71 protein-coding genes and 2 pseudogenes (1 of these 73 cut by a window edge) are annotated in these 56,324 nt (G+C 31.8%); 57 read left to right on the forward strand and 16 right to left on the reverse strand.

What is annotated here, in order from left to right; all coding sequences use genetic code 11:
* The 4 genes from CLMAG_RS33180 to CLMAG_RS34215 form a co-directional block, all read left to right on the forward strand.
* A protein-coding gene (locus tag CLMAG_RS33180; RefSeq protein WP_201787644.1) for a hypothetical protein crosses the window boundary here: on the forward strand, positions 1-121 show its 3' portion. Its footprint begins 29 nt before the window's first position; 121 of the gene's 150 nt are visible here — the last part of the coding sequence; its start codon lies off the left edge, out of view; its stop codon occupies positions 119-121.
* Between the two features lie 24 nt (positions 122-145).
* On the forward strand, positions 146-412 hold the full coding sequence (locus tag CLMAG_RS08140) for a zinc-binding metallopeptidase family protein (protein WP_066620799.1): 267 nt from the start codon (positions 146-148) through the stop codon (positions 410-412).
* A gap of 25 nt (positions 413-437) precedes the next feature.
* Positions 438-743, forward strand: a complete 306-nt coding sequence (locus tag CLMAG_RS08145) for a hypothetical protein (RefSeq protein WP_066620802.1) — start codon at positions 438-440, stop codon at positions 741-743.
* 97 nt (positions 744-840) lie between these two features.
* Positions 841-963 carry a hypothetical protein gene (locus tag CLMAG_RS34215; RefSeq protein WP_278330016.1) on the forward strand — a complete coding sequence of 41 codons (123 nt, stop codon included), beginning with the start codon at positions 841-843 and terminating at the stop codon, positions 961-963.
* Between the two features lie 198 nt (positions 964-1,161).
* On the opposite strand, the gene CLMAG_RS35170 is transcribed toward CLMAG_RS34215, so the two are convergent.
* Positions 1,162-1,320, reverse strand: coding sequence for a DUF5050 domain-containing protein (locus CLMAG_RS35170; protein WP_479723205.1), 159 nt, complete (start codon positions 1,318-1,320; stop codon positions 1,162-1,164).
* Positions 1,321-1,344: 24 nt separating this feature from the next.
* Positions 1,345-1,761: a cell wall-binding repeat-containing protein gene (locus tag CLMAG_RS08150; RefSeq protein ID WP_082831848.1), complete on the reverse strand. Its 417-nt coding sequence runs from the start codon at positions 1,759-1,761 to the stop codon at positions 1,345-1,347.
* Here CLMAG_RS08150 and CLMAG_RS08155 point away from each other — a divergent pair.
* The 4 genes and pseudogenes from CLMAG_RS08155 (at position 1,760) to CLMAG_RS32330 (ending at position 3,940) form a co-directional block, all read left to right on the forward strand.
* On the forward strand, positions 1,760-2,491 hold the full coding sequence (locus CLMAG_RS08155; RefSeq protein WP_066620808.1) for an FG-GAP repeat domain-containing protein: 732 nt from the start codon (positions 1,760-1,762) through the stop codon (positions 2,489-2,491). The genes CLMAG_RS08150 and CLMAG_RS08155 overlap by 2 nt on opposite strands.
* Before the next feature lie 215 nt (positions 2,492-2,706).
* On the forward strand, positions 2,707-3,288 hold the full coding sequence (locus CLMAG_RS08160; RefSeq protein WP_066620815.1) for a methyl-accepting chemotaxis protein: 582 nt from the start codon (positions 2,707-2,709) through the stop codon (positions 3,286-3,288).
* A 297-nt stretch (positions 3,289-3,585) separates the two neighbouring features.
* Positions 3,586-3,732, forward strand: a pseudogene (locus tag CLMAG_RS08165) (cell wall-binding repeat-containing protein); the annotation flags it as partial.
* Positions 3,733-3,790: 58 nt separating this feature from the next.
* A complete protein-coding gene (locus CLMAG_RS32330; RefSeq protein ID WP_161486944.1) occupies positions 3,791-3,940 on the forward strand; it encodes a hypothetical protein in 150 nt (49 codons plus the stop codon).
* Between the two features lie 51 nt (positions 3,941-3,991).
* Here the strand turns inward: CLMAG_RS32330 and CLMAG_RS32335 are convergent, their stop codons facing one another.
* Positions 3,992-4,345 carry a DUF5050 domain-containing protein gene (locus tag CLMAG_RS32335; RefSeq protein WP_082831849.1) on the reverse strand — a complete coding sequence of 118 codons (354 nt, stop codon included), beginning with the start codon at positions 4,343-4,345 and terminating at the stop codon, positions 3,992-3,994.
* Between the two features lie 491 nt (positions 4,346-4,836).
* Positions 4,837-5,457, reverse strand: coding sequence for a flavodoxin family protein (locus tag CLMAG_RS08175; RefSeq protein WP_066620822.1), 621 nt, complete (start codon positions 5,455-5,457; stop codon positions 4,837-4,839).
* 248 nt (positions 5,458-5,705) lie between these two features.
* Between CLMAG_RS08175 and CLMAG_RS08180 the strand changes: the two genes are divergently transcribed.
* The 3 genes from CLMAG_RS08180 to CLMAG_RS08190 all read left to right on the forward strand — a co-directional run bounded on the left by CLMAG_RS08180 (position 5,706) and on the right by CLMAG_RS08190 (position 8,755).
* The gene (locus CLMAG_RS08180) at positions 5,706-6,392 is read left to right on the forward strand and encodes a Crp/Fnr family transcriptional regulator (protein ID WP_082831850.1); all 687 of its coding nucleotides are present in this window, start codon (positions 5,706-5,708) and stop codon (positions 6,390-6,392) included.
* A 166-nt stretch (positions 6,393-6,558) separates the two neighbouring features.
* Positions 6,559-7,887 carry an IS701 family transposase gene (locus CLMAG_RS08185; RefSeq protein WP_082831782.1) on the forward strand — a complete coding sequence of 443 codons (1,329 nt, stop codon included), beginning with the start codon at positions 6,559-6,561 and terminating at the stop codon, positions 7,885-7,887.
* 526 nt (positions 7,888-8,413) lie between these two features.
* Positions 8,414-8,755, forward strand: coding sequence for a MerR family transcriptional regulator (locus CLMAG_RS08190; protein ID WP_066620825.1), 342 nt, complete (start codon positions 8,414-8,416; stop codon positions 8,753-8,755).
* Here the strand turns inward: CLMAG_RS08190 and CLMAG_RS30660 are convergent.
* A pseudogene (locus CLMAG_RS30660) lies at positions 8,751-8,864 on the reverse strand (MerR family transcriptional regulator); the annotation flags it as partial. The gene CLMAG_RS08190 and the pseudogene CLMAG_RS30660 overlap by 5 nt on opposite strands.
* A gap of 30 nt (positions 8,865-8,894) precedes the next feature.
* On the opposite strand from CLMAG_RS30660, the gene CLMAG_RS08195 reads away from it, so the two are divergent.
* The 3 genes from CLMAG_RS08195 to CLMAG_RS34220 are packed head-to-tail and all read left to right on the forward strand — an operon-like array spanning position 8,895 to position 9,822.
* The gene (locus CLMAG_RS08195) at positions 8,895-9,305 is read left to right on the forward strand and encodes a cupin domain-containing protein (protein WP_066620828.1); all 411 of its coding nucleotides are present in this window, start codon (positions 8,895-8,897) and stop codon (positions 9,303-9,305) included.
* A 53-nt stretch (positions 9,306-9,358) separates the two neighbouring features.
* Positions 9,359-9,679 carry a carboxymuconolactone decarboxylase family protein gene (locus CLMAG_RS08200; RefSeq protein ID WP_066620831.1) on the forward strand — a complete coding sequence of 107 codons (321 nt, stop codon included), beginning with the start codon at positions 9,359-9,361 and terminating at the stop codon, positions 9,677-9,679.
* A 20-nt stretch (positions 9,680-9,699) separates the two neighbouring features.
* A complete protein-coding gene (locus CLMAG_RS34220) occupies positions 9,700-9,822 on the forward strand; it encodes a hypothetical protein (RefSeq protein ID WP_278330022.1) in 123 nt (40 codons plus the stop codon).
* A 44-nt stretch (positions 9,823-9,866) separates the two neighbouring features.
* On the opposite strand, the gene CLMAG_RS08205 is transcribed toward CLMAG_RS34220, so the two are convergent.
* Positions 9,867-10,661, reverse strand: coding sequence for an SDR family NAD(P)-dependent oxidoreductase (locus CLMAG_RS08205; protein ID WP_066620833.1), 795 nt, complete (start codon positions 10,659-10,661; stop codon positions 9,867-9,869).
* A gap of 98 nt (positions 10,662-10,759) precedes the next feature.
* Here CLMAG_RS08205 and CLMAG_RS08210 point away from each other — a divergent pair, with 98 nt between their 5' ends.
* Positions 10,760-11,146, forward strand: a complete 387-nt coding sequence (locus CLMAG_RS08210; protein ID WP_066620837.1) for a MerR family transcriptional regulator — start codon at positions 10,760-10,762, stop codon at positions 11,144-11,146.
* A 202-nt stretch (positions 11,147-11,348) separates the two neighbouring features.
* On the opposite strand, the gene CLMAG_RS08215 is transcribed toward CLMAG_RS08210, so the two are convergent.
* Positions 11,349-12,515, reverse strand: coding sequence for a MerR family transcriptional regulator (locus CLMAG_RS08215; RefSeq protein ID WP_066620839.1), 1,167 nt, complete (start codon positions 12,513-12,515; stop codon positions 11,349-11,351).
* 255 nt (positions 12,516-12,770) lie between these two features.
* Here CLMAG_RS08215 and CLMAG_RS08220 point away from each other — a divergent pair, with 255 nt between their 5' ends.
* From CLMAG_RS08220 to CLMAG_RS08230, 3 genes are all read left to right on the forward strand, one after another.
* The gene (locus CLMAG_RS08220) at positions 12,771-13,028 is read left to right on the forward strand and encodes a hypothetical protein (protein ID WP_066620842.1); all 258 of its coding nucleotides are present in this window, start codon (positions 12,771-12,773) and stop codon (positions 13,026-13,028) included.
* Between the two features lie 212 nt (positions 13,029-13,240).
* On the forward strand, positions 13,241-13,540 hold the full coding sequence (locus CLMAG_RS08225) for a hypothetical protein (RefSeq protein WP_139264091.1): 300 nt from the start codon (positions 13,241-13,243) through the stop codon (positions 13,538-13,540).
* 94 nt (positions 13,541-13,634) lie between these two features.
* Positions 13,635-14,192, forward strand: coding sequence for a prolyl-tRNA synthetase associated domain-containing protein (locus CLMAG_RS08230; RefSeq protein ID WP_066620848.1), 558 nt, complete (start codon positions 13,635-13,637; stop codon positions 14,190-14,192).
* Positions 14,193-14,500: 308 nt separating this feature from the next.
* Here the strand turns inward: CLMAG_RS08230 and CLMAG_RS08235 are convergent, their stop codons facing one another.
* Positions 14,501-14,980 (reverse strand): hypothetical protein, encoded by a 480-nt coding sequence (locus CLMAG_RS08235; RefSeq protein WP_066620851.1) that lies wholly within the window; start codon positions 14,978-14,980, stop codon positions 14,501-14,503.
* Positions 14,981-15,254: 274 nt separating this feature from the next.
* On the opposite strand from CLMAG_RS08235, the gene CLMAG_RS08240 reads away from it, so the two are divergent.
* The 14 genes from CLMAG_RS08240 (at position 15,255) to CLMAG_RS08300 (ending at position 28,766) form a co-directional block, all read left to right on the forward strand.
* The gene (locus tag CLMAG_RS08240) at positions 15,255-15,668 is read left to right on the forward strand and encodes a SoxR reducing system RseC family protein (RefSeq protein WP_066620862.1); all 414 of its coding nucleotides are present in this window, start codon (positions 15,255-15,257) and stop codon (positions 15,666-15,668) included.
* Between the two features lie 39 nt (positions 15,669-15,707).
* Positions 15,708-17,024: an electron transport complex subunit RsxC gene (gene rsxC, locus CLMAG_RS08245; protein WP_066620864.1), complete on the forward strand. Its 1,317-nt coding sequence runs from the start codon at positions 15,708-15,710 to the stop codon at positions 17,022-17,024.
* A 21-nt stretch (positions 17,025-17,045) separates the two neighbouring features.
* A complete protein-coding gene (locus tag CLMAG_RS08250) occupies positions 17,046-18,038 on the forward strand; it encodes an RnfABCDGE type electron transport complex subunit D (RefSeq protein WP_066620866.1) in 993 nt (330 codons plus the stop codon).
* A 52-nt stretch (positions 18,039-18,090) separates the two neighbouring features.
* Entirely contained in the window at positions 18,091-18,654 is a 564-nt protein-coding gene (locus tag CLMAG_RS08255; protein WP_139264103.1) for an RnfABCDGE type electron transport complex subunit G, read from the forward strand.
* Position 18,655: 1 nt separating this feature from the next.
* On the forward strand, positions 18,656-19,276 hold the full coding sequence (rsxE, locus tag CLMAG_RS08260) for an electron transport complex subunit RsxE (RefSeq protein WP_066620868.1): 621 nt from the start codon (positions 18,656-18,658) through the stop codon (positions 19,274-19,276).
* Positions 19,276-19,857: an electron transport complex protein RnfA gene (locus CLMAG_RS08265; protein ID WP_066620870.1), complete on the forward strand. Its 582-nt coding sequence runs from the start codon at positions 19,276-19,278 to the stop codon at positions 19,855-19,857. The genes rsxE and CLMAG_RS08265 overlap by 1 nt, the downstream gene beginning before the upstream one ends.
* 10 nt (positions 19,858-19,867) lie before the next feature.
* Positions 19,868-20,674 (forward strand): RnfABCDGE type electron transport complex subunit B, encoded by an 807-nt coding sequence (rnfB, locus tag CLMAG_RS08270; protein WP_066620872.1) that lies wholly within the window; start codon positions 19,868-19,870, stop codon positions 20,672-20,674.
* 286 nt (positions 20,675-20,960) lie between these two features.
* Entirely contained in the window at positions 20,961-21,356 is a 396-nt protein-coding gene (locus CLMAG_RS08275) for a hypothetical protein (RefSeq protein ID WP_066620875.1), read from the forward strand.
* A 241-nt stretch (positions 21,357-21,597) separates the two neighbouring features.
* On the forward strand, positions 21,598-23,163 hold the full coding sequence (locus CLMAG_RS08280; protein ID WP_066620877.1) for a PucR family transcriptional regulator: 1,566 nt from the start codon (positions 21,598-21,600) through the stop codon (positions 23,161-23,163).
* A 15-nt stretch (positions 23,164-23,178) separates the two neighbouring features.
* Positions 23,179-24,453, forward strand: a complete 1,275-nt coding sequence (locus CLMAG_RS08285) for a hypothetical protein (protein ID WP_082831851.1) — start codon at positions 23,179-23,181, stop codon at positions 24,451-24,453.
* Positions 24,429-24,773 carry a helix-turn-helix domain-containing protein gene (locus CLMAG_RS30665; RefSeq protein ID WP_153040985.1) on the forward strand — a complete coding sequence of 115 codons (345 nt, stop codon included), beginning with the start codon at positions 24,429-24,431 and terminating at the stop codon, positions 24,771-24,773. Before CLMAG_RS08285 ends, CLMAG_RS30665 begins: the two co-directional genes overlap by 25 nt.
* A gap of 309 nt (positions 24,774-25,082) precedes the next feature.
* Entirely contained in the window at positions 25,083-26,222 is a 1,140-nt protein-coding gene (locus tag CLMAG_RS08290; protein ID WP_066620879.1) for a universal stress protein, read from the forward strand.
* Between the two features lie 25 nt (positions 26,223-26,247).
* Entirely contained in the window at positions 26,248-28,077 is a 1,830-nt protein-coding gene (locus CLMAG_RS08295) for a HAMP domain-containing sensor histidine kinase (RefSeq protein WP_066620882.1), read from the forward strand.
* Positions 28,078-28,175: 98 nt separating this feature from the next.
* The gene (locus CLMAG_RS08300; protein WP_066620885.1) at positions 28,176-28,766 is read left to right on the forward strand and encodes a response regulator; all 591 of its coding nucleotides are present in this window, start codon (positions 28,176-28,178) and stop codon (positions 28,764-28,766) included.
* Positions 28,767-28,818: 52 nt separating this feature from the next.
* Here the strand turns inward: CLMAG_RS08300 and CLMAG_RS08305 are convergent, their stop codons facing one another.
* The 3 genes from CLMAG_RS08305 to CLMAG_RS08315 all read right to left on the reverse strand — a co-directional run bounded on the left by CLMAG_RS08305 (position 28,819) and on the right by CLMAG_RS08315 (position 30,856).
* Positions 28,819-29,595, reverse strand: a complete 777-nt coding sequence (locus CLMAG_RS08305) for a class I SAM-dependent methyltransferase (protein WP_066620892.1) — start codon at positions 29,593-29,595, stop codon at positions 28,819-28,821.
* A gap of 165 nt (positions 29,596-29,760) precedes the next feature.
* Positions 29,761-30,384 carry a class I SAM-dependent methyltransferase gene (locus CLMAG_RS08310; protein WP_066620894.1) on the reverse strand — a complete coding sequence of 208 codons (624 nt, stop codon included), beginning with the start codon at positions 30,382-30,384 and terminating at the stop codon, positions 29,761-29,763.
* Between the two features lie 40 nt (positions 30,385-30,424).
* Positions 30,425-30,856 carry a MarR family winged helix-turn-helix transcriptional regulator gene (locus CLMAG_RS08315; protein WP_066620896.1) on the reverse strand — a complete coding sequence of 144 codons (432 nt, stop codon included), beginning with the start codon at positions 30,854-30,856 and terminating at the stop codon, positions 30,425-30,427.
* Between the two features lie 255 nt (positions 30,857-31,111).
* Between CLMAG_RS08315 and CLMAG_RS08320 the strand changes: the two genes are divergently transcribed.
* The 9 genes from CLMAG_RS08320 to arsM all read left to right on the forward strand — a co-directional run bounded on the left by CLMAG_RS08320 (position 31,112) and on the right by arsM (position 39,213).
* On the forward strand, positions 31,112-31,543 hold the full coding sequence (locus CLMAG_RS08320; protein ID WP_066620897.1) for a C-GCAxxG-C-C family protein: 432 nt from the start codon (positions 31,112-31,114) through the stop codon (positions 31,541-31,543).
* Between the two features lie 181 nt (positions 31,544-31,724).
* Positions 31,725-32,054 carry an ArsR/SmtB family transcription factor gene (locus CLMAG_RS08325; RefSeq protein ID WP_066620900.1) on the forward strand — a complete coding sequence of 110 codons (330 nt, stop codon included), beginning with the start codon at positions 31,725-31,727 and terminating at the stop codon, positions 32,052-32,054.
* 33 nt (positions 32,055-32,087) lie between these two features.
* Positions 32,088-32,486 (forward strand): arsenite efflux transporter metallochaperone ArsD, encoded by a 399-nt coding sequence (gene arsD, locus CLMAG_RS08330; protein ID WP_066620902.1) that lies wholly within the window; start codon positions 32,088-32,090, stop codon positions 32,484-32,486.
* A gap of 20 nt (positions 32,487-32,506) precedes the next feature.
* Complete coding sequence (gene arsA / locus CLMAG_RS08335) at positions 32,507-34,252, forward strand: arsenical pump-driving ATPase (protein ID WP_066620904.1); 1,746 nt, start codon at positions 32,507-32,509, stop codon at positions 34,250-34,252.
* 237 nt (positions 34,253-34,489) lie between these two features.
* Positions 34,490-34,864: an ArsR/SmtB family transcription factor gene (locus CLMAG_RS08340; RefSeq protein ID WP_066620906.1), complete on the forward strand. Its 375-nt coding sequence runs from the start codon at positions 34,490-34,492 to the stop codon at positions 34,862-34,864.
* Positions 34,865-34,923: 59 nt separating this feature from the next.
* Positions 34,924-35,979, forward strand: a complete 1,056-nt coding sequence (gene arsB / locus CLMAG_RS08345) for an ACR3 family arsenite efflux transporter (RefSeq protein ID WP_066620909.1) — start codon at positions 34,924-34,926, stop codon at positions 35,977-35,979.
* A 35-nt stretch (positions 35,980-36,014) separates the two neighbouring features.
* Entirely contained in the window at positions 36,015-37,664 is a 1,650-nt protein-coding gene (locus CLMAG_RS08350; RefSeq protein WP_066620912.1) for an FAD-dependent oxidoreductase, read from the forward strand.
* 61 nt (positions 37,665-37,725) lie between these two features.
* On the forward strand, positions 37,726-38,268 hold the full coding sequence (gene sigZ, locus CLMAG_RS08355) for an RNA polymerase sigma factor SigZ (protein ID WP_066620918.1): 543 nt from the start codon (positions 37,726-37,728) through the stop codon (positions 38,266-38,268).
* 132 nt (positions 38,269-38,400) lie between these two features.
* Positions 38,401-39,213, forward strand: a complete 813-nt coding sequence (arsM, locus tag CLMAG_RS08360; RefSeq protein ID WP_066620920.1) for an arsenite methyltransferase — start codon at positions 38,401-38,403, stop codon at positions 39,211-39,213.
* Positions 39,214-39,433: 220 nt separating this feature from the next.
* Here the strand turns inward: arsM and CLMAG_RS08365 are convergent, their stop codons facing one another.
* The gene (locus CLMAG_RS08365) at positions 39,434-39,622 is read right to left on the reverse strand and encodes a hypothetical protein (RefSeq protein WP_066620923.1); all 189 of its coding nucleotides are present in this window, start codon (positions 39,620-39,622) and stop codon (positions 39,434-39,436) included.
* A gap of 404 nt (positions 39,623-40,026) precedes the next feature.
* Here CLMAG_RS08365 and CLMAG_RS08370 point away from each other — a divergent pair, with 404 nt between their 5' ends.
* From CLMAG_RS08370 to CLMAG_RS08400, 8 genes are all read left to right on the forward strand, one after another.
* Positions 40,027-41,184: an aminotransferase class V-fold PLP-dependent enzyme gene (locus CLMAG_RS08370; RefSeq protein ID WP_066620926.1), complete on the forward strand. Its 1,158-nt coding sequence runs from the start codon at positions 40,027-40,029 to the stop codon at positions 41,182-41,184.
* A gap of 127 nt (positions 41,185-41,311) precedes the next feature.
* A complete protein-coding gene (locus CLMAG_RS08375; RefSeq protein ID WP_066620930.1) occupies positions 41,312-41,836 on the forward strand; it encodes a (Fe-S)-binding protein in 525 nt (174 codons plus the stop codon).
* A gap of 132 nt (positions 41,837-41,968) precedes the next feature.
* Positions 41,969-42,211, forward strand: coding sequence for an ATP-binding protein (locus tag CLMAG_RS08380; RefSeq protein ID WP_066620933.1), 243 nt, complete (start codon positions 41,969-41,971; stop codon positions 42,209-42,211).
* Positions 42,212-42,565: 354 nt separating this feature from the next.
* Complete coding sequence (locus tag CLMAG_RS08385; RefSeq protein WP_066620940.1) at positions 42,566-43,042, forward strand: permease; 477 nt, start codon at positions 42,566-42,568, stop codon at positions 43,040-43,042.
* A gap of 5 nt (positions 43,043-43,047) precedes the next feature.
* Entirely contained in the window at positions 43,048-43,581 is a 534-nt protein-coding gene (locus tag CLMAG_RS08390; protein WP_066620942.1) for a permease, read from the forward strand.
* A gap of 389 nt (positions 43,582-43,970) precedes the next feature.
* Entirely contained in the window at positions 43,971-44,279 is a 309-nt protein-coding gene (locus CLMAG_RS08395; RefSeq protein ID WP_066620945.1) for an ArsR/SmtB family transcription factor, read from the forward strand.
* 157 nt (positions 44,280-44,436) lie between these two features.
* Entirely contained in the window at positions 44,437-44,571 is a 135-nt protein-coding gene (locus tag CLMAG_RS34905) for an aquaporin (protein WP_423231071.1), read from the forward strand.
* A 250-nt stretch (positions 44,572-44,821) separates the two neighbouring features.
* Positions 44,822-45,940: an XdhC family aldehyde oxidoreductase maturation factor gene (locus tag CLMAG_RS08400; RefSeq protein WP_066620948.1), complete on the forward strand. Its 1,119-nt coding sequence runs from the start codon at positions 44,822-44,824 to the stop codon at positions 45,938-45,940.
* 136 nt (positions 45,941-46,076) lie between these two features.
* Here the strand turns inward: CLMAG_RS08400 and CLMAG_RS08405 are convergent, their stop codons facing one another.
* Positions 46,077-47,117 (reverse strand): tungsten cofactor oxidoreductase radical SAM maturase, encoded by a 1,041-nt coding sequence (locus tag CLMAG_RS08405; RefSeq protein WP_066620950.1) that lies wholly within the window; start codon positions 47,115-47,117, stop codon positions 46,077-46,079.
* A 178-nt stretch (positions 47,118-47,295) separates the two neighbouring features.
* On the opposite strand from CLMAG_RS08405, the gene CLMAG_RS34910 reads away from it, so the two are divergent.
* Positions 47,296-47,373 (forward strand): hypothetical protein, encoded by a 78-nt coding sequence (locus CLMAG_RS34910; protein ID WP_161486971.1) that lies wholly within the window; start codon positions 47,296-47,298, stop codon positions 47,371-47,373.
* 159 nt (positions 47,374-47,532) lie between these two features.
* Here CLMAG_RS34910 and CLMAG_RS08410 read toward each other — a convergent pair whose 3' ends face one another.
* Both CLMAG_RS08410 and CLMAG_RS08415 read right to left on the reverse strand, forming a co-directional pair.
* A complete protein-coding gene (locus tag CLMAG_RS08410; RefSeq protein ID WP_066620952.1) occupies positions 47,533-47,952 on the reverse strand; it encodes a universal stress protein in 420 nt (139 codons plus the stop codon).
* Positions 47,953-47,974: 22 nt separating this feature from the next.
* A complete protein-coding gene (locus CLMAG_RS08415) occupies positions 47,975-49,438 on the reverse strand; it encodes a SulP family inorganic anion transporter (RefSeq protein ID WP_066620955.1) in 1,464 nt (487 codons plus the stop codon).
* A gap of 177 nt (positions 49,439-49,615) precedes the next feature.
* Between CLMAG_RS08415 and CLMAG_RS08420 the strand changes: the two genes are divergently transcribed.
* The 5 genes from CLMAG_RS08420 (at position 49,616) to CLMAG_RS08440 (ending at position 54,665) form a co-directional block, all read left to right on the forward strand.
* Positions 49,616-50,158, forward strand: coding sequence for a recombinase family protein (locus CLMAG_RS08420; protein ID WP_066620957.1), 543 nt, complete (start codon positions 49,616-49,618; stop codon positions 50,156-50,158).
* A 125-nt stretch (positions 50,159-50,283) separates the two neighbouring features.
* On the forward strand, positions 50,284-52,026 hold the full coding sequence (locus CLMAG_RS08425) for a hypothetical protein (RefSeq protein WP_242872974.1): 1,743 nt from the start codon (positions 50,284-50,286) through the stop codon (positions 52,024-52,026).
* A gap of 108 nt (positions 52,027-52,134) precedes the next feature.
* Positions 52,135-52,800 carry a hypothetical protein gene (locus CLMAG_RS08430; protein WP_066620959.1) on the forward strand — a complete coding sequence of 222 codons (666 nt, stop codon included), beginning with the start codon at positions 52,135-52,137 and terminating at the stop codon, positions 52,798-52,800.
* Between the two features lie 406 nt (positions 52,801-53,206).
* Positions 53,207-53,446 (forward strand): thioredoxin family protein, encoded by a 240-nt coding sequence (locus CLMAG_RS08435; protein WP_066620966.1) that lies wholly within the window; start codon positions 53,207-53,209, stop codon positions 53,444-53,446.
* Positions 53,447-53,696: 250 nt separating this feature from the next.
* Positions 53,697-54,665 (forward strand): permease, encoded by a 969-nt coding sequence (locus CLMAG_RS08440; protein ID WP_066620968.1) that lies wholly within the window; start codon positions 53,697-53,699, stop codon positions 54,663-54,665.
* A 55-nt stretch (positions 54,666-54,720) separates the two neighbouring features.
* Here CLMAG_RS08440 and CLMAG_RS32345 read toward each other — a convergent pair whose 3' ends face one another.
* The gene (locus CLMAG_RS32345) at positions 54,721-54,894 is read right to left on the reverse strand and encodes a hypothetical protein (protein ID WP_161486945.1); all 174 of its coding nucleotides are present in this window, start codon (positions 54,892-54,894) and stop codon (positions 54,721-54,723) included.
* Between the two features lie 409 nt (positions 54,895-55,303).
* Here CLMAG_RS32345 and CLMAG_RS08450 point away from each other — a divergent pair, with 409 nt between their 5' ends.
* Together CLMAG_RS08450 and CLMAG_RS08455 are read left to right on the forward strand one after the other, a co-directional pair.
* Positions 55,304-55,912 (forward strand): DUF421 domain-containing protein, encoded by a 609-nt coding sequence (locus tag CLMAG_RS08450; protein ID WP_066620972.1) that lies wholly within the window; start codon positions 55,304-55,306, stop codon positions 55,910-55,912.
* Between the two features lie 56 nt (positions 55,913-55,968).
* The gene (locus CLMAG_RS08455; RefSeq protein WP_066620975.1) at positions 55,969-56,211 is read left to right on the forward strand and encodes a YetF domain-containing protein; all 243 of its coding nucleotides are present in this window, start codon (positions 55,969-55,971) and stop codon (positions 56,209-56,211) included.
* The last annotated feature ends 113 nt before the right edge of the window (positions 56,212-56,324 follow it).

Below are 56,324 nucleotides of genomic sequence, written 5' to 3' on the forward strand. Positions count from 1 at the left end.
TTTTGATGAGAACATCGTTAAACTGGTAGAGGAAGTTGCTAGTCAACATGGACTTTTTGAACGTTTTCCAATGGATGAGATTTATGGTATGCACAATAGGCCAGGTATGCCTGCAGGTTAAATTTCAACTCGTGTAGGTGGAATTATGGGAAGTGAGGATAACTTTGTTATCTGTATTAAGGGACAAGGCTCACATGCTTCAAGTCCCCATATGGGTAAAGATCCGATAGTTATTGGTTCTGAAATTGTTCTTGCTCTACAAACTATTATATCCCGTAATATGGACCCAAGTGTTCCTGCTGTAATTTCCTGCACTGAATTTATTACAGATGGGATTCACAATGCCATTCCAACAAATGTAGTGATTAAAGGGGATACTAGCCTTTGTTGCCATCATAAAATCCTTTCTTAGCCATTATGTAGGTGGATATAAGGTAATGCGTGACATAATATTAGAGTCTAGCAGAGCCCGTGGAAAAGAACTAAACGAAAAAACAGTTAAGACAATGATAATTATTTTTGTAATATTAACATGCTGGTATACTGCTTATGCAAATCCAAGTATTCTTGGAATCATAGAAAGCGTCAGCGGACCTACGGGTGCTGTTATTTTATTGATTTTACCAATGTATGCTATCCGTAAAGTTGCTGTTTTAGCTAAATATAGGGGAAAAATGAGCAATGTATTTGTCACTGTTGTGGGAGTGATTACTGTCTTAGCAGTTTTCTCTGGAGTATTTTAGGGTGCTCCTATAGAATCAAATCTACGAAATTAATTTGCATGAAATTAAAAATTAATTTTTTGGTATAAGGAGTGCGGAAAAACAAGATTCTGGATATATGATGGGAGTAATGGAGAGGTTTATGGATACTCTTCAGACAAGATATGAGAAAGGCGGGGACATAAAAGGAACAAAACTACCTAAGATTTTAGATAAAACCTTAGGTGGTTTTATGCGTTAGGATTTAATAATTTTAGCTGTCCATACTGATATACCCATGAACAATGTAAAGAGTGCTAGTTTAACTGATGAACAGTGGTATAAGATTTCCAAAGCAGCTAGCTTTCTATATATCCTACTTTTGATAAAATAAAAAGAGCTTGGATAAATCCAAACTCTTAATTAGTATTCAGTATTTATTTGAAAAACTATAATATTGTTAAACCTGTTCAAGACCAGTTCCATCTAATTTAATTCTTAATATTTCATTGCCGCCAGTATCAAAGTATATCCAACCAGGTACGGTCCATAAATATCTAGCAACATGATCGGTAAGTTTTGTATTATCAGAGCCATCTGGTTTTACTCTATATAATATAGGGCATAGTTATCACTTGGTTTTCTATAATATATATCCATTGTTATAGGACACAGATAATCCGTTTATAACATTACCAAGGTAATCTTCCTCTCTTGTTGTTAACTTTTCTATAGTTTCATCTGGGATTACTCCAGCGCCTCCAAGTACAACAATATTTTTTGTTGTAGAATTTAGCTTAGTAAGACTATAAAGAAAAACTTTCGTTTTGCTGTTAGGTGTTTTAGGAGTGAGTACTATAAAAGAAGAATTTTTAGCTGCAACAGCAGCTCCAGATAGAGCATCAGGGAAATCCTCACCACTAGCTAACACTAGATTTTTAGACTCTTTCCAACTAGAATTTATTAATTGAAGCTGGGAAGTGCTACAGAAATCAGTAACCCAATTCTTGCTTCTGTCATAATATATGTATGAAAGCTTAAAATATAAAGGAGTCGTTATGTATAATTGTTATTTTAGAGCTTATACAATGAATTCCAATATTGTGTTTTCTATAATAGGTGATGTGAATGGAGATAGAATACCTGATTATGTGTTTCTAACTGGAATAAGTACACCTGGGAGTCCCTTTATTCAAAACATAACCCTTGTAGTTCGGGATGGAAGAACAGGCAGAATTACAAGGGTACCGCTAAGTGAAAATGCTGGATATAACCCCAGGGTATTTCTAGGTGATTTTAATGGGGACGGCGTAAATGACATCTTAGTTAGTATTGATTCCGGAGGAAGTGGTGCGATAATGTATCACTACATTTATTCTTTTATTAATAATATACCGCAGTTAATATTTGACTTCAATGAATATAATGAGGAGTACAAGTACGATATCATTTATAAAGATAACTATAAGGTTGAAGCTGTTAGCAGGATAAATAATGAAAAATATATCATAGATATATCCCTTAAGGGAGATGAGTATCTAAGTGAAATATATGATGAAAATGGAAAACTGAAGGAACCTATTATAGGGTTTGTAAATCCATTAAGCGGATTGTATCCTGTAGATTTTGATTCCAATGGAGTATACGAATTATTGGCTTATCAAAAAATAGCGGGCAGATATAATGCGGATTCTTTAGGATATTTTTTGAATACTTTAAAATGGGACAATAACAGGTTTGTTTTATACAATCAGAATGTAGCTATTTGGGGAGCTGACAAAATGAAGTGAAACTTGAATCAGATGGAAATTTTGCCTGAAAAGTAAGAGTAGGTTAGCTTTTTTATAATTGCTACAATGTTGATCTTTCAACATTGTAGCAACTTGAAATGAAACTAATAAAATATAATAAGTACATTAGATGTACACAAGAAATAAAGGGAAGGGATAACAAAAAATGAGGGTAAAAGTTAAATGATGAGAGTAATAAAGCTAAGAATGAAGGAATGGAGGTTGTTAACAATCTTCAAAGTGTAGTTATAGAAAATAATAAAGTGGCAGAGAAAGTAGGTATGAAAGTATCTGAGCTTGGCGCAAAATCTGAAAAAATAAGTATGATTACTCAAACTATAAGGGGTATAACATCTCAGGTTAACTTGTTATCTTTAAATGCTTCAATTGAAGCTGCAAGAGCTGGTGAAGCTGGTAAAGGTTTTGCAGTAGTAGCAGCTGAAATTAAAAAACTAGCTGATGATACAGCTAAATCCACTGTAGAGATTGAAAATATAGTCTGTGAGTTTAAGGAAATTATTTTGGGTACTAATAAAGAAATGATAGTAGCCAAAGAGGTAATTAATGCTACAAGCAGAATGAGCAAAGAAACAGGTATAGCTTTCTCAAGTATAGATACAGCTGTATCAACTATAATTAAAAAAATAGATATGCTAGTTGATGGTATAAATAGAATTAATAAAAACAAACAAGAAACAACTAGGGCAATTGAAGATATATCAGCGGTTTCAGAACAATCAGCTTCAACTACAGAAGAAATATATCCTCTTCGATACAAGAACAGGCCGCTAGTATAGAGCAAATAGCAAATTCAGCAGAAAATCTTCATAGTATTGCTAATGAACTTAAATCGGTAGTAAGCAAATTTAAGTCATAGAAAAATAGATGAAACTCATCACATTTTATTTACACTCCAGTATACACCACTACTTCCTTACTCCTACTATATATGACTCGTCCTTTGTATGGTAATGTTATAGCGAAAATAAGATTACGTAAAGGGGACGTGAAATTTTGAAAAAAATATTTAGTTTGGTTGTTGCTGTGTGTATTATGGTGGTACTTCATCTACGGCATATGCCGAAAGTAACTATAATGGATATGGATTCGCTGATGCCCTTAGTGTTTCAAGTGTTGCTGCTTTAAAAGGATATCCTATATTAATGACAAGTGCATCAACTTTACCGGATGAAACCAAAAATATTCTTTCAACTGTGCAACCTAGCCAAGTATATGTTATATAGGATATGTAAATAATTATGCAGTATCACTGATTCTATAAAAGATGCTTTTGACTCTATGGATTTAGGAAAACTTGAGGAAAAATTGAGTGAATTAGAAAGCTATAATGCTGAATATATGAATGATATTGAGCAGCTTCCAAATGCTGAAGCTAATATTATGAAATTAACCAGCAGATTAACAAAAATAAAAAATAGCATGCAATAATGATTTACCCCTATGTTTTTAATTTGAGCATAGGGGTTTTATATCATTTATTTAAACCTGTTCAAGACCAGTTCCATCTAATTTAATTCTTAATATTTCATTGCCGCCAGTATCAAAGTATATCCAACCAGGTACGGTCCATAAATATCTAGCAACATGATCGGTAAGTTTTGTATTATCAGAGCCATCTGGTTTTACTCTATATAGGGCATAGTTATCACTTAGTTTTCTATAATATATATATCCATTGTTATAGGACACAGATAATCCGTTTACAACATTACCAAGGTAATCTTCCTCTCTTGTTGTTAACTTTTCTATAGTTTCATCTGGAATTACTCCAGCACCTCCAAGTACAACAATATTTTTTGTTGAAGAATTTAACTTAGCAAGACTGTAAAGGATATGTTTACATTTACAGAGTTGGTTGGAATGTTAGCACAGGCTCACTTGTAGCTAATATCAGTATAGCCTGTGTTTTGTTGATTGTTGGTGTCTTTATATATAAAGAGAGTAATTCATTCCATCAGATTTTGGGAATGACTTTATGTACTATTGGTCTATTGCTAGTAACTAAATAGTTATTTATTTATCAGGTATTAAACAAATAACTTTTGTGCCGCAGTTTGAATAAATGACAACGTAACTATTGAAAGTGGAAAGTACGAATAATGTTCTTTGAAAATACAATAATGCAGTGTTAAAAAAGTCTATTTTATATAGTTAAAATGTTGTAGTGCTATTTCTAAGGGGGATTTGGAAAAGTATTCAGCAGTTATTCACTAAAAAGAAAAAATTACTACAGGTAAAAAAATTCCTATAGTAATTTCTAAATGAGTTTTCATTTAATTTATTCTATTGAACACAATTTTTTGTATTTACTAAATTCTTAAAAGTTATTTACTAAGTATTAATTTTGATTTTTCTATTACATCATTTTGCTTTTCCAAAGATGGCATTATATCTGGAGTGATTTTTAATCCTTCGCCATACATTTCAATGGCAAAACTAATAGGACATGACTCACCTTCGCCGCAGACTAAGCAAGGAATTGAACCTCTTGATACTATAACTTCTATATCTGTAACACCATGATATATTTCAAAGAAGGTTTTGAGATTTGTAATAGCTGTATTTTCATGTTCTCCACCTGAAACAATTATTAATATTACTTTTTTTAGATTTAGTTTTATACCTTTATGTCTTAAAGAAAACCATCTTTCTAAAAAGCTATGAGTTAAAGCATTAATACCAAAAGCAGCACCATAATACGTAGGAACTCCAAGAATTAATATTTCAGCTTCCTTTACTTTGCTTTCAACTGAGTTCCAATCATCTTGAACAGTACAATGATTGGTTTTTATACAACTGAAGCATCCTTTACATGGACCAATATTCAATTCTCTTAAGGAAATAAATTCAGTATCTGTATATTTACTGTTTTCTAGTACAGTTTTGACTAAAGTGTCAACTTTACTTTTACCTGTGGGGTCACCACTAATACCTAACACTCTCATTTCAATCAACCTCCATAAATATTTTTTTTCAAACAAGTATGTACATTATAATTTATTTTTTTATTAAGATATGTAAAATACTTTACAATATAGTAATATTTCATTAAGAAAAAATACTGAGATTGGAAAGTTACTATTTATATTACAAAAAACCGCAAGTTGTTTGAATTAGCAGAAAGTATTTAATATAATATTAATTGAAAATAAATTCCTGTAAACTGAAATAATAATAGCTAGGTGGTGCCAATGTGAAAAAAAAAATTAAATGTATGAAAGATTTAGATTTATTTAAGCCGCTAAATGATATCGAGAAACAAAAAGTTGTTAAGCTTGCCCATAGTAGGCATTTTTCAAAAGGAGAAATAATTTTTAATGAAGGAGAGCCTGCAGATGCAATATACCTTCTTAGGTCAGGCAAAATATTGCTTTTTAAGATTTCTAGAGAAGGAAAAGAGATTTCATTAGATATATTAAATGAAGGCGACATATTAGGAGAAAATACAATTTTTGATGATATAGATCATACGTTTAGTGCTAGAGCATTAGAAGAAACCTTTATTTGTAGCTGCCAGAAAGTTGATTTTCCCAAACTTCTTAGTAATCCTGAAATTTCTATTAAAATAATTAAATCATTAACAGATAAATTAAATACTTATACTGATTCAATGGCTAATATAGCTCTTTGTGATGTAAAAAATAGAATTATGAATACTCTTATTCGGCTAAGTAAAAAATATGGAGTTGAAACTCCTAGTGGAATACAATTGAAGATATTATTAACTCATGAGGATATAGCTCATCTTGTTAATGCATCAAGAGTAATGGTGACAAATATGATAAAAGAATTAAAAAATGAGGGGAAAATTACTATTATAAATAGATATTATGTTATAAGAGAAGAGTATCAAATTAATTTAAAGATAAAAGAATTTTAAAATAGTTAATCTTGCAATATTTTTTCACAAATTATATTTTAAATCAGTTATTATTCACCACTTTACAAGTAATTTAAGTTACCAAAAAATACAACGTACCAAATACCTCTTAATTATCAATACTAATATTGAGCAAACCAGCACTGATTAGGAGGTATCTAGTACTATGATTAGTATTGACGAAAAATCAACAATTAAAACAATAGAAAATTATTTAAGTAAATATCGCTCCATCTTCAATAAGCGGAGCTTTCATATATTTATTTTACTTGTTACTGCTATGCTTTCAACTCAAGAAGTTCGTTCTATAAAATTTTTATATGACAATTTTATCAAAAAGTATTGGAATAAAGTTCTTAATAGCTTTTATTATTTTTTATCCTATACAAACTTCTCGATAGAGAGCTTAATGTTTGCAACAGTAAAAATAGCAATCTCACTTATTCCCGAAGAGCTTAAGTCTACTATAACTATATTCTTAATTATAGATGACACACTTCAAGCTAAATTTGGAGATAAGTTTGATTGTTACGGTAAGCTTTTTGACCATACAAAGCATGATGGCACCTCTTTCTTAAATGGACATTGCTTTGTATCATTGGTTATAAGCATCCCTATACTCTTTTGTGGTAAAATCAAATACCTTACATTGCCAGTTGGATATAAACTCTATGATAAGAGTGAAACCAAACTTGAAATAGCTGGTAAGATGATACAAAACATTATGCTGTTACTATTAGATTACCAAGTTATAGTGTTATGCGATAGTTGGTACACTAAAAGACCTTTTCTAAATATGTTCAGAAATTATACCAATCTTTCTATCATAGGGGCAGTCCGTTCTGATACCAGCATATATGATTTATGTCCAGAACCTACTGGAAAAAGAGGACGCCCAAGAAAGAAAGGTTTAAAACTTAATATTAGAGATTTTGACTACACTAAAGAGGATGACTACTATATTGCAACTAAAAAGGTTTTAACAAATTTGTTTAATGAACCTGTTATAGTAACAGTAACAACTACAGATGTAGATAAATTCTCATCTGTAAGAGTTTATATTTGCTCCATAGAGCCATCAGATATACAAATTTTTAAAAACTATACTGTAGATGAATGTAAAGCTGATAAAGAAAGACCAACTCTTATTCCATTTTTTGCATATAAATTCAGATGGAATATAGAAGTGTTTTTCTATCAACATAAATTCTTTTGGTCTTTTGGTAACTACATGGTACGAAATAAAAAGGCAATAGAAAATTATACTAATTTACTGGCTATCGCCTATAGCTTTGTAGTAATATTGCCTTTTATTCATAAGTCTTTTTCTAAATATAAATTTCAAAGTCCTCAAGAAATTAAAAATGCTATCTCTTACCAAATATCAAAAGAATTAATATTAAGCACTTTCGTGCAAAAGATACAAAAGAGCAATATTAATCAAGAAGCTTTAGAGGCAATTAATTCCTTAATATATTTAGATGAGGTTAGTTAATTTTCTTGTAAAGTGGTGTTATTATTTATAGATAAATGAAAAAACGAATGATTTATAAAAACACTGCACTATTCAAATCTGAATTCTGTGGTGTTTTTGCGTCGCATTTCAAAAATAAGTACTAGCCATCAATATATTTAAATATAACGATAGCTAGTAAATCTCAATATAAATGCATATTTATATTGAGATTAGACTTATAGTTTCAAATGAAATGTTTTTAATACAACTACTAAAGATTAACTAGTAAATATGCTTTTAGTTGTTTAGTATTCAACTTATTTTGAATTTAAAGTCATCATTTTACTAATAAACCCAAATGTGTACCATGCCTTAGATTATAATGCGAATATCTTTAAAATTTGTGAGAGAAACGTTAAAATCTTATTATGATTTTCTAATGGAATTCTAATTAAAGAAATATTTACTTGCCCTGAAGTTCACTTCAGGGTTTATAATTATACATTACAAATACTTAAAGATAATACCTGTCAAAATACATTCATCAAAAAAGGAGGGGTCATATATGAATATAAAAGAAGCTGCACAGGTAACTGGTATTTCTATTGATAATCTTCGCTATTATGAAAGAATAGGTCTAATTCCTGGAGTTCCAAGAACTGCATCGGGGATCAGAGATTACGATGAAATGTCACTGCAATGGATAGAATTTGCCATGCGATTTAAAAGAGCAGGAATGCCGCTAGATTCAATTCGTGAATATATTCAATTGGCTTTAAAGGGCGAAGCAACAAAAGAGGCCAGGAGAGAAATTCTGTTAGAGACGAAAGAAAGCATGGAAGAAAAAATGAGAGAGATACAGGAAAGTTTGGATGTTATCAATTATAAGCTGGATACTTATGAATAGTAGAATCCCCTTCTTCGCACCATTCAAAAAACTGTTTGATATCCTTAAGTGGCATTCCCGTATTCTTTAAACATTCTATCATTTTCAGGCATTCAACATCGGTATCATCGGATAAAATCAGAAAAAAGGAGAAAAAAATATGGATAGAAAAGAACTAGAAAAGGTATCTGACTTTTTACTTGGAGACGAAAATACCGCGTATGCGCCTTATTTTATTGGAAAAAGCTATTTAAGTCTTTTGAATAGTAAGGAAGTGATTATTTGTAATGTTACATTTGAACCAGGATGTCGTAATAACTGGCACATCCATCATGGTGGTGGACAGATATTAATCTGTGTCGGTGGTCATGGATGGTATCAGGAGATGGGTAAAGAACCACAGCTTTTAAAGAGTGGAGATGTGGTATATATTGCTCCAAAAATCAAACATTGGCACGGTGCTGTAGCAGATGAAGCTTTTGCACATCTGTCCTTATCTGTTCCAGCAGAAGGTGCTTCCAATGAATGGTGTGAGCCAGTGACAGATGAAGAATATGAAAAATTAAAATAAGATTGTGTGGTTAGACAGGATGGGAATTTTGTCTGATAAGAAAGGAGACAATTATGAAAAAGCAGACAGCAGGAAGAGATGCTCTTGGAACATTTGCGCCTAAATTTGCAGAATTAAATGATGATGTTTTATTTGGTGAGGTGTGGTCGCGAGAGGATAAATTATCGCTTAGGGATCGCAGTGTAATTACGGTAACGGCATTAATGACAAAAGGAATTTTTGACAACTCTTTAAAATATCATATGGCAAATGCAAAGAATAACGGGGTGACTGCAGAAGAAATCGCTGAAATCATCACACATCTAGCCTTTTATGTGGGCTGGCCAAATGCATGGGCAGCATTTGCACTGGCAAAGGAAGTTTGGGAGCAATAGATTACACATATACTATATCAATGTTTAAGGATTTCTTTGCAGGTGCTAAAGGCCGTAATCCGGATGGTATAATTCCTATTTCTAATTTTGATTGGGACAAGATTAAAATTAATAATATGTATTCTCAAATAGTGAAGAAATAAGCACCTATATTGATTTATAGATGCTTATTTAATTATTCATTAGTCTATAATGTGCAACACTTTTGATTACTTTTAGGATTTCCTGAATAATTAAATAGTGGAGAACTTAATTCGAATTCAAAAGATTCTCTGTTAACTATCCCGACTACCTCACTACTATCATATAATTCAAGTAGAAAATCAGCCATTTGTTTACTAGTATGATAAGTAGCAAAAGATTTGTCATAATTATACCTTTCTACATTATTAGCTGTGTTTCCAAAGTTTGTTTTAGTAGCTGCTGGTGCCAGTACTTTTGCTTGTAGTTTTCCATTATATTCTTTTAGCTCTCTTGCCAATCCCTCAGTAAATGTACTTACGAAGAATTTACTTGCGCAATAGGTAACAGCATTTGGTACAATAATGTATCCGCCACTAGATGAAATATTTATAAGCTGTGCACCATTAACATCTTTATAATCACGTACAAATAGTGATGATAATACTACTAAAGCTTCTATATTTAATCGAAGCATAGTTTCAATCTTTTCTAAATTTTGATTAGCTACACTAGAATAATTACCAAAACCTGCATTGTTAACTAATGTTTCTATGCAATGTGGTTTTAATTCTTCATAAAGTTGATACACATTTGATATTACAGATAAATCAACGGATTTAACTATTACATCTAATGGTGGGTTCTCTTGTAAAATTTCTTCCTTTAATTTTTCTAAATTTTTTTTACTACGTGCAACGATAACTAAATTCTTGCCGCGTCTTGCAAATGCCTTTGCAGTTTCATATCCTATTCCAGAACTTGCTCCTGTAATAACTGTATATTTTTCTTTTCCATTCATTTGAATCACTCCTATTTTTATGATATATTGGAATTATATAATGTGGAGTTAACTCCAGGTCAAGTACTAGTTTTAATATTTAAAGGGAGAATTTAAAAATGAATTATTCAATAGGAGAATTTGCAAGGCTTACTAACCTAAGCATAGATACACTACGTTATTATGAAAAAGAGGGACTAATTGCTCCAGAGCGTAAAGAAAATGGCAGACGCTTTTATTGTGAAAAAGATGTAACATGGATAGCATTTATAAAAAGATTAAAAGAAACTAAAATGCCTATTAAGGAAATTCAAAAATATGCAAAACTACGGGCTATTGGTGACTCTACTATGACTGAAAGAATGGAGATGCTTATAAAACATAGAACTGATTTACAAAAAGAAATTATCAAAGCAAATGAAAATCTTCAGAAACTAAATGATAAAATTGATTTTTATAAATCAGAAATAGATAAAACAAATGAATTTAAATTTGCTTGTATATAGTAGGAAGTATTTCAGTAGTAATTTAATATGTTTAGCAAAAGGATAAGTCTTGATTTTTTATTAAAGGCTTACTTTTTTACTAAACATAGGAAAATTAGTTATTTTCTATTAACATTCAGAGCATAATAGCCCAGTTAATAAAAGCATTCTTCCACGGCCTATTGGTATAAGGAAGAATGCTTTCTGATTATCTACGGTGTTATCATAATTTATTATTTTTAGCATAAACCTTTAGGGCTTCTCCGATAAATTTAGCTGTACCATCTCCATATTTCTTATCCATTGCTTTTTTTAAAATAGACTCTGACAAATACTGCTCTGCTTGATAGCTCCAATATTTTTCTCCCACCTCTACTTTTAAAGCTTCATGCTGTTTTTGTGTCTCATCTACTATTTCAGAAACAATTTCTTGAATTTCCTTTGATAAGGGATCTTTACTTAAATCAGCTGTAAGCTTTTTATATAGTGTTTCTAATTTAGGCTCATAATCCTGTAAATGAGTTTCTAAAGATTTTCCAATAAATTTAGACGCACCACTTCCATATTTCTTATCAACTTCCTCTATCCAATCAGGAAATATTAAGTAAATTCGTATCATATAGTACCAATAATCGTCTCCCATATCAGTTTTAAAAACTTCGTAATCTTTTTTAGCTATATTAGTTATTTCACCAGCAATTTGTTGAATTTCCTTTGAAGAAGGATCTTTACTTAAGTCACCTACAAGCTTTTTATATAGCTCTTTTAATTTAGGATGATTATCGTAAAGAAAATCTTTTTTAAACTCATCAACTTGTTCTGCTTTAGTTATTGCCAGAGAATTATTCAAATTTTTCTTTACAGCTTCAGCATACTTTTTTATGCTTCCATATTCTTCTATAGCCATTTTAGCAAGCTTAGATTCATTAGATTTCCCTTTTTCAATCATTTCATCAAATTTATCCATGCTTCCCCAATTTTTAATTATTCTATCCTTATTTTCTTTCTTGAACTCCTGTAGTACATTATAATATTCACTCATATCAAATTCTTTAAAACTCATCCCATTCGCTCCTCTTAAGGTTTTATTTATAAGCTCTATCAAACCATTTAATCTATCTCTTTTTAAAATCATTAGTTTCTTATGGTTTTCTAGTGCTTGCATCCTATCGAAGTGAGGACTGGTTATGATTTCTTTAATTTCCTTTAGTGGTAAATCAAGTTCTTTAAAAAATAAAATCTGCTGTAAGGTTTCAAGAGCTTCCTCATCATAAAGCCTATAACCTGCTTCCGTTAACTCAGTTGGTTTTAATAATCCAATCTTATCGTAATGATGCAGCATACGGACACTTATTCCTGTTAAATCCGAAACTTGTTTTACTGTTCTCATAACTTCACCTCAAACTTTGATTTTAGAGCTTTAATACCACCTAATACTCTGCCGGCATGAGTTTTGTTAGCATTGTCAATCTCTGATTTTATATTACACTATGACATAATGTTAGAGTCAACACTTTTAAAAAAATTTAATTCTAATCAGTTAAAGAGTTTTTAGCTAATAGTTCTTATAGCAAAAGTTATATAGTTGGTGGAAGTGGAGTTGTAAGCGATAAAATAGCATCACAGCTAAAAAGTAATACAAGACTTGGAGGGGCTAGCAGGTATAATTAGGTTAGTAAATCAAGGTGAGTATTGGCAGCTTGCTGTAAAGACTTGGGGAGAAGAGGAAGAGAGTTTATTTTACAGAGGAATGAGCATAATTCTAGGACAAGATGCAGCTTGGAGCAGTTTAATATATATTGATTATGCACTAGATATGCCTGATTCTGTTCATACAACTGAATATGTTCGTACATTTGTCAGTGATGATAAATTGGTTGTGCATATTTTTAATCCAAAGTAATAATAGAGTATAAATAAATACTAGATTAGCGTGTCCATTAAACCTGGGGCTGTTGCAAAATGAAATTTTGTAGCAGCTCTTTTACTTGCTCGAAGAAAGCAAAACTACTTGGTACAATGTAGCTATTTGGGGAGCTGATTAGCGGTAGAAAAGAAAGATACATTTGTGCTATAATTCATGCATATAAAAATAGAAGCTTTAATGCTTAGAGAATGAGGAAAAGAACCATGAAAAAGAATGTTCTATTTATCAGCAGCTCAATAGGTCTTGGTCATGCAGCGAGAGATTTGGCAATTACAAGAGAAATTAAAAAACGAAACCCTGATATAGAAATTTCCTGGCTGGCTGGAGATCCTGCATGCAGGATTATAGAAGAAGCAGGCGAATACCTGCTGCCGGAGTGTGAGCTTCTGGGTAAAGATAGTTATTTAGCAGAAAAGGTGTCCAAAGGATATGGATTGAACGCAAATAAATATTTGTTTAGAGTGCTATTGGAGTGGATCTTTGGATAAAATTTGCTGAAAATAGAAAAATATTCTATACTTAAAGTATTAAAACAAAGTTAGGTATTCATGATACAGTATTGGAAAAGGAGAGGTTTAACTAATGGAACAAATATATATTGATCCAACTATTTATACTACAAAACCAGTAGATTCTCGCTTATCGAAAGAGATGGCAGTTTATGATTTGCTTGAGAAACTCGATATACCTTACAATCGTGTAGATCATGGTGTAACAGCAACCATTGAGGACTGTCACGATGTAGATAAGCTTTTGGGCATTACCATTTGCAAAAATCTATTTTTGTGTAACAGTCAGAAAACTGACTTTTACTTGCTTATGATGCCTGGGGATAAAAAGTTCAAGACAAAAGAGTTATCTGCGCAGATTCAATCTTCTCGTCTATCTTTTGCACCAGCAGAGTATATGGAAAAATACCTTGATATCACACCAGGTTCTGTAAGCATTATAGGACTAATGAACGATACAGATCGAAAGGTGAAGCTTTTAATTGATGAGGATGTTATAAAGGAAGATTACTTGGGATGCCATCCTTGTATTAATACGTCCAGTCTTAAGGTTAAAACGAAAGACATCATAGAGAAGTTCCTTAAACATACAGGACATGTCCCAAGATATGTGCAATTAATAGGAGAATAGGGAGACTTACATAATTATTTTTGACGATGTTTTTTGTAGCTTAAAAAGGCTAGATCAATCTATATTTTCTAATGGTGGCAATCAATAATTTGAGAGCCAGCGGTGCCGATTTTGTAGCTTTATCAGGTAATACACCACACATTGTTTTTGATGAGCTGTAGAAAGTATATTTTAAAATTGCTAGCTAAAATAAGCTTTAAATACTCGTTTCAAGTATCTAAAGCTTATTTTTTATCCCATGACTATACGCTCTAATACTCCCAAACGCACTCTGTGAAAGCGATTCACACAAAATCCAACAAGCTTACTTATCTTGCTTTAAGCTTCTTAAAATTGTCATCTTTTTCAAATATATCTTTATAAACATTGTATATTTTCTCGCATTCTTCAAATAAGCCTATTTCCTTGTCATCCTGGACAACTTTAAATAGAGGCTTACCAAAATTTATTTTGCTGTAATCAAACATATTGTAGTTAAACTCTGAAATGAATTCATCCTTAGTAATAACCTTACCGTTTATTGTTAAAATATAGTGCTTACGTCCATTTGCAATATCCTTAAATAACTCAATATTATTTTCTTCCAAAAGCGCTTTAGCCATGTCTTTTGTTTCACCTGACAATGACGAATCCCCATCTAACCATTCACTTAGATGAAAAGCACATAATATGAAATTCATATAATTATTACCACTTTCTTTACTTTTCAATGCTTTATAGTCATGCTTTAGTTTAAAGTATAAATCTCTTGATTTTTCAAAGCCTAAAGAAACTATTATATTATTCATTAATACATCACCCCTTGTCTACTTATTCTACAAGTACACCTATTTTTCCTCCTAGTCTTGTTAAGAAATTAACCATAATATCCAATAATGACCACGAATTTTCGTATAGTGTGAACATTGGAAAATAAATATGATTGTGATATTATTAACATAATTTATAAACTGAACTATAACAAAAACGAATTATAAAATGTGTTGTAGAACAGGTCTTTTGATAGATATGTTTTCTATCAAATGTTACGAACAAATATTATATGAGGGGGAGGTCTTATATATGAAAACTGAAGAGGGGATTGTAATTGAAACTGATGGAAATATCTCCAAGGTCAGAATGGGGAAGCACAGTAATTGCAAAGATTGCGGTGCATGTCCGGGAAGTGATGCTGCAATAATTACAGCTGATAATCAAATAGGTGCAAAACTGGGACAGCGAGTGTCAGTTGAGCTCCAGGAGTCCAATGTACTAATAGGTGCATTTGTGGTTTTTATACTTCCTTTGATTTTTGTCTTTATTGGCGCAATTACAGGTAAAGAGCTAGGTGAAATGCTAGGAGTAAATGAATTAATCAGTGAATTTATTGGAGGAGCTGCATTTTCTATAGCAGTCATTGTTGTGATAAAGCTCTTTGATCAATTTGTTGCAAAAAAAGATAAGGATATACCAGTTATCCTAAAAATAGCAAAGTAATTGAAATATTTTAAATAATGATTATGGGGGTGTTAACGGATGTTTAAAAGTTTTAGAGGTGGCGTTCATCCAAATGACTATAAAAGTTATACGGCAAACGTCCACATTGAGAAAGTTCCTGTGTCCAAGAAAGTCATTATTCCTGTTAGCCAGCATATTGGAGCACCTGGTGTTCCAATTGTTAACATAGGTGACAGGGTTAAGAAAGGTCAGCTGATTGCTAAAGCAGAGGCTCCAATTACCAGCTATGTTCATGCATCTACTTCAGGCAAGGTAACTGATATTGCTGTATATTCCAGTTCATATCGTGATAAGAGTCTTGCGATCGTTATCGAAAGCGATGGACTTGACCAGTGGATGCCGGGACTTCCTCTAAATCGTGATTGGGAAAAGATGAAAGTAGAAGAAATTCAGGGCATCATCAAGGAAGCTGGAATTGTTGGAATGGGTGGAGCCAATTTCCCTACTCATTTTAAACTGTCTTACGGCCCAGAGAAAAAAATTGATACCGTAATTTTAAATGGTTCTGAATGTGAACCTTACTTAACTTCAGATTACAGACTAATGATTGAAGAAACTGAAAAGGTTGTAACAGGTTTTAGAATAGCATTAAAGTGTCTGAATGTTAAAAGGGGAATTGTGGGAGTAGAAGACAATAAGCCAGAGGCTATAAAGGTGCTTACGGAGGCTTTTAAAGGAACTGGAGTGGAGGTTGTAGCATTACCTACCAAATATCCACAGGGAGCAGAAAGAATGCTGATTAAAGTACTGACAGGAAGAGAAATCCCTGCAGGAAAGAGACATTCTGACATTGGTGTGGTTGGGTTGAATGTTAGTACAATAGTTGCTGTTGCAAATGCTGTTGTAAATGGCATTCCGGCTATTGAAAGAGTTACTACAGTAACCGGTGACGCAATTAAAGAACCAAAGAATTTATTAGTTAAAATCGGCACAAGCTTTAAAGATGTTATTGATTATTGCGGGGGATATAGTAAAACACCTAAAAAGATTATAAATGGTGGTCCAATGATGGGGTATGCACAGGATAGCCTGGAGATACCAGTGGTTAAAGGTGTTGCAGGAATTTTAGTACTTAGCAAAGATGCAGTGAGCCATGATGAAAAATCAGCGTGTATTCGCTGTGGAAGATGTGTAAAAGCTTGCCCAATAGGTCTTGTGCCTAGCATGCTGAGTATATTGTCAGAACGTGATAGACATGAAGAAGCAAGAGAAAGTTACGGATTAATGAATTGTATTGAATGCGGCAGTTGTGCTTATGTCTGTCCTTCAAAACGGAATATTGTTCAGAATATTCGATATTCGAAATCAAAAAATGCAGCTCATGCACATAAATAAGGGAAGAAGGGAGAGGGAAAAATGAATACACAAACTAATGTTTTAGATAACATCTACTCTGTGTCAGTATCGCCACACATTAAAAGCGAGGATTCCATATCTAAAATTATGTGGAATGTGAATTTAGCTTTAGCACCGGCAGCAATTTTTGGAAGCTTGTATTTTGGAATGACTGCATTTATGAACATAGTGGTATCCATTATAGCTGCTGTTGGTTCAGAGTATATAGTACAAAAAATACAAAAAGTTAAAATAACCGCTTTTGATGGAAGTGCATTTCTGACTGGGCTCTTACTGGCAATGTGCATTCCACCAGGTCTGCCTTATTATATGACGGCAATTGGTTCTATTATTGCAATAGTGGTAGCCAAGCACTCCATGGGTGGTCTGGGATATAATATTTTTAACCCTGCGCACATTGGAAGAGCAGCTTTAATGGTTTCATGGCCACTTGCAATGACAACCTGGTCAAAACTTACTACCAGTGTAGATGTTGTAACTAGTGCCACTCCATTGGGTATTTTGAAACTGCAGGGTTACTCTAAGTTGATTGAGACTTTTGGAAGCAAAACCGAATTATATAAAGCTATGTTACTGGGAACACGAAATGGAAGCATAGGTGAAACTTGTACAATTCTCTTGGTTCTTGGCGGAATTTATCTTTTATATAAAAAGATCATCAGTTGGGAGATTCCGGTTATTATGATTGCTACAGTAGGATTATTGACTTGGATTTTTGGCAAGAATGGTTTATTTACAGGAGATCCAGTTTTTCACATGATGGCAGGGGGACTTGTAATTGGTGCATTTTTTATGGCGACAGACATGGTAACTATCCCAATCACGGCTAAGGGTAAGATAATTTTTGCTATTGGAGCCGGTATTTTAACTACTTTAATAAGGCTAGTTGGAGGGTACCCTGAAGGTGTATGCTATTCTATTTTGCTTATGAACACAGTAACACCTTTAATAGACAGAATCACGAAACCAAAAATATATGGAATGGGGGAATAGCGAAATGGCTGAGATTAATATTGAAAAGATGCAAGAAATTAATACGGATAAAATACTAGAAGTTCATGCTGAAAAAGAATACTCTATTTTACAGATTGCTTTGAATTTAGCGGCAACATGTTTGGTTTCTGGACTCATCTTGTCTGTTACCTATTTTATTACCCACCCAATCGCATTGAAGCAATCTGAAAAGCTTAAAGTAATGGCAATGAAGGAACTTGTCAGTACTGCAGATACCTTTAAACCTATTGAGGGAAAAACAGAATGGTATGCTGCTGAAAAGAATGGTCAGACTATTGCCTATGTGGTGCCGTCTGAATCAAAAGGATATGGAGGGCCTATAAAAATGCTTGTAGCTGTAACTTCAAAAGGACAAGTCATTGACTTTAGAATAACCTCACATAATGAAACTCCTGGCCTTGGTGACAAAGCCAAAGACATTAAATTTAGAAGTGGCTTACAAGATAAAACTTCGGATGCGTTAACTGTGGTGAAGGACCCTACAAATACTAAAAACGTTCAGGCAATGACAGGAGCTACGATAACTTCTAAAGCAGTTACCAAAGGCGTTAAAGAAGCTGTAGATGAAGTTGTAAGCTTTACGGGAGGTAAATAGTATGAAGGAATTGTGGAGTATTTTTAGTAAAGGCGTATTCAAAGAAAATCCCATATTTGTGCTGGCACTGAGTCTTTGCCCAGCACTAGCAGTTACATCTTCAGTAGCTAATGCGCTTACAATGGGTTTATCAGTTTTGTTTGTAATTTCAACTAACAATATAGTAGTTTCTATAACAAGGAAAATTGTTAACCCGAAAGTTCGTGTTCCAGTGTACATCACTTTTATCGCTACCATAGTGACCTTTGTGCAGCTGATTTTAGAGGCATATTTTCCGATTTTGTATCAATCACTTGGAATTTATTTAGCCCTAATTGTTGTATTCGCCATTATATTGGCAAGAGCTGAGGTCTTTGCATCAAAGAATAAAGTCATTCCTTCATTTTTAGACGGACTGGGGATGGGATGTGGTTTTACAGTTTCAATGGTTTCAATCGGTGCCATCAGGGAGCTGCTTGGCAGTGGCAAGCTCTTAGGTTTTCAAGTCTTTGGCTCATGGTACAATGCTCCGCTAATCATGATTTTACCTGCTGGTGCTTTTATTTTAATTGGTTACATGATTGGCATAACTAAGTTATTCGCTCAGAGAAAAGCGAAAAGACTCCAGGGGGGTGAAGTATAATGGCAGAATATGTGACTTTGTTTCTAAGTGCTGCTGTTGTTAACAACTTTGTTTTATCCAGATTTTTAGGCTTGTGTATATTCTTCGGGGTTTCAAAAAAGCTTGATGCTTCGATAGGCATGGGAATGGCTGTTACATCAGTCATTACACTAAGTTCAATGCTTGCGTGGGTTGTTTATAATTTTGTTTTAGTTCCATTAAATTTGGTATTCCTAAAAACAATTGTCTTTGTTCTACTTGTGGCAAGCTTTGTTCAGCTTTTAGAGATGATAATTAAAAAATTTGCTCCAGTATTATATGGAATGTGGGGTATTTATCTTCTTTTAATCGCAACAAATTGTGTAGTTCTTGGTGTTCCTCTCATCAATGCTGAATCTGGGTTTACATTTGGACAAAGTATAGTAAATGCTCTAGGTTCAGGTGCTGGCTTTGCTCTTGCAATCATATTAATGGCAAGTATTCGTGAGAAGCTGGAATGTGCAAATGTACCAGCACCTCTCCAAGGATTGGGGATAGCATTTATACTGGGTGGTATGTTGGCTTTAGCATTCTTGGGCTTCTCCGGAATGATTAGTATGTAGGGGGTGCAATATGGAAAGTTCAATAATGATTTTAGTTATACTAGCATTAGTGGGATTGGGATTCGGTTTTATACTTGCCGTTGCTAGTAAAAAGTTGGCAGTAAAAACAAATCCTCTTATTCATATAGTAGAAGAAATACTTCCAAAGGGCCAGTGCGGTGCCTGCGGTTATGCGGGATGTGCGGCATATGCAGAAGCAGTTGTATTAAATCCAGAGGTTTCACCAAGTTTATGCGTTCCGGGAAAAGAGCCCGTTGCAAAATCTGTAGCGGAGCTTACTGGAAAAGAACCGGCTAAAATTGAACCAAGGATAGCTCATGTAAGATGTGCTGGTGAAAAAGGTAAAGCGACTTTAAGTTTCATATATACTGGTATGCAGGAATGTACAGCTGCAAATTTAGTTAAAGGAGGGCCAAAGGGGTGTAAATATGGATGTATGGGCTTTGGTACCTGTGTAAAAGCTTGTCCGTTTGGTGCTTTGTCAATAGGTGAGAATGGTCTGCCAGTTGTAAATTCAAAAATTTGTACAGGTTGCGGTGCGTGTGAAACAGCATGCCCAAAACATGTAATCCAAATGCTGCCTTTAGATGCCCATATCAAAGTTAATTGCAATTCTAAGGATAAGGGGGCAGTTGTGCGTAAGCTATGTACTACTGCTTGTATAGGCTGTGGACTTTGCGCTAAAAATTGTAGTTATGGAGCCATAACTATAGAAGGAAATTTAGCTATTGTAGATAATAAAATATGTGAGGAAAAGTGTTCTGAGTCAACCTGTTTAGCAAAATGCCCAACAGGAGCCATTGAAGCAAGATCCTAATTCATATGGGGATTCTTTTACCCCATATGAATTTTAGAACTGCGAATCCATGGCTTATTTGTCAGTGAGAGTCAATTTCATCTCCTGCTTTTTAATAAGTAAACGTAAAAAATATTTTAGCTAATCAATTCTCATAATGCACAAAAATTTATAGAGATTTTCATATAGTGTGAACGTTGTCATATGAACTAAATAAAAATATACTTATATCATAGGTTTATCTACAGTGGTAATTTTATCTGAATAACATGGATTAGTATATTATAATATAAAGGGGATGTGTGTTATGAAAATAGATTTTAGTAGAGAACAATATAGGGCACTAATAAAGTTAATTTACGCTGGTAATATTCTAATGAATAGTTTTAGGGAAAAAGAAGAAATAAATAAAGAATACGAGGAACTTGAATATTATGTATATTCCTTTGCAAAACAGTTTAATTGTGAGACTTTTATAGAATATGATAATGAATTTAAGGAACATTTTCCTACTCCACAATTTGATGGGTATATGAGGAAAAAGATTTCTGATTATGAGAATTATGTGTTTTGGACAAAACTTCTTACAGAAATAACAGATATGGGTATTACAAAGGAATTTAACAAAGATATAGATAACTTTAATAAAGCTTTAAAGGTTATGTGCAAGCTAGAAAAAGAAAATAGTAAAATACTGTTTTAATTAAATCCTTCTGAAGTTAATTTAGTAATTATTGAATCAGCAATTCTAATTGGGTCCTCATTTGTCTTAGGCACTCCACCATTATCAATACACAATGCTACAATTTTTGTATAGTTATGAGAGCTAATTATTTTTTGTATACCATATACTTTTTAATAATTAGGAATTATACTATAAATATAATTGCGTGAAAATGGTAGATTTGATATAGAATGTAAAGAAGGGGTGTGACTTGGTCCAAATGTTGATGCATGAGATTGCTGAAAAGTTAAAGAAATACTATGATATAGAATCTTATATAAAAGTCCGAACTCATATGGATATTAACGATGTTGTGATTTGCAGCAAGAATCAATATATTTTTGAGGATGATGTGTTATACATTGTACGGAATTCAGAATTTAACAAGTTAATATCCTTTAATAAACTTATAAATATCATTTATATCTCAAATAATGCTGTTGATGTAGAAGATTCTATGCTTTCAAATAAAAATTTGATTATATTTAAGGGTAGCGTGGATTTCAAAGTTATCTACAAAGAAATTACCTCATTGTTGGAGGAAAATAAAAAGCTGATGTTTTATACTGCAAGGCTTTTCAAACTACTTTTTCGATGTAAAAGTTTGCAGGAAATAATAGATAAGAGCTATCAAATTCTAGATAACCCTCTTGTTATTAAGGATCTAGCTTTAAATGTTATAGCCTACTCTGAAAGTCCTAAACTAAACGATCAAGTGAGAGCATTTCTTACAAGCGATTTTGTAGAGTATTATGATACTGCTTATGTAGAATTTAGAGATAAAAGACAGTTTGAAAAGGTTTATCTAAGCGCTACGCCTGTTTATGTCTGCTCGGAAAAAGATTATTCATTTATTATTGCTAATGTAATTGTAGACAAAAAAATTGTAGCGTATATAACAGTTGTAGAATATGAAAAAACTTTCAGTGAATTCGATTACGCATTTATTCAAGTTATAAGTAATATCATTTCTTTAGGAATAAAAAGGAATGAATTAGTTCTAAGTAAATGTAAACTGCCGTACGAGTCATTAATAGAAGATATTTTGGGAAAAAATATACAAAATCCAAAAGTTATTAGGGAAAAAATCGAAATAATTACTGGAGTTATAAAGGAATATTCTAATATGTATATCATGACTATTAGACAAACTGATTTTGAAAACACGATAATTGAGTACATAAAGAAATGCATAGAAAAATTTTTTAATATTGGTCAGCCAATTATGTATGATGGTAATATCGTTATAATAATAAATCATGATAAGGATGATGGTTATGTAGAGAATAACATAAGAAAATTGCAAAACTTCTTAAGCTCTAATAAAATGTATGCTGGAGTAAGTTATTGTTTTCACAATATAAAGAATATAAGAAAGTATTACGACCAATCACTGGAGGCAATAGAATTAGGTCTTCAGCTAAAAAAGGAAGAAAGAATTTTTTTCTATGAAGATTATGCTGTTTTTCATATGTTTGATTTATGTTCAAAAAAGGAATCTCTTATGAAGCTATGTCATCCAGCACTTTTATGTTTACTGGAACATGATAGAAAAAACAAAACTTCTTTGACCAACGACCTCTATGTCTATCTAAAATCTGGACAAACCTTAGTCGAAAGTGCACAAAGTCTTCATATATCCCGCCGAACAATAGCTGAAAGAATAAATAAAATAAAACAGGTAACAGGAATTAATCTGGGTGATCAAAATCAAGTTTTTAGTATTCTGATTTCTTTTAAAATGTTAGAACTTTGTAAAAAGCAGACATATAAAAAATTAGTATAGGAGAGTATTTTAAGAATGATTCTTATGAAAATGAATATACTTAAAATTTATAATAAGCTGATACACTATAATCCAGTAGCACTTATTAACAGTGACAAGTTAGTGAATATTGACAGAGTCGAGTATTATATTGAGAATCAAACAATACTTAAATCAAATACACTTTATATTATGTCTATTAGGAGTTTGCTTAATATTGAACCTGTTATAGAGAGGATAAACATTCTCAGCTTTAAGGGGTATAATATTACTTTGGAACAAGTTGAATTATTAAATGCAAATGTTATATTATTAGACAGAACTATTGATATTGATTTGATTTTTAACGACATTAAGAATATGCTATCAATACATCGCAGATATATAAAAAATACTGAAAAATTATATGAAGCAGTTTTGGAAGGAAGTACATTACAACAAATAATTGAATATGCTTATGAAATGATTAATAACCCAATTATTTTATATGATTGCAGTAAAAAGTTAATAGCTTATATAAAGAATATTAATTATATCGATGAGGCATTTGCATTAAAATTAGAAAACATGCAAGCCAATAGTATTGGTTTTCCAGAATACGATTCTCATAAAATGATTAGCCGAGAAGCATATTTTCATATAAATAACAGGAAAAATAAGCATGCTAATATGGTATCCAATATTGAAATTGATCATAAACTGGTTGGGTATTTGGTAGTAATTGAAGCTAAGAGGGTTTTAGATGAGTACGATGTAGAGTTAATTTCTCTTTTATCCAATATAATATCTTTAGAAATGGGAAAGGATAGTTTTTACCAGTATTCACGAGGATTTGCCTTTGAAAAGCTTTTTTTTGATTTACTTGAAGAAAGTATTGAAGACTCTTTAGTACTTGATTCTAGAATTGAAAATCTTAATCTAGAATCAAAGGGCAATATAAAGGTACTTACGTTATCACCGGTTGAAAAACATAGTGCAAATACTGTATTTCCATATGTCAGAGATCAGTTTGATAAAAAATATGAAGGTAAATCTTTTATTTATAGAGATAAAATAGTAAAATTAATTACTTATGAAAAGGATAATCCTTTTACAGATGATTTTTTTAAAGAATTGGAGAAGTTTTTAAAAAACAATAAAATGTATTGTGGATTAAGTTTATGTTTTCACAATGTTAAAGATTTAAAGCAGTATTATATTCAATCTGTAAAATCCATTGAGTTAGGGCTTAAATTGATGAAAAAGAGCAAATTTTTATTTATGATGATTATTTGCCTTTTCATATTATGGAAGAATGTTCGGAAAATATAGATGTTGTTGATTTTTGCCATCCATCGCTTTTGCAACTTATAGATTATGATAAAAAAAATAATACGCTGCATGCACATACTCTTTATTCATATTTAATGAATAATAAAAGTAAAGCAAAAACTGCATTAGCGTTAAATATATCCCGCAATACATTAATTTACCGAATAAATCAAATTAATAAGATAATAAAAAAAGATCTAAGTGATGAAAATTTTGCTTTTAAGCTTTTATTTTCTTATAAAGTATTAGAGTTTGCAGGGGAAGAAGATAACGTGTTTGGGAGAAAAAACACACCTATGGTTCATGAAACTAGGGGATAAGTTATCAATAAATTTAGTAATAATATGGTGACTTTAAAAATATTGAACTATAAAGGATATATCTCAATGGAAATTTCTCAACTGCCTGATAGTTTCACTGCTGCTAAAAAATCCTTGGAATACATGAACTCTATCTATTAGGAGGACATTATAGATTATAATAAGAACTTCTTTGGTGGCTGTATCAAGATAATTTGAATTTTGATACAGCCCTTTTTTATTAAGTAATACTATGAAACAAGCGAAAGTTATGCTAAAATTTTATGAATATAGACATAAAATCGTAGTTATATTAAGAGGTTGAGTTAAATGAATAATGATTTCAAGAGAGTTACTGATAGGGAAGCATTAAAAAAATCAACAGAACAACTAAGGGGACGCTTAAAAATATATATTGGATATGCTCCAGGTGTGGGAAAGACCTACGCAATGCTTAATGATGCCAATAGTAGGCTTGAGAATGGAGAAGATATAGTAATTGGTTATTTGGAGTCTTATCAGAGGAAAGAAACAGAAAATCAAATAGGTAAACTTGAAACTGTGCCTAGAAAGAATGTTGAGTATGACGATGTAGTAACAGAAGAAATGGATATAGATGGTATAATATTAAGAAAACCAAATACTGTACTTATAGACGAATTAGTACATGCAAATCCACCGGGATCTAAAAACAAAAAGAGATATGAGGACGTTGAGGAAATTTTAAGTCAGGGAATAAATGTAGTATCCACAGTAAATATTCAGCATTTAGAAAGCCTTAATGATATAGTAAGAGAAATTACAGGTATTACTGTTAGAGAAACTATACCAGATAAAATCATAGAAAATGCAGATGAAGTGGTGGTAATAGATATTGCACCTACAGCTCTTCAAAATAGGATTGAAAGTGGATATGTATGCAAAAATGAGAATACTGGTAGACCGTTAAATAACTTTTTTAGGTTAGGTAACTTAAATGCATTGAGGGAACTTGCTCTTCGCCAAACAGCTGAAGAGGTTGATGAAGATCTTGAAGAATATAGAAAAGAACATGGAATTAAAGAAAATTGGCATGTCATAGAAAGGGTAATGGTATGCATAAGCCCTAGCCCAACTTCCAAAAAACTTATTCGAAGAGGTGCTAGAATAGCAAAAAAATTTAAATGTGAGTGGATTGTAGTTAACGTAAATAGTACAAGAATCTTCGCGCCAAAGATGACTGAAAAAGATGTTGTTACTTTAGAGGGCCATTTTAAATTGGCAAAACAATTAGGAGCAGAAGTTGTAAGTTTGACAGGAAAGAGTATATCACGAGAACTGAGCCAATTTGCAACTGAAAGGTATATAACACAAATTATTATCGGTCATAGTACAAGGACAAAACTGCAAACCCTACTAAGAGGCTCAACGGTTACAAGACTTTTGAAGCTTACAAAGGATATAGAAGTTCATATTATACCAAATGATTAAAGTGAAGTGTAATAATGGAGGATATATGATAAAAACACTTAAAGGTAAAATCTCGACAGTATATATATGGCTTGTTTTAATGATTGCCATAGTAGGCTTTACTTCGGTCTTTAGCTTTCATGCATTAAGTAGAGCAATAGATGGACTAATGGTTAACAATTATAAGAGTATAAGTGCAATTAACAACATGATTGAAGCTATTGATGGACAGAATACGGCTATATTGAATTACCTTAATAATAATGACGAAACAGGAATTGATTTGTTTGATAAAAATAGCGATAGATTTTATAAATGGTATAATATCGAGGCTAATAACATAACAGAATTAGGAGAAAAGGATCATATAAGCAAGATCAATAAAGATTATGATAAATATATTATGTTATTCTCGAACCTACAGGAAATAAAGAATAAGCAGGGAACAGATAAAGCGTTAGATTTTTATAATAATCACATCATAACCTTATATAATGATTTGAAAAATGAGTTAAAGGATTTATCATCTATAAATGAAAGAGCAATGTTTGGCAGTAAGGATAAAGTAACTAATGATACTATACTAATAATGTATGTAGTTCTTGGGTTATCTTTAGTTGCAGTAATAGGAGGATACTTTATAGCTACATTTTTTATAAATAAGTTTTTAAAGCCAATCTATACACTTACAGAAAGTATAAAATCCGTTAAAGAAGGAGAGTTACAGAAAGAAATATCTGTAGCTACAAGTGATGAAATAGGACTTTTAGCTCATGAATTTAATAATATGACAAAGAGGCTTCAGCAGTTTGAGCATAGTAATAAAGGTAAGCTATTAGAAGAAAAGAACAAATCTATAGCTATCGTAAAAAGCATATCTGATCCTTTGATTGTTTTGGATACAGATTACAAGGTTGTTTTGTTAAATAATGCCTGTGAGGATGTTTTTAGAATAAAGGAAGAGGATGCCTTAAATAAACACTTTTTAGAAGGCATAAGAAATAGAGAATTGTACGAATACATATCTGATGTTTATAAAGAGGATAATGAAAAAATATCAGACAAGATAATGAATTTAAAAGTAGATGAAAAGGATTATTACTTTAATATTGTTTCCACATCTATAAAGGATAGAGATTTTAAAGTGTATGGAATAGTTGTATTACTTCAGAATGTCACTAAACTAAAACAGCTTGAGAAAATAAAAACAGATTTTATGGGAACCATATCCCATGAATTGAAAACGCCTCTAACCTCAATAATGATGGGATTAAGCTTGATTACAGATAAAAAAATAGGAGATTTAAATGAAAAGCAGGAAACCATTGTGGAGGCAATGCGAGAGGATGGAGAGAGACTTTCTAGTCTTATAAGTGAGTTACTTCAGCTTTCTAAAATTCAATCAGACAAAGCTGTATTTAATATAAAGCAATGCTCTATTATTGGAATAATTGAAAATTGTATTAAAAGGTTTAATAAGCAAGCTATCTCTAAGGAAGCAAATCTATATTTTGAAGCAGATGAAAAGCTGCCAAAGGTAACAATTGATCCAGAAAAAATATCATGGACTTTAAACAATTTAGTATCAAATGCATTAAAATATATAAATGCTGGAGATGAGGTCTTTATAAAGGCAGTGGTTAAAGGCAATAAAATGTATGTTTCAGTTGAAGATACAGGGGTAGGTATTCCTAGTGAGTACCAAAAAATAATATTTGATAAGTTTGTACAAGTAAAAGGTGAAGACTTAGAAATGAGAAGCAGCGGTATAGGTTTGGCTATTGCAAAAGAAATCGTAGAAGCCCATGGTGGTGAGATTTGGTGTGACAGTAAATTAGATGTAGGTAGCAAATTTACTTTTACGATTCCTATATGAAGTGAAAACTTGAATCAGATGGAGCTTCATATAAGATAGGAGTATTAGAGCGGGTAGTCATTGGATAATATTAGCGGTAAACTATAGTGGAGGTTTATATGAAAAAAGCATTGGTGGTAGATGATACAAAGAATATTAGAGCTTTACTTACTACATGTCTTGAAATAAATGATTATAAAGTTACTACGGCAAAAAGTGGCCAAGAAGCAATTGATCTCTTAAAAATAGAGGAATTCGATTTAGTTTTTTTAGATATAAGAATGCCTGAAATAAGTGGGACTACAGTTTTGAGAAAAATCAGGGAGATGAGCATTAATATCCCGGTGATAACTATGACTGCATATGCTACGGTTAAGAATGCAATAGAATGTACAAAGCTTGGAGTTGTAGCCTATTTGCAAAAGCCTTTCACTGCAGAAAAAGTTAAGTCAGTATTGGATGAAATTTTTAGTAATGATGACAGGGTTGATGATTTAGGGGAATCACTAAAGCAGAGTAGGGAATTAATTAAGGATGAAAAGAATGAGGAGGCTTATGAGATTTTGAAAAAAGCTTTATCCATAAATCCATCCTGTTCAGAGGTTTATTATCTAATTGGGATGGTTCATGAAAAAAATGGAGATGTAAAACAAGCTGAGAAATTTTATGAAACAGCAGAGCGGTTTGAAATAGATGAAAGTGAAACTTGAATAAAAAAATAGAAGAAGGTTTTTTATTGCAGTAAACCTTCTTCTATTTTCTCTATTCCTTTCTCAAAATATCTACTGTATGTGCGCTTGCTCCTAATAAATCTGGTCTTTCACAGGTAGAAAAATGATACTTAAGAAAAAGTTGAAATGTATCTTCATCCATAGCATTCAAAACAGGTCTAATATAATTAGCATGTCCATCTGCTGCAAATATTTTTATCCTTTGCAGTTTTACTTCGTCATTTAACTTATTAATATCTTCAATCCTTACATAATCATATAAATCTTCTGGTTCAGATATAACATGAAAATCATCAGTAAGTTTCCCGTTATCAATAGATGCACGAATATTATTTTCCTTAAACCCATATGTTAATACACTATACTCATTCATACAATATGCTACTAGGATAACACCGCCAAGCTTAGTTACTCTTTTTGCCTCTTGTAGCGCTTTTACTTTATCCTCAAACTTATATAAATGATACATTGGTCCAAACACCAACGTCATGTCAAAAGTATTTTCTGAAAATCTTGATAAATCTAATGCTGTTCCCTGCATTGCTTTTACTGTACTTCCTTTTGACTTTAAAATGCCTAGATTGTGCTTCACAAGTTCAATGGCAGTAACATCATATCCTTCATTTGCTAATTCTACAGAGTATCTGCCTGTCCCAGCACCAACATCTAAGATTTTTGCATTTTCATTATTTTCTAGATACTCATGAATATATTTCATGGAAGTAATATATTCAACTTGTCCATGCTTTCTTGTTAATCTTTTATCCTCACAAAATTTATTGTAGTATTTCTCCAATTGTATTGTCATATCTCTATCTTCCTCATCTGTTATATATTAAAATTTATTTTCTCCACAATACGCTCTTCTGTATTCTAACAAACATTATACCATATACACTAGAGGTATTACTATGACACATGCAACTAAAGCTGCTGGGATTGGGAAGATATATTGGTTAGATCTGGTGATCTTTTATTTTTCACCATAGGCCACAAAAATACTTATGCTCGCATTGTCGCATCCACAATTTGAGGTTGAGCAGCAATTGCCACCAGCACAGTCAATGTTTACATTTTTAAGACCAGCAGCTATAAACCAGTGTTTTACATCCTCACGTTTAAAACCCATCCAGCGATCAAATTGTTCTGTTTTTAAGAATTCAAAATTATGCTCGTCTAAATCTGTAAGAACCAGTTTACCACCTGGTTTTAAAATTCTTGTCAATTCTTTTATTGCGGTAAGTGGATTTTCTACATGGTGAAGGTACATATTTGCCATAGCGTAATCAACACTAGCATTTTCTATAGGTAAATTTTCAGATTCGCCTTGTCGATATTCAACAGAATCGAAATTCTTAAACTTTTGTTCCATGTGCTTTAACATTTCTTCTGAATAATCAACAGCAATAACATTCATACCTTTAGTTAATAATGCTTCAGCAATGAATCCAGTTCCAGCTCCAATGTCAGCAGCAACCTTACCTTTCTCTAAACCTGCAACACTACAAGCCTTTTCTCTAATATTTTCAGAAAAAAAGTCTTGTCTCATGTCATCCCATTTGTTTGCAACCTCATTAAAATACTTATTACTATTCATAATTAAAGCCCCCTTTATGTAAAGAATATTTATATCTTATTTATTGCTTTATCGCTTCAAGTAAAATTTCCATGCTTTCAAGAACCTGTTCTTTTTTATCATCCGGTATATGATTATAAACATTTTCATAGTATGAGTTCATGGATTCCTCAACACTTTTAAAGGATTCATAACCACTTTCAGTAAGAGATATTGTTACATATCTTCTGTCATTTGGATTAATGTCACGGGTTGCTAAGTTCCTGTTAACAAGGTTGTTAACTGTCCTGCTTGTAGTACTATTGTCTAAATTTAGAAGCTTGGATAGTTTATTTAAAGATATTTTTTGAGAACGACCTATTTCTACTAAAGCGTGGCACTGAGCAAGAGTAATACCACAACATTCACTTTGACAATCTCCTAATGCTCCAAGTTTTCTTTCAAATATTCGTATTATTTCTCTCAGTTGTTTTGATTTAGTTAAGTTGTTCATAGTTTTATCCTCCGGATACATAATATTACAAAATGATTGTAACATACAATTGTTTTGTAATGCAATTATTTTTTAAAATTTTATAAAATATTACTTAGGTTGAAGGGTTAAGAATTACATTAAACAACGCATATGTAAAGGCTTAATCGAAATATTAGTATATTTGTGAAAATTGACAAAATAGTTGTGGAATACAACTGTTTCGTGATACAATGGAAATAAAGTAATAAAATGGATAATGAGGGAGAGGTATAAATGGGAAAATCAGAAGAGGCTATTGTGAATTTTGAGAAAGGATTAAATTGTTCTCAATGCGTTTTGTTAGCTTTTAGTGAGGAGTTAAGGGTAGAAAAAGACTTGGCATTAAAAATTTCCTATGGTTTTGGAGGTGGTATGTGCCAGGGAGAAGTATGCGGAGCTGTAACTGGTGCAATAATAGTAATAAATCTTCGATATGGACAAAATACAATAGACGATAAGGAATCAAAAGAAGAAATATATAAAAAGATAAGAGAATTTAGTGAAAAGTTTAGAAATATTAATGGTTCAATAATATGTAGGGATTTACTTGGATATGACTTAAAAGAAGAGGGTGAAAGAAACCGTGCAAGGGAAAATGGTGTATTTACAGTAGTATGTCCAAAGGCAGTTAAAGATGCTATTGAAATTTTAGAGAATATACTATAGCACTCCTTCAAATTTTGTATCAGTATTTTTATTATGGAAATATTCTAGGATAAAATACTTTGTATAGAGAATTATATATATAGTTGCTAATTTAAAACTAATAATTATGAAATATATTGACTATACATAGATAATGGTCTATATTTATATATAGATGGTTATCTATATAAGAGGTGGCGAAATGGATAAAAACTATGAAACCAATGCTAAGATATTTAAAGCTTTATCGGATTCAAGTAGATTAAAAATCCTTGATATATTATCCTGTGGTGAGAAATGTGCTTGTGACATATTAGAAGATTTCAATTTTACACAGCCAACACTATCTCATCATATGAAAGTGCTAATGGAGTGTGGACTTGTAAAGTCTAGAAAAGAAGGTTTATGGAGTTATTATCGTTTAGATAATGATAATGCCAATAGATTAGAACTATTTCTAATGAATCTTTTTACAAATACAGATGACTGTATTTGTAAATTAAAAAGTAAATGTAATTGCAATAGTAAATAATGAAAATACTAATTTAATTGAAGGAGATAGGTTATGAAAAAAATGATTATTTTTGACCCAGCTATGTGTTGTTCAACAGGTGTATGTGGACCAGGAGTTGATCCAGAATTACTAAGGGTAGCCACTGTATTAAATAATTTAAAGAATAAAGGTGTTGTGGTTGAAAGATTTAATCTAACAAGTAACCCTCAAGCTTTTGTAGATAATAAGGTCATCAATGAATTACTTAATACTGAAGGTGTAGATGTACTGCCAGTAGTTATTGTAGATGGTGAAGTTGTTAAAACTAAAGCATATCCAACTAATGAAGAATTTTGCACTATGCTAGATATTCCTGAAAGTTATCTTAAAACAACAATCAAGATAAACAAAGCAACTGGTATAAATATAGTAAAACCAAAGGATTGTGGTTGTGAAGGTGGTTGCTGCTAAAAAAGAGAGGAGAAATACTGATGATTAAGAAGTTTAATCCTAATGAAATAGAGCTAACTAAATATTTGTTTTTTACTGGAAAAGGTGGGGTTGGGAAAACTTCAACAGCTTGTGCTACTGCTATGACTTTAGCAGACCAAGGAAAAAGAATAATGCTAGTGAGCACTGATCCAGCTTCAAATCTGCAAGATGTTTTTAATACCGAATTAAACAATAAAGGAGTTCAAATAAAGGATGTACCCAATCTTGTAGTTGCAAACTTTGACCCAGAAGTGGCAGCTAGTGAGTATAGAGAAAGTGTAGTTGGACCTTTTAGAGGGAAACTTCCAGATGTAGTTATTAAAAATATGGAAGAACAGCTTTCAGGATCATGTACTGTAGAAATAGCGGCTTTCAATGAGTTTTCTAATTTCATTACTGATGAAAAGGTTCAAAAGGATTTTGACTATATGATATTTGATACAGCTCCAACAGGGCATACACTAAGAATGTTACAGTTACCTTCAGCGTGGAGTAATTTTATTAGTGCAAGTACTCATGGAGCATCCTGTCTTGGACAGTTATCGGGACTTGAGAGTAAAAAGGAAATTTATAAGAATGCTGTAAAAAATCTAGCGGATAAGAGCATGACAACGTTGATTTTAGTTTCTAGACCGGAGGATTCACCACTTAAGGAAGCTGAAAGAGCATCTAAGGAGTTACAAGATATTGGAGTAGATAATCAAATTCTTGTTATTAATGGTGTATTGCAAAACCATGATGACGAATTATCCACTGCTTTATATGAAAAACAACAGAAGGCCCTTAAGGAAATACCACAGTATTTAAAAAGCTTGGAAACCTTCGAAATCCCACTAAGGCCATATAATATAACTGGTCTTGAGAATGTAAGAGCCTTTTTGAAGGAAGACAATATAAAGTATAGCCAGGACAAGCTAAATGTTAATGAAATACTCAGATTAAAAGACGTAATTGGTGATTTGTATAATAGTGATAAAAAAGTTGTTTTTACAATGGGTAAAGGTGGAGTAGGAAAAACTACTATCGCTGCCACTATTGCATTAGGCCTAGCGAAGAAGGGGAAGAAAGTTCATTTAACAACTACTGACCCAGCAGCACATTTAAAGTTTGTTTTAGATGAAAACTTTGGCATCACTTTAAGTCATATTGATGAAAAAGAAGAGCTAGCAAAATACCAACAAGAAGTATTGAGTAAAGCACGAGAAACAATGAGTGAAGAAGATATAGCTTATGTAGAAGAGGATTTAAGGTCTCCATGTACTCAAGAGATTGCCGTATTTAGAGCTTTTGCCGAAATTGTTGATAGGTCAGAGAATGAAGTGGTGGTTATTGATACTGCTCCTACAGGTCATACTTTACTACTTTTAGATTCAACTCAAAGCTATAATAAAGAAATACAGCGTTCTCAAGGAGATATACCAGAGTCAGTCAAAAAATTACTTCCAAAGCTTAGAAATGCAGAAGACACGGAAGTAATTATAGTAACTTTAGCAGAGACTACACCAGTTTATGAAGCTTTGAGATTGCAGGATGATTTAAAGAGAGCAGGTATTCATAGCAAATGGTGGGTAATTAATTCTAGTATGTACGCTACTCATACAACCAATGAAATATTAAAAGCTAAGGCTACCAATGAAATTCAATGGATCAATAAAGTAAATGAAATTTCTAAAGGAAATTTTGCAGTTATTGAATGGAAATCAGAAGAAGTAAAAGGTGAGAGATTGCTTGACTTAATTAACTAAAAATAAGTTCACTACAAAATTAAATGAAAAAATCTTTTGTAGTGAACTTTACATGTACTACACTTCCTGTTAAGATTCAATTTTTATAGGACAATTAGATGAAATTCTATTAATGTAAAAGGTTGATAGATTATGAAATAAACATATTTAGTTGTTATTGTTAAAAATTGACACAAGGCTTATATGGTGTTAATATATGAATATAATCAAATATAGTCATATAGGGTGGTGATAAGAGTGGAACTAATACAGGTGATGAAAGCTTTAGCTGATGATACACGAATGAGAATAACAAACCTTGTAAGCAAAGGGGATTTATGCGTTTGTGAATTAGAAGTTTTGCTGGAGATAAATCAATCTAATGCCTCAAGACATTTAAACAAATTATCTAACGCCAAAATTTTAGAGTATTATAAAAAGGCTCAATATGTTTATTACAAAATTAATAGGGAAACATTAGAAGAACATTCATTTTTGAGAGAATTATTAAACAATGAATTTGAAAGAATACCTCAGTGTATTTTAGATTTAAATAGATTGAAAAGGTACCGTGAGAGCGGTTTATCCTGTGATGAACTTAAAGATGGAAAATTAAGCTTTAATAATGATTAAAGATATTTAGAAATCCAGTGTATAAATATATACACTTGATAATAAAAGGAGGTATTATTATGAGTAATCAATCATCAAAATTATCATGGCTTGACCGTTATTTGACATTATGGATTTTTATTGCAATGGGGTTAGGTATATTCTTAGGATGGGCTTTTCCAGGTCTGTCTGATGCACTATCAAAGCTGTCAGTAGGTACAACATCTATTCCGATAGCCATAGGGCTTATTATAATGATGTATCCGCCACTTGCAAAAGTAAATTATAAGGAGCTTGGGAAGGTTTTTCGCAATCCAAAAGTATTAACTCTTTCATTAGTTCAAAATTGGTTAATAGGACCGATATTGATGTTTACACTGGCAGTTATATTTCTCAAGGGTTATCCATCCTTTATGGTTGGCTTAATACTTATAGGACTAGCAAGATGTATAGCTATGGTTATAGTATGGAATAGTCTTGCAGATGGAGATAATGAGTATGCAGCTGCATTAGTGGCATTTAACTCTATATTCCAAGTAGTGTTTTATTCAATATTTGCCTATATATTTATTACAGTATTACCTAAGGCAATTGGATTACAAGGAATGGAAGTACATGTTTCTATGGGTGAAGTAGCCTCATCAGTAGCAGTTTACCTGGGTATTCCTTTTATTGCTGGTATGCTTACAAGATTATTATTAGAGCCTAAAAAAGGAACTGAATGGTATACTAAAAAATTTGTACCTAAAATTAGCCCATTAGCACTAATAGCATTACTTTTTACAATTGTTATAATGTTCATGTTTAAAGGTAAATATATTATTGAACTTCCAATGGATGTGGTACGTATAGCTATTCCGTTAATAATATACTTCATTATAATGTTCTCAGTTTCCTTCTATATAAGCTATAAATCAGGAGTTGATTATCATAAGACTGTAAGCTTATCCTTTACAGCTGCAAGTAATAACTTTGAACTAGCAATAGCTGTAGCTGTAGCAGTATTTGGAATACAATCTCAAGAGGCATTTACTGCAGTTATAGGACCACTTATTGAAGTACCTGTAATGATTGCCCTTGTAAATGTGGCTTTAAGATGGGGTAGAAAATATTTTGGATTAAAGCAAGAAAGTTAAAAAATTATGGTAAGTCATATGAGAGGAGAAAATTTATGAAAATAGTTATAATAGGTGCAGTAGCTGGAGGAACCTCTGCAGCTGCAAAAGCAAGAAGAAATGATGAAAATGCTGAAATAAAGATCTTTGATATGGATTATGATATATCCTATTCTGGATGTGGCTTACCTTATTATATAGGAGAAGAGATACAGGATAGAGAGGATCTAACTCCAAGAAATGCAGAGTTCTTTAAGAAAAAATATAATGTAGATGTATTTAGAAGACATGAGGTTTTGAATATAAATACTGAAGATAAAGCTTTAACTGTAAAGAACTTGGATACTAATGATGTGTTTACTGAGAGTTATGATAAATTAGTCATTGCAACAGGAGCAAAGTCTATAGTACCTAATATACCAGGGGCAGAAAATAGTAATGTATTTTATTTAAGAAATGTAACACAGGCAGACAAAATTAAAGAGTACATTATAACTCATAAACCTAAATCAGCTGTTATAGTTGGAACGGGATTTATAGGATTAGAAATGACAGAAAATCTAAAGAACCTTGGAATTGAAATTACCCTTGTAGAACGACTAAATCAGGTTACTCCAGGATTAGATAGTGATATGGCTGTACATGTTGAAAAGTATTTAAAAAGTAAAGATATAAATATGGTTTTAGGTGATTCCGTAGTTGAATTAAAAGGAGAACCACTAGTTAATCAAGTAGTTTTGCAAAGTGGTAAGGTGATTAATTCAGATTTTGTAATAATGTCAATTGGAGTAAAACCAAATGTAGAGCTTGCTAAAGAAGCAGGAATAGAACTTGGAGCTAATGGCTCTATAAAGGTAGATACAAAAATGATGACAAACATTAAAGATGTATATGCCTGTGGGGATTGTGCTGAAAGCTATTCAGTTATAACTAAAAAGCCTTTATACAGACCTTTAGGTTCAACTGCAAATAAGATGGGCAGAATAGCTGGAGATCAAGTTTCAGGAGGCAATCTTGAATTCAGAGGCATCCTTGGTACAGGTATCTTTAAGCTTTTTGATATGACTGTGGCTCAAACAGGACTTACAGAGAGGGAAGCCCTTAATGAAGGGTTCGAGACAGTTATATGCCATAATATCAAGCCGGATAAACCAGAATATTATCATGGAAAAGAGATGGTTATTAAAGCTGTTGCAGATAAAAACACAGGAAAACTTCTCGGTGTTCAAATTGTTGGATATACTGGAGTTGACAAGAGAGTAGATGTGTTTGTTACAGCAATAACCTTTGGAGCTAAAGTAGAGGACCTATTCCATCTAGATTTAGCTTATGCTCCGCCATTTTCAACAACTAAGGATCCCGTAATATATACAGGAATGATTTTAGATAATGCAATAAATAGAGGTAGAGAGCTTATAACTCCTGGTGAGCTTAATAAACTTATAGAAAAGGGAAATGATATTACTGTAATAGATGCGAGAGTAAACAAACAATATGAAGAAGCTCATGTAGATACTGCGATAAATATACCTCATGGCCAGATAAGAAAAAAAGCGGAAGAACTAGATAAAGAGAAAGTAGTTGTAACTTACTGTAATAAAGGTGTAACAGGAAATGCAGCACAGAATATATTAATAAATCAAGGCTTTAAGAAGGTTTATAATATATCTGGAGGACATAAAAATTATAAAGCACAAAGCAAGTAAGCTACCATAAGTATTTTTATATTCATAAAATGCTCCAAAAAAGGAAAGGGCGTTGCAATTTATGGAGGAAAACATAAATTCAATTTGGAATTATTTTAGAAGTGAATTGTTATACTATATTAAGGCAAAAGTGAAAGATGAATATGCAGCGGAGGATATACTTCAAGAGGTTTTCATAAAAGTTTATAAGAATATTGATCAATTAGTAGATCAGAGTAAGCTTAAACTATGGCTGTATAAAACTACTAATAATACTATAGTTGATTACTATAGAATAAAGAAGCATAATACAATAGACTTGGATGAACTAGAAGATATACCAGCAAATGAAGATAGTACAGAAAATATGAATGAAGAGATTGCAAAGTGTATTAAATCTATGTTATATGAACTGCCTGGTAAATATGAAGAAGCTCTACAGCTATATGAATTTAAGGGGATGAAACATAAGGAAATATCTGAAAAGCTGAACATATCATTATCAGGATCAAAAACAAGAATTCAAAGAGCTAGAAACAAATTGAAGGAAACATTGATGGAATGTTGCGAGTTTGAGTATGATATTTATGGAAATATCATAGAGTATCAAAAAAGAAAAGAATGAAGATGTTCATATAATTCTAAAGGATATTAAAATCTACAACAAAAAAAGTTGTAGATTTTTTTGCGACCAATCTTATACTTTACTCGTCTATATATATGAAGAGTTTAATTTGAAATTTTAGGAGGTATGTTTATGTTAAGTAAGAAAGAAGAAATAAGAGGTCATATACGTAAAAGGTATGCTGGTGTTGCTCTGAATGCTTCAAAAGGCTGCGGATGCGGATCAGGATGCTGCGGAGGTGATCAGAACACTTTAGATTATAATCCAAAGTACATTGAAGAAGTATCTAGTAAAATTGGCTACACAGAAAGTGATCTTGTCAATGTACCAGAAGAGGCTAATATGGGATTAGGATGTGGAAATCCTATTGCTATTGCAGGACTTAAGGAAGGGGAAGTAGTTCTTGACCTTGGAAGTGGAGGAGGTTTTGATTGCTTTCTTGCAAGAAGACAGGTAGGAGAAAGTGGATATGTAATTGGGGTAGATATGACACCAGAAATGATTCAGCTATCAAGAAAAAATGTTGAAAAAAGTGAGTATACTAATGTAGAGTTTAGATTAGGAGAAATTGAACACTTACCTATTAGAGATACATCAATTGATGTTATTATATCTAACTGTGTAATTAATCTATCTTTAGATAAAGAGCAAGTATTTAGAGAGGCCTATAGAGTTCTAAAATCCGGTGGAAGACTATCAATATCGGATGTCATGGCTACAGCGAAAGTACCAGAAAATATAAAACAGGATTTGGCTATGGTATGCGATTGTATTGGAGGAGCGGAGTATGTTGATAATATAAGGATTATGCTGGAGAAGGTAGGATTTAAAGATATACGAATGATACCTAAAGACAATAGCAGACAAATCATTAAATTATGGGCACCAAATACAAATATTGAGGATTATGTAGCTTCTTTTATAATTGAAGCTAAAAAAGAATAGACACATGGGATGAAATAAAGGAGAATATTAAAACCTAACTTCTTGCGGTGTTTATAACAATTGCTGGACTTGGAATATTATTTACAGGATATTTGTTTTATTTTATAATAGCATAATTTATGTACCCTCTATGGTAGATTAAGTTTAAGGTTACCTTAGAGGGTTTTCGTATTAGGACCCAGTTTAATTTGAGAATTGCAGTTGGTATCTTTATTAGAAGTTAAAGAACACTAGTCCCTTTGTTGAAGTCACTTTCATTTTTTGAAGCAATCATAGATAGCTGCTCCCACTGATGCCAGCTGCCTTTTAGATTATTTTTTTCAATAAAAAGATCCATTAGTTGTTTTGTTTCAAAATCTTTAAATTGAAATTCACCGTTTTCGTCCATAAACTTTAATCTGTAAATCATTTTTTTACCTCCATCTATAATCTTTAAATGATTTTAATTTTCTCATTTCTAAATGTAATAATAATTTAATTAAATAGTTATATAATATTATATTACTACTCCAAATTTTAACAGTCAACATTGAAATTTCAATAAAAATAACCTAACACTATATGAATTGTACTGATATTTAATTGAAAAAGGCTGTTTTGTTATAGTTTAATGTAAAAAATAGTTAAAGCATTTAGTTGTTAAGTAAAATTTAGAATATTGACAAAAAAATGTATTAAACTATATAATTAAATTATAAAATAATTATGAAATATAACTTGATTTAAGTGTGTTTAGAGAATAACGAATTATTAGATTTGTTAAAATTAAGCTACTTTAAAATATAGACAATACAAAAGGGGGAAGTGTTTATATTGGGAATATATCTAGATAATGCAGCCACGTCTTTTCCAAAACCAGATGTAGTAATAAAAAAGATGATGGAATATATGCAGAATATTGGAGCAACATCAGGAAGAGGTGCTTACAAAAGTGCTATTGAGTCAGATAGACTTATTTATAACTGCAGAAAAATGATTTGTAAAGTATTTAATGGCAGTGATCCAGCGAAAGTTATATTTACTTCCAATGTTACAGAAGGACTTAACATAGTAATTAACGGTTTTTTAGAAGAAGGAGATCATGTAATAGTAAGCAGCTTAGAACATAACGCAGTATGGAGACCTTTAAAGACCCTAGAGAGAGATAGAAGTATAGAAATATCAATGGTTGATTGTACCTCTGAAGGAATCACTGATTATAATGATGTAGAAAAACTTATAAAATCTAATACAAAGCTTATAGTCTTTACTCATGCATCTAACGTGTTGGGATCAATTCAGCCAATAAGAGAAATTGGTGAAATAGCAAAAAAACATAAAGTCAAATTTCTTGTAGATTCAGCTCAAACCGCAGGCGCTTATCCTATAGATGTTAAAAAAGATAATATCGATATTTTAGGTTTCACAGGGCACAAAAGCCTTCTGGGTCCCACAGGAACAGGGGGACTTCTAATAAATTGCGATATTACAATGAATCCTTTAAAATCTGGTGGGACAGGCGGTGATTCTAAATATCCATATCAACCTGATTATTTTCCCAATAGATATGAAGCTGGAACTCCAAATGTAGCTGGGATTGTTGGATTAGGTGAGGCATTAAATTTAATATATTCTGTTGGAATTGAAAATATTAGAAAAAAAGAAGAGGCAATTATTGAATATGCTATTGAGAGACTTTCTAGTGTTGAAGGAATAGAAATATATGGACCTAAAAAATCAGATAAAATAGTAGGTGTGATATCATTTAATATAAAGAACATAGAAGGTGAAGAAATATCATATAAACTTGATAGTCAGTATGACATTATGGTTAGAACAGGATTACATTGCGCACCTACCGCCCATAAAATTATTGGAACAGGAAATACCGGAGCTGTTAGAATTGGCATAGGATACTTTAATGAGAAAAATCATATAGATATTCTTGTAGAAGCTTTAAATAAGATACAAAGTAATTATAAGTGTAAATAATTAGCTATATATAATTTAGTTTGTGTACTAGCAGTATTTACAAATAGAAAAACTCAAGCCAATTTACTAAGTTATATAAGCTTTATTTAAATTATGTTTAAAACAAAATAGAAAGGATAGTGATAGTGTGTATTTAAACGATATAAAACTTTTGTTTATACAACCCTGTGTTGCTGAAAGTGAGAAAATAAGATTTAAAGCAGAGTTTTCCAATGATGTTTCTAACATAATGCCATACTTAAATGCTGTTATAAAGAATGGAAGTTATAACAGCAATATGCCTAGTTTTACATTTAAGAAAGACAATAGGCTAATAAATATTTATGCTAAAGACATGACTGTAGCAAAGGCCATTAATGAAACAGATGCATACTCTATAATGGATTTTGTAAAGGATTTTGTAAATCAAACCTATGACAATAAGAATAATATAGAGCCAAATTATGAAATGAGGAAAAAGCCAACAGCTTTTGAGATTTACTCATATTTACCTAAAAAAAATTGCAAAACATGTGGAGAAGCTACCTGTATCGCTTTTGCATCAAAGCTATTAACTGGCACGAAAAAATTAAACCACTGCACTCCTTTAGGAGAAGAACAATATAAAGAAAAGTTAAAGAGTTTAAATGAGTTATTAGATGTGATAGAGTAATGAGACGCCAGCGAAGAATTTTATACATTCCATAGTTGAGTTACAGACAGTTAATAAGTATATCTTAAAATAATATTTTAAAAATAAGTTAACCTGTTGTTCTGGTTAATTTATATTGAGGAGGAATTTAATATGTCAAAAAATTGGTATCCAATTATTAATGAAGAAAATTGCATCGAATGTGGGGCTTGCTTTAACAAATGTTCACACGGAGTATACAAATTAGAGGGAACTAAACCTGTGGTTGTGTATAATGAAGGTTGTGTACAAGGATGTAGAGGATGTCAAAGTTTATGTCCTGCTGAAGCTATTCAGTATGCAGGAGACACTGGAGAGAAAAAAGCAGGGGGCTGTGGTTGTGGTGGCTGCTGCTAATGAAATAAGGCTGTATTAGATAAAAATAGTGATATGGAGATATCTAGAGTTTCAATATATTATCCTTTACTTGCAAATTGTTCATTAAATAAAGCCTGCTCCAAAAGGAGTACAGGCTTTGTTTAATATCTACCTATTTATTCATATAATTTACTAGGTTATTAAGGTCTTCAATATTTTTCAATGCTGTAACAGATGTACTTAAAAGTAAATTTGGAGTAACTGAGGACGAAATTAATAAGGCTTCTCAATCTGGAAAGACCTTATATGATGTAGCAAAGGATAAAGGAGTAGCCGATGACCAGTTTAAGAGTGCAGTTATATAAGAATTTTAAACTTTAAGGAGAGATTGAAATGGGAAATTATATTTTATATGGAATAACAATAATCCTTTTAATTATTTCATATCACAAGGATAAGAAAAAAACTAAAATGGCACTAAAAAAAGCATGGAAGGCATTTGAAAATATTTTACCAGAATTTTTAACAGTTATAATGTTTGTGGGAGTTTTACTGGCAATATTGAATCCAGAGGTCATATCAAAGATTATTGGAAACAATTCTGGCTATTTTGGAGTTGTAATTGCAGCCATAGTTGGAGCGGTAACACTAATACCTGGATTTGTTGCTTTCCCTACAGCAGCAATGTTACTTCAAAATGGTGCAGGAACTATGCAGATAGGTGCTTTTCTTTCTACGCTAATGATGGTAGGTATTGTAACTATGCCCGTTGAAATAAAATATTTTGGTAAGAAGCTAACAGTTTTGAGGAATGTATTTGCTTTTATATTTTCATTTTTAGTGGCATATATCATTGGAAAGGTGGTTTAAAGAATATGAAAAAACTATTAAAAAGATATAAGTATTTTATTGGAATGATAATTATAGTATGTGTCATTACTGCTTTTAATGTTCAGATTGGACTTAAATCCTTTAGTATTGCAGGATACAGTTTTAAAGAAATGGCTTTAGTTATACCGCCAGTTTTTGTGCTTTTAGGACTGCTTGATATATGGGTTCCAAGAGAAACTATCATGAAGTATATGGGTGAAGGTTCTGGTATTAAGGGGATTATTCTATCGATAATTCTCGGATCAGCAGCAGCAGGTCCACTTTATGGAGCATTTCCTGTAGCTGCAGTTTTTATGAAGAAAGGAGTGAAGTTCAGTAATATTCTTATATTTATAGGGGCATGGTCCACTACTAAAATACCTATGTTTCTGTTTGAAATGTCTGCAATTGGAAGTAAGTTTGCAGTCACAAGATTGTTAATTGATATCCCAGGAATTATAATAATTGCTTACCTACTAGCAGCATTTGTTTCTAAAGATGAAATCAAGAAGATATATAAGAAAGCAGAAAGTCTATAAAGGAAGCTAAATACAATTTTATTAATACCAATTCTAACTTACATAAACCTATAGACGTTCTTAAAGAAAAATTATATACAAATTTTTTTATAAAACAAAGGAGCAAAGAAATATGCTGAGGAAATCCTGCATAAGTCTTTTGCTCCTTTTTATATCTAGTGAAATACAGCTATTTTAATATATTTAGTAATTACAAGTCATCCTAATAAATTTTTAATTATAATATTATAGTACTGTTCCCAATATTCATAGTCAACATTGAAATTTTAATAAAAATAACCTATACTATATAAAGTATATTAGTATTTAATTAAAAATAATTATTTTTATAATTTAATGCAAAAAGATGAATCCAAATAAGAGATGACGATAATAAAGGAGGAAGAACTTTGAATCAAGACGATTTAGCGGTAAAAATATTTAAGGCACTTGGTCATCCAGTAAGATTTAAAATAATGAAGTTTTTATGTAATGGACCTAAATGCGTATGTAAACTAAATGAGGAGTTTGAATACAGTCAGGCAAATTTATCTCAGCATTTGAGAATTTTAAAAGATGCAGGATTAGTTAAGAATGAAAAAGTAGGACTAGAAGTGCATTATAGATTATATAATGATAATGTTAAAAATATTGTTGATAATGTCGAAAAATATGTTCTGGATTATGTGAATAATATTAAGGAAACAGGATTAGTATAAAGTTTAAGAGAAGTTATGTGAAAATTATAAGCAAACAATAGTTTTATCTATTCAATATTAAACAAAAATATGAGATGGTCTCAATGGAGATTACCTCGTAATTAGATATGTTTATTAAATAGAGCTTGATCAAAAAGGAAATTCAGGCTCTATTTTTATTTGTCCATTTAATCCAGCTAGGTCATTAGGACCCTCAATAGTTTCTTCAGATTATAGATATATTTGGATGCACATACTAGCACCAATGATAGGTGCGTGTCTAGGGGCTGGTTTATATTTATTTGAAGATTAATAAAATGGCTATAAATAACTGAGGTTAAGGATTTTTTTATAGGAAATGCTTTTATTTTTATAATTAACTTTAAATTTTGAAAAAATTCTTTTAAACACCAATTTAGATTGAACTATCAATAAGTATGGTATAAAATTTAAGTGTAAACGATTTAAAACAATGCGATTAAGACAAGGTAAAAATATATTTAAAACACTATAATTAAAGAGTAAAATTTATCCTATAATTGATAAATGGGAGGGAGTTATAAATGAAAGAGTTGTATTTAGAAATTACGGAACTTTTACAAAGGAAAGAGAGTTTTGCCATAGCAACTATTTTTGACAAAACCGGTTCGGCACCACGTACCGCCGGTGCAAAAATGATAGTGCGAAGGGATGGCTCAATTGTTGGTACTATAGGGGGAGGACGTCTAGAAGCTAATGCTATACGTCTTGCCATGGAATCATTGACTTTAAAACAAACAGTAATGCAGTCATTTGACCTCACTAACAAGGATGTAGCTGCAATGGACATGATTTGTGGCGGTAAAGGTGAAATACTAATAGACTTCATTGATGCTCATGCTGAAAATAATCGAATAATCTATGAGACAGCATTCAAAATTCAGGAGAAGAGGGAGAAAGCATGGCTTATTACTGTATTAGAGGATATTCCTGGGGCTTCTTACGTTAGGAGGCAACAATGCATAGTAAAATCAGATAGAACTCTTATTTGTAAAATTGATTGTGACCCATACATATTAGAGAAGCTTATAACCGGCCCGGCTAAAATATCTATACATGCCGAAGCATTTGACAATCAACGCTTTCTAGTAGAACCTTTGCGTCCGGCAGGAACAGTTTATATTTTTGGAGCAGGCCATGTATCGCAAAAAATTGCCCCTTTAAGTGAGAATGTTGGATTTAGAACAGTGGTATTAGATGATCGTGCGGATTTCGCTAATCGTGAGAGATTTCCGGAGCCTACAGAAGTCAAGGTTATTGAGTCATTTAATACTTTACCAAGCTTAGGGATTGATGAAGATAGTTATTTAGTAATTGTAACTAGGGGACATCTTTACGATAAAATTGTCTTAGAGCAGGTGTTACGTAGTAATGCTAGATACATTGGCATGATAGGTAGCAGAAGTAAACGGGATCAGGTTTTTAATAAACTGTTAAGCCAGGGGTATAAACAAGAAGAGATTAATCGTGTCTATGCTCCAATTGGGACTAGCATAGGTGCAGAAACACCGGAAGAATTAGCGGTAAGTATTGTAGGAGAACTAATTAAGGTGAGATCAGAAGGGGAAAATGCCAAGGCTAAACAAAAAAGTAGTGGTTCTGGTACTTGTTGTAAGATACTTTCTCTGGATACAGGAGATTAAAGCATTACTACTAGGAATTTCGTGATTCCTTTAAATGATGAATATAAAATTAGGCTATAACACTAAATTGACTATCTTTAGTGCATAGCCTATTATTTTTAGCTTTAATCCATATCGCAAATATTTTTAGAATTAATTAAGGGCACTGAACAAATTCTCTACTCCATAAACAATCTCCACAGGCAGGGGATAAAGAATAACAATCTGCATCAGTATTGTTCACATGATCACACCCATCTACTAGGTTACAGTCCATACAGGAAGGATATAAGTTATGTAGAATTCTTTCCCTAAAACTTTTATATCCTTCCATATTCCATATGTTAAGTAAGGTATCAACTTCTATATTTCCAAAGGTAAATTTATCTATATGCTTTTCTCTACCAAGAACATACTCGGTACAGTCGTGGGAAAATCTGTAACAAGGAGACACATCTCCAGAAGCGCATATGAAAACAGCCGAATTTTCTATAAAGTTGCATCTTCGTATTGTTTTTAATTCATAATTAGGTAATGCTATCTTAATTCCTTTGTGCATGGCATGAACCGTAAGTTCGTTAAATAAGCTTTTTATATTTTTATTTTCATATCTAGTGTATAATATATTATCCTTATTTTCTTCGCTTTGTGGAATAACATTTGAAATTATGAATTTATTTGCTTTTAAGTCGGATGATAGATCCATAACTTTAAAGATTTCAGCTATGTTCTGGTTAGATAAGACAAACTGTATATCTATAAGAGGTGTTCTGGAAGAAAATTTATCTTTTAATTTATTAAGCATGTTTATGTTTTTGATAATTAAGTCTAAACTAGTTCCTCTTATTTCTTTATACTTATCAAATAATCCGTCAATAGATATGGTTACTACATCAACATATTTTATAAAGTACTCTGATAATTCTTCATTCATTAAAGTACCGTTAGTAGTAACTGTAAGTTTATAATTCTTTAATAGCTCTAAGGTTTTTTTGAAATGTTTAGAGAATGTAGGCTCTCCTATACCACCGATAACTATTTCTTTTAAGTCTGAGTGATCGTTTAGTTCATTTATCAATTTATTTAGTACGTCCTGCTTCATGTCATAAAAATCTTGTCCCCATGATTTTCTATAACATATCTTACAATTTAAGTTACACTTATCTGTAAGCTCTAGGTATAATTTTTTTATTGACATATCAACACCCCCATATAGTTTAAATTAAGCCCTTTTCAGTTAAGGGCAAATGGAAACATATAATGCAACTACTTTGTTGTATATTACCATATACTCATATGGTAATACGATTACATATTAATGTCAATGTAAAACTCAGAACCCAAAGATTAAATATATCCGGTAGCATTGATTTATAATGTATGCTTTAGGAGCATTCTTGTATAATAAAACAAGAAGAAGACCTATTATTTTTCCAATAATCATGGGAATCTAAGAATATCTAACTTCAAAATAGTAAAAACTCCTTTATTCAAATGATAAAGGAATTTTTACTATTATATTACCATTAAGCTGCTCCTATTTATGTCGTGATGAGCTTCAATAAATCTTAGAGTTCCTGTTTTGGATCTCATTACAACTGTATGAGTTGTTGCTACTTAACAATTAAAACAGGACACTGAACTCTTTTTGCTACTTTATGACTAACGCTACCTAATACCATTTCTTGTAATGAGTTAAGACCGCGACTACCTACAACAACTAACTGAAAGTTTCCTTTATTTGCGTAGTCTATAATTGTCGGACCAGGTTCTCCACGTAATATCTTAAGCTCATAAGATAAATTACTGGATTTTAGCTTTTCTTCAATAGGTAAAAGTTTCTTTCCTCTAGACATTTCTAACTCTTCTTTCCCTTGAGAATGAAGAACTTCACTCTTTGATTGAGAAAAATCAACTACAACTACAACTTCAATCATACATTTGTCCACTAGTGAAGCGATTTTTATTGCTTCTTGTGTTGCTCGAAGTGAATGTTCTGAACCATCTACAGATAGCAATATATTATTGTACATTTTTGAACCTCCTAATCATATATTAATGTGCTGATAATTTTGCAGTTGCATTATTATATACAGCTAGTCTATCTACGAGTTTTTTACTAGAAGAATTTAAACCACGAATAGTGACTTTATTATTAGTATCATAATATTTAATAACTACTTTATCAATGGCTCCTACAGCTGAATCATCCCAGATATGTGTATTGGAGAAATCAATAATAATATTTGTATTTTCTGTATTAAAATCAAATGATTCTATAAATCCTTGAACGGATGCAAAGAACAACGGTCCTCTCACATCAAATATAATATTTTGGTTTTCTTTTCGTTCAATTACTTGTATCTTTGAAATCTTAGCCACAAAGAACAGAGCACTTAATACAACACCTGCAATAACACCCTTTGATAAATCATGGGTTGCAACTACAATTATAACTGTTGTCAGCATAACAGCAGCATCACTCTTAGGTGCTTTCCTTAAGTAAGAGAAAGAAGACCAGTCGAAAGTACCAATGGATACCATGACCATAATACCTACAAGCACAGGCATTGGAATTTGTACAACTAAATCACCTAGTACAATAATTAAAAACATTAAGAATAGTCCTGCTACAAAAGTTGATAATCTACCACGTCCACCAGATTTCACATTAATAACGGATTGTCCAATCATCGCACAACCTGCCATACCACCAAAGAAACCAGTAATAATGTTGGCAATTCCCTGACCTCTAGATTCTATGTGTTTATTGCTTTCCGTTTCAGTCATATCATCTACAATAGATGATGTTAACAAAGACTCTAATAAACCAACAATGGCTAAAGCAACAGAGTATGGGAAAATTATCTTTAAGGTCTCAATGGAAAACGTAACATCTGGTATGAAAAAAGTAGGAAAAGATTTTGTGATAGTTCCTAAGTCTCCAACTCTTCGTAAGTCCAGCTCCATAAAAATAGTTATAGCTGTTAATGAAACAATTGCTATAAGCGGAGCAGGAATCGCCTTAACGAATCTAGGTAATATATAAACAATAGCTAATGTAATTGCAACGAAAACGTAAGTCAGTTTTGAAATCCCAATGAAATGGGGTACCTGAGCCATAAAAATTAAGATTGCCAATGAATTTACAAATCCGATCATTACAGGTCTTGGAATAAATTTCATTAAGTTTGCTATCTTACATATACTAAAGATAACCTGTATAATACCAGTTAATATTGTTGCTGATAATAAGTAATTAAGACCATAGTCTTTCACTAAAGGCACCATTACCAATGCCATAGCACCTGTTGCCGCGGAAATCATTCCCGGACGACCACCTACAAAGGAAATTATAACTGCAATACAGAAAGATGCATATAATCCGACCATTGGATCCACTCCTGCAATGATGGAAAATGCAATCGCTTCTGGTATTAATGCTAATGCAACTACAATCCCAGCAAGAATATCTGCTCTAACATTTGAAAACCATTCTTTTTTTAATTTTTCAATCAATCTTTATACACCTCATTTTTATTATTTTTTCACTTTTAACTCCCAAAAGGGCTAAGTTTGTCGCAACCAGAAATAGTTTAACACATTTCGTCCTAAAAAGGAACGGTTTTGGAACTGATTTTTTAATAAAATTATGATATAATTAAAGAAAACGTTTTGAGTGTAGGAGAGTATTTTATGTTAATTGGATATATGAGACCATATGGAGAAGATTTTAAATGTGAGGAGCAACGAGAAAATCTAGAGAAAGTAGGATGTTCTACTATCATTATAGAAGAACATTCATCAGCGAAAAGAAGAACTGAACTAATAAATATGATAAGCAACCTTAATAAAGGGGATAAGATAGTTGTTACCAAACTTTTTGTCTTAGCTGATTCAACCCGCCATTTAGTGGAGTTGTTAGATGTAATTAATGAAAAAGGTGCCTATTTCCAGTCTATTACAGAGGGTATTGATACGAGTTGTACCACTGGGTATGGTTTTACTGATATTGTAAAACACCTTGTTCGATTCCAAAGTGATGTAATAAGTGAAAAAACAAAGCAAGGATTAGATGAAGCAAAACAAAAAGGAATAGCTGCAGGTCGGCCAAAAAAATCTGATGAAAATGTAAAACGTGCTATCAATATGTATCAAAGTAAGAAATATAGTTTAGAAGAAATAAGGAATGAAACGGGAATTAGTAAATCTACACTATATAGATATTTAGAAAATTAAAACATTAGAATAATGTTATATATATTGATATTTATAAATATAATTAATTCTATAGTCTTTTATTTTTAAATTATAAAAAAATGTACTGAAATGGAGTTGATGGAGAAGGCTTAAAAATCTCCCCTGTGCTCAGTAGCATTAAAAAGGATGTGATTACCATTTTTAATAATAAGGATATAGAAAAATATTCATCAGCAGTCACTCTATCAGATATGGAGATATTTATATTCCCGGAACTTCTATATAGTCTGATGCTTGCGAATATAATGTCTCCGATTATATGGGAATGGAAGAAAGACAAGTGGTTTAAGGATATTGACAATTTAAATCCATATAGGAAGATATTAAGACTTAAGCAGTATATAATGGATAATTATGATTTTAATCTGGATATTGATACTTGGGGGCTTACAACTAAGGAGAAGGAAATAGCACGTTTTGAACCCTTTATGGATGTTGAAACAATAAAGAGGAGTAATGCCTTATTTGGCTATGAAGGGGACAAATATTATTTTAGTATGGATATTAGACGACATTTTGGTATTGATAAATATGACTCTAATATGATTCCTTATTGGAAGACTGAAACTGTAGAGGCAATGAATGCATTCAAATACAAAAAGGACTATGAAAAGGGTGCAGGTGAATGTGTGTCACTATCTGTTCTTTATGCTGCTGCACTGTTTATAATATGCAAAATACCACTTGAAAGCATATACCTACTTGCAACTCCACTTCATTCACAAAACTTTATAGATGTAAAGGATGGAGTAGTAACAAATAATAGAAGGATTGTTACTAAAAACATGTGGTTTAATGGTACTGAACTTACAGCAAAGGCTCAAAGAGCAATGCGAAATGAGCAAATTACAATCATTTCTCATAATACAGGTTTTGTTCATGTGGTATATCCTGAGGCAACCATAAATCATCAGGTATATATTAACCTTGAAAAAAAACTTAAGAAATTCCTTGTAAGTGATATAAATTATGAGATATTGTGCAATTTTCTAAGACAAGAGAGCTATCTTCAAAAATGCTTTCAGATTAAGTATGAATGCCATGGTAGGCAGAGGTATATTACTGCTGAAAAGGCCTATTCATATGAGCATACTAGCTCTTTTAAGGTTAACGAGAGCACAAGAGAAAAACTACTATCTGAGATTGACGAGTATGAATTTTTTCAAGAACCGATACAAGATAGGATATGTCTTAATAAATTTAATGAATTCTTTAAAACTCATAAGGTAGATTTTAGTGATGAGAAGGACATTATTAGTATAATGGATCAATTTCATTGCGATAATATGCCAATAGCTAAAAAAAGAGAGGTTCTGTCCTCTTTGTATGAATTTTGCAATATAAACCCAAGGTTTCCGGGAAAGAATAAAGACTTTATCAAGTCAGAACCAATACAGTTATCGACGGAAATGAACCGGGAAGATATTATTAGCTATTTAGAATCTATTAGAGATAAGAATATTTCTGCAGACCTTGCTTTTTACGCCTTAAGAGATTTCTCCAGGACCCAATGGGGGCCTTTTATCAAAGCGGCTTTAGAGCGAAACCCTGTTGCAATTGCTAAGTATAAAGACCTAGGTGAAGATGAACTTATAAGTACATTGGAGAGTATGCCTAACGTATCCATATATGACGGCCCACGGATGGCCCAACCGGATGAAGTATGTAACTATCAAATGGGAGATGGTTTTGAAAAGGCCATATGTCTAGCTAATATACTAAAGCATAGAAATAATGAGCTGAGTATAAACATTAGTGTTATCAATGATTATGTTGAGACTAATTTTGATAACAAGACTATTCATTGGTTATCAAATAAGGGCTTAAATGGTATCGTAAAAATTTGAATAGGTAATTTTTATCTCCTTGACGGTAGAGTATTTTCTAAAATATAATACACATATGCTTCATAAGGCATATGTGTATTTGATGAGTTTAATAAGTGGGGGGTATATATGATTACAAAGTCAATATCAAATCCGAATTTATTCAAAGTATTAGATGAAGATTTCAATGAAGTATATTATGGCTGCAGTCAAGAATGGTACAATACATTATGGCAGCGTCGTTCGGGATGTGGTCCAACTGTAACATCTAATATTATGTTATATATAAATTATCCAACTAATAATTTTGAAGTAGGACAAACCTTGTATAAAAAGAAAAATTGTATATCCTTTATGGAAGAAGTCTGGGAGTATGTTACTCCAACCAAAGAAGGTATACCTACAACTAAAATGTTTTATGAGAAAGTTATTTCCTATACAAAATCAAAAGGTATAGATGTTGAATTTTCCTTTTGTGACTTGCCTGAAGATAAGTCTAATCGGCCTAAACTATCAGAAATATTGAATTTTTTAGAGGGGGCACTGTTAAAAGATGTTCCAATAGCATTTCTAAATTTATGTAATGGTGATGAAAAACATCTTGAAGAATGGCATTGGGTTACTATAATTTCTTTAGAGTATACAGAAGATGGACAAAATATATTCGTAAATATTTTAGATGAAGGATTAATTAAAAAAATTGATCTTATTTTATGGTATAATACCACAACAAAAGGGGGCGGATTCGTATACTTTACAGCTTCTCCTAGTATCGGTGATGAAGTGGAAACTTGAATCAGATGGGGTTTCAAACCTCACCTGATTCTTAGTTGAACGAATCCAGAGACGTAGCCGCTCTTTACTCCCGCTTTAAAGAAAAGCAGAGAACCAAAATCTATAATTTTGTGTGAATCGCTTTCACAGAGTGCGTATGGGAGTATTAGAGCGGGTAGTCATCGGATAAACAGTAATTGTGGCCATATACTTTAAATATGCTGAAGGGGCCATATTTAAAGTATATGGAAATATTATCCGATGTTATAGGTATTAACATTAACCTATTTTGGTATATATTTTTTATAGTCATATATTGTAGATTAATGAGGAAAGAAGTTTATTGACATCATTATATTAGTAATTTACAATATAATTAAAACATTAAATAGTTGGTGTAAAGTTCTATAAAATGAGGAGGATAAATATGATAATTAAAATTTTAGGTTCAGGATGTACAAACTGCAAAAAACTTTATGCAAATACAAAGGAAGCAGTGGAGAAGGTAGCCGTTGATGCAGAGATAATAAAGGTTGAAGACATTAAAGATATTATGGCATACGGAGTTATGAGAACGCCAGCAATTGTAATAAACGAAAAAGTTAAAATGTATGGAAAAGTTTCATCAGCAGATGAGATAGTAAAATATATTCAGGACGAGAAATAGGCATCAGTCCTGTTTCTTTTGAATATTATATTAGTAATTAATAATATAGTTAAGTTATTAAAGTAAAGTTACATATATTCTCAATACTAAATTGAAGCAAGATCTTAATTCAGATGGGGATTCTTTTACTCCATCTGAATTTTAGAGCTGCGAATGCATGACTTACTTGGCGTTGAACTCCCAATTGAAGAAGTGGAAGACTTACGCCAAGTTAGTCAGGTTAAATAAATGATTAATAGGGAGTGATTTTATGTTTACACCAGTCCAAATCTTTGCTGATTGGCTCGTATACAATATATTTGGAATTGCTAAAGATAGTAAGCTTGGTGATGCCTTAAACTTTTTTGTGTTTGATACTATAAAGATATTTATGCTGCTATTATTGATAATTTACGCAATAACCTTTATAAGAAGTTTCTTTCCTCCTGAAAAAACAAGGAAGATACTTGCTAAAAATAAGGGGAGTGCTTTTGTAGGCCATGTCCTTGCAGCACTACTTGGAATTGTAACACCTTTTTGCTCTTGTTCCGCAGTGCCACTTTTTATAGGTTTCGTAGAAGCAGGGGTTCCTCTTGGTGTAACTTTTTCATACTTGATTGCAGCTCCTATGGTAAATGAGGTTGCAATAGGACTATTATATGGATTATTTGGATGGAAAGTAGCTCTTATATATGTAGTATCCGGTGAAATTATAGCAATAGTAAGTGGAATAATTATCGGTAGATTAAAACTTGAGAAGTATGTTGAAGGTTATGTTTATGAAATGAAAATCAATGCTGATATAGATTTACCAGACCCAACAATGAAAGAAAGATTAATAGATTCCTGGAATTTTACAAGGGATTTAATTAAGAAGATATGGATATATGTGATAATAGGTATTGGAATAGGTGGAGTAATGCATGGATGGATTCCAACAGGAGCATTAGCGGAATATGCCGGTAAGGATAATCCATTTGCAGTATTTGTTGCTGTAGCAATAGGAATACCTCTTTATTCAAATGCTGCAGGAGTGATTCCACTGGTTAGTGAGTTTACAAGAGCAGGGGTGGCTATGGGTACGTCTCTTTCCTTTATGATGGCTGTTACTGCACTAAGCATACCGGAAATGATTCTTTTAAGAAGAGTATTAAAACCTAAACTTCTTGCAGTATTTGTAACAATTGTTGGAATTGGAATAATATTTACAGGATATTTGTTTAATTATATAATAGCGTAATTTGTTAATCCTCTATGAGTAGGCTGATTTAAGTCTACTCATAGAGGAGTTTTATTTAATATTGTTTTATTTCTATTCCTTTAACGTCAAAAATGGGTTTCATAAATGGGATTTTTAAAAGAATAAAAATATAAACATCTCCTTTTATATTTAAGCTATTTTCTATATAAATTTTAACTCCATTGTATTCATATTCGTCATAAATCTCTTCTTTTCTAAAATCCTTCACAATCTCAACACGGAGACCAGCCACTGTGGTCGTATTTCCGGATCAACAAGTTACAGTATTAGTACTATTTCTAATTAAAAAGCTGCTTTGAACTTTTTTAGCATATTTCAGTGCCTTTTCTTGAATAGTTACCATGTAATATTACCCCCTTATAATCTTTAAATAATTTAATTAAATCATTATATAATTATAGTACTACTCCAGATTTTCACAGTCAACATTGAAAGTTTGATAAAAATATTTAAGACACTTAAGTCTTTAACAAAATTTAATTAAAACAAAATAGTGTGGTATTAAGAACTTTTGCTATATTATATGTTCAAAAAATCTTATAAGGTTAACGAATGACTTTAATAGTAATAGAAAATAATAAAGAAAGGTATATTACTTTTTTAAGGAGCTGAAAAGAATGAAATTCGATTGGATTTGGCAGTCAACACTTATTTTCTTTGTAGGAACATTTATATTAAGAATCGGAGGAAGAAAATCTATATCACAAATGACAATATCACAAACTGTTGTAATGATAGGGTTAGGATCCCTGTTAATTCAGCCTGTAACTGGAAACGGATTACTTATTACCTTTCTAGTGGCACTTGTGTTGGCAATATTAATGATAATTACGGAGTATCTAGAGATTAAAATAGATTTCCTAGAAAGTTTATTTGCAGGTAAAGCCGTTATAGTTATTCAAAATGGGGCGCCTAATATAAAAAATTTAAGAAAATTAAGGCTATCTATTGATAGGCTAGAAACTCGCTTGAGGCAAGTTGGAATATCTTCAATAGAGGATGTCAAATATGCAACAATTGAGGTAAGTGGCCAGCTAGGATATGAATTGAAGGAAAACAAGAAACCTTTAACTAAGGAGGATTTTATGACTTTAATGGCGGAAATATCACAAATGAGAGAAATGATAGGAGATAATGTAAAATCTCAAAATAGCAAGAATGAACAAAATAATATTTTTCAAGAGATTAGTAGTAAGAAGTTTGAGGGAAATAAAAAAGAACCATAAAATTATATGGCACATACTAATTTCGTAAATGATGTTGTTAAAGGAGCTGTTTTCATATGCATTTAACTAAGAGAGAGCCTTCTATATCATACCCGGTAGTAGTTGATGGTATAGTATATAGTGAAACATTGAAAAAACTTAATCTTTCGGACAATTGGTTAAAAAAGCAATTAGAAGTTATCGGGATGAATAGCGTAGAAGAGATTTTCTTTGCTTCAATAAATATGAAAGGAGAACTGCACGTTTCACTGAAAAAGTATATGAATGGTACGAATGGAATAATGCCTATATATAATTAAATACCTATCAATAAAATATCGTATCAGCAATAGATATTATGATATTTTATGTCGCACTTCATTTATAATTCCTATTTATCGTAAATTTCGGATATATATCAACAATATTATCC

The sequence above is a fragment of the Clostridium magnum DSM 2767 genome, from assembly GCF_001623875.1.
Taxonomy (GTDB): domain Bacteria; phylum Bacillota; class Clostridia; order Clostridiales; family Clostridiaceae; genus Clostridium_AM; species Clostridium_AM magnum.

Coding starts and splice junctions, on each gene's coding strand:
- CLMAG_RS08140 (WP_066620799.1), top strand. CDS start 146: ATGGGAAGTGAGGATAACTTTGTTATCTGTATTAAGGGACAAGGCTCA.
- CLMAG_RS08145 (WP_066620802.1), top strand. CDS start 438: ATGCGTGACATAATATTAGAGTCTAGCAGAGCCCGTGGAAAAGAACTA.
- CLMAG_RS34215 (WP_278330016.1), top strand. CDS start 841: ATGATGGGAGTAATGGAGAGGTTTATGGATACTCTTCAGACAAGATAT.
- CLMAG_RS08155 (WP_066620808.1), top strand. CDS start 1,760: ATGTATAATTGTTATTTTAGAGCTTATACAATGAATTCCAATATTGTG.
- CLMAG_RS08160 (WP_066620815.1), top strand. CDS start 2,707: ATGGAGGTTGTTAACAATCTTCAAAGTGTAGTTATAGAAAATAATAAA.
- CLMAG_RS32330 (WP_161486944.1), top strand. CDS start 3,791: ATGGATTTAGGAAAACTTGAGGAAAAATTGAGTGAATTAGAAAGCTAT.
- CLMAG_RS08175 (WP_066620822.1), bottom strand. CDS start 5,457: ATGAGAGTGTTAGGTATTAGTGGTGACCCCACAGGTAAAAGTAAAGTT.
- CLMAG_RS08185 (WP_082831782.1), top strand. CDS start 6,559: ATGATTAGTATTGACGAAAAATCAACAATTAAAACAATAGAAAATTAT.
- CLMAG_RS08190 (WP_066620825.1), top strand. CDS start 8,414: ATGAATATAAAAGAAGCTGCACAGGTAACTGGTATTTCTATTGATAAT.
- CLMAG_RS08195 (WP_066620828.1), top strand. CDS start 8,895: ATGGATAGAAAAGAACTAGAAAAGGTATCTGACTTTTTACTTGGAGAC.
- CLMAG_RS08200 (WP_066620831.1), top strand. CDS start 9,359: ATGAAAAAGCAGACAGCAGGAAGAGATGCTCTTGGAACATTTGCGCCT.
- CLMAG_RS34220 (WP_278330022.1), top strand. CDS start 9,700: ATGTTTAAGGATTTCTTTGCAGGTGCTAAAGGCCGTAATCCGGATGGT.
- CLMAG_RS08205 (WP_066620833.1), bottom strand. CDS start 10,661: ATGAATGGAAAAGAAAAATATACAGTTATTACAGGAGCAAGTTCTGGA.
- CLMAG_RS08210 (WP_066620837.1), top strand. CDS start 10,760: ATGAATTATTCAATAGGAGAATTTGCAAGGCTTACTAACCTAAGCATA.
- CLMAG_RS08215 (WP_066620839.1), bottom strand. CDS start 12,515: ATGAGAACAGTAAAACAAGTTTCGGATTTAACAGGAATAAGTGTCCGT.
- CLMAG_RS08225 (WP_139264091.1), top strand. CDS start 13,241: ATGAGGAAAAGAACCATGAAAAAGAATGTTCTATTTATCAGCAGCTCA.
- CLMAG_RS08230 (WP_066620848.1), top strand. CDS start 13,635: ATGGAACAAATATATATTGATCCAACTATTTATACTACAAAACCAGTA.
- CLMAG_RS08235 (WP_066620851.1), bottom strand. CDS start 14,980: ATGAATAATATAATAGTTTCTTTAGGCTTTGAAAAATCAAGAGATTTA.
- CLMAG_RS08240 (WP_066620862.1), top strand. CDS start 15,255: ATGAAAACTGAAGAGGGGATTGTAATTGAAACTGATGGAAATATCTCC.
- rsxC (WP_066620864.1), top strand. CDS start 15,708: ATGTTTAAAAGTTTTAGAGGTGGCGTTCATCCAAATGACTATAAAAGT.
- CLMAG_RS08250 (WP_066620866.1), top strand. CDS start 17,046: ATGAATACACAAACTAATGTTTTAGATAACATCTACTCTGTGTCAGTA.
- rsxE (WP_066620868.1), top strand. CDS start 18,656: ATGAAGGAATTGTGGAGTATTTTTAGTAAAGGCGTATTCAAAGAAAAT.
- CLMAG_RS08265 (WP_066620870.1), top strand. CDS start 19,276: ATGGCAGAATATGTGACTTTGTTTCTAAGTGCTGCTGTTGTTAACAAC.
- rnfB (WP_066620872.1), top strand. CDS start 19,868: ATGGAAAGTTCAATAATGATTTTAGTTATACTAGCATTAGTGGGATTG.
- CLMAG_RS08275 (WP_066620875.1), top strand. CDS start 20,961: ATGAAAATAGATTTTAGTAGAGAACAATATAGGGCACTAATAAAGTTA.
- CLMAG_RS08280 (WP_066620877.1), top strand. CDS start 21,598: ATGTTGATGCATGAGATTGCTGAAAAGTTAAAGAAATACTATGATATA.
- CLMAG_RS08285 (WP_082831851.1), top strand. CDS start 23,179: ATGATTCTTATGAAAATGAATATACTTAAAATTTATAATAAGCTGATA.
- CLMAG_RS30665 (WP_153040985.1), top strand. CDS start 24,429: ATGGAAGAATGTTCGGAAAATATAGATGTTGTTGATTTTTGCCATCCA.
- CLMAG_RS08290 (WP_066620879.1), top strand. CDS start 25,083: ATGAATAATGATTTCAAGAGAGTTACTGATAGGGAAGCATTAAAAAAA.
- CLMAG_RS08295 (WP_066620882.1), top strand. CDS start 26,248: ATGATAAAAACACTTAAAGGTAAAATCTCGACAGTATATATATGGCTT.
- CLMAG_RS08300 (WP_066620885.1), top strand. CDS start 28,176: ATGAAAAAAGCATTGGTGGTAGATGATACAAAGAATATTAGAGCTTTA.
- CLMAG_RS08305 (WP_066620892.1), bottom strand. CDS start 29,595: ATGACAATACAATTGGAGAAATACTACAATAAATTTTGTGAGGATAAA.
- CLMAG_RS08310 (WP_066620894.1), bottom strand. CDS start 30,384: ATGAATAGTAATAAGTATTTTAATGAGGTTGCAAACAAATGGGATGAC.
- CLMAG_RS08315 (WP_066620896.1), bottom strand. CDS start 30,856: ATGAACAACTTAACTAAATCAAAACAACTGAGAGAAATAATACGAATA.
- CLMAG_RS08320 (WP_066620897.1), top strand. CDS start 31,112: ATGGGAAAATCAGAAGAGGCTATTGTGAATTTTGAGAAAGGATTAAAT.
- CLMAG_RS08325 (WP_066620900.1), top strand. CDS start 31,725: ATGGATAAAAACTATGAAACCAATGCTAAGATATTTAAAGCTTTATCG.
- arsD (WP_066620902.1), top strand. CDS start 32,088: ATGAAAAAAATGATTATTTTTGACCCAGCTATGTGTTGTTCAACAGGT.
- arsA (WP_066620904.1), top strand. CDS start 32,507: ATGATTAAGAAGTTTAATCCTAATGAAATAGAGCTAACTAAATATTTG.
- arsB (WP_066620909.1), top strand. CDS start 34,924: ATGAGTAATCAATCATCAAAATTATCATGGCTTGACCGTTATTTGACA.
- CLMAG_RS08350 (WP_066620912.1), top strand. CDS start 36,015: ATGAAAATAGTTATAATAGGTGCAGTAGCTGGAGGAACCTCTGCAGCT.
- sigZ (WP_066620918.1), top strand. CDS start 37,726: ATGGAGGAAAACATAAATTCAATTTGGAATTATTTTAGAAGTGAATTG.
- arsM (WP_066620920.1), top strand. CDS start 38,401: ATGTTAAGTAAGAAAGAAGAAATAAGAGGTCATATACGTAAAAGGTAT.
- CLMAG_RS08365 (WP_066620923.1), bottom strand. CDS start 39,622: ATGATTTACAGATTAAAGTTTATGGACGAAAACGGTGAATTTCAATTT.
- CLMAG_RS08380 (WP_066620933.1), top strand. CDS start 41,969: ATGTCAAAAAATTGGTATCCAATTATTAATGAAGAAAATTGCATCGAA.
- CLMAG_RS08385 (WP_066620940.1), top strand. CDS start 42,566: ATGGGAAATTATATTTTATATGGAATAACAATAATCCTTTTAATTATT.
- CLMAG_RS08390 (WP_066620942.1), top strand. CDS start 43,048: ATGAAAAAACTATTAAAAAGATATAAGTATTTTATTGGAATGATAATT.
- CLMAG_RS08400 (WP_066620948.1), top strand. CDS start 44,822: ATGAAAGAGTTGTATTTAGAAATTACGGAACTTTTACAAAGGAAAGAG.
- CLMAG_RS08405 (WP_066620950.1), bottom strand. CDS start 47,117: ATGTCAATAAAAAAATTATACCTAGAGCTTACAGATAAGTGTAACTTA.
- CLMAG_RS34910 (WP_161486971.1), top strand. CDS start 47,296: ATGTATGCTTTAGGAGCATTCTTGTATAATAAAACAAGAAGAAGACCT.
- CLMAG_RS08410 (WP_066620952.1), bottom strand. CDS start 47,952: ATGTACAATAATATATTGCTATCTGTAGATGGTTCAGAACATTCACTT.
- CLMAG_RS08420 (WP_066620957.1), top strand. CDS start 49,616: ATGTTAATTGGATATATGAGACCATATGGAGAAGATTTTAAATGTGAG.
- CLMAG_RS08430 (WP_066620959.1), top strand. CDS start 52,135: ATGATTACAAAGTCAATATCAAATCCGAATTTATTCAAAGTATTAGAT.
- CLMAG_RS08435 (WP_066620966.1), top strand. CDS start 53,207: ATGATAATTAAAATTTTAGGTTCAGGATGTACAAACTGCAAAAAACTT.
- CLMAG_RS08440 (WP_066620968.1), top strand. CDS start 53,697: ATGTTTACACCAGTCCAAATCTTTGCTGATTGGCTCGTATACAATATA.
- CLMAG_RS08450 (WP_066620972.1), top strand. CDS start 55,304: ATGAAATTCGATTGGATTTGGCAGTCAACACTTATTTTCTTTGTAGGA.
- CLMAG_RS08455 (WP_066620975.1), top strand. CDS start 55,969: ATGCATTTAACTAAGAGAGAGCCTTCTATATCATACCCGGTAGTAGTT.